We start from the raw sequence: 55,576 nt of genomic DNA, 5'->3' as shown, positions 1-55,576 counted from the left end.
GCCGCCCCGCGCCTACAAGGGGCTGAACCTCCTGGCGGCGACGGCCGGGCCGCGCTCGGCGACGAAGGCGCGTCTCCGCTTCCGTCCCACGAGCGAGAACGTCAAGCTCGTCATCTTCTGCCAGGAGCCCGGCTCGATCTTCTTCACCCAGGAGGGAACGAGCAGCGCCGCCGGCACCTGCGGCCCCGAGGGCGGGCTCAGCATGCTCGCGGACAAGGCGTACGAGCCGGGCTGGCTCGGCCGCGACCACGAGGTCACGGTGTGGGTCTTCCCCCCTGACGCCCCCGTGGTGCGCGGACGCGGCGCGTGCCCGTCGAAGGACGCGTGCGAGGGGAAGCACGAGCTGTCCGGCCCGAAGGCGGCCGACCGGCTGGCCGCCGAGCTCGGCGAGCGTCCCGGGGCCTGGTCGGCCGCGGCGTACGACAGAGACTGACCCTTTCGCGATACATCGCGAAGGGGAACCCCCAGGGTGTCCCGCTCGTTGGATCGGCGACGCAGAATATGAGAAGAGGCGGGGCGTGCGCTCCGCGTTCGGAGGAAGAGGATGTCGCCAATCCAGAAGTACGCCATCGGCGCGGGCATCGCCGTCCTGATTTCGCTGATCTTCCTGCCGGGTTGGGTCACCCTGCTGGTGGTGCTGGGCGCGATCGGCGCTCCGGTGGTCGGCTACCTGATGCTCGACCCCTCGCAGCGCGAGCGGCTGAAGAGGGCGCGCCGGCGCGGGATCGGCCGCTGAGCTCCGGGCGGCGGGGGCCGGTCCCGCAGGGGACTCAGGCCTCCGCCGCGGCCGGCGCGGCCGACTGGACGCGCTCGGTCACCTTGCGTTCGATGAAGAACGACAGGAAGGGCACGGTGCCGCCGAGCATGACGCCCAGCATGTAGGGCCACGACCAGCGCGCCTTCATGCCGAGGTTCATGACCGCGACCAGGTAGAGCATGTAGAGCCCGCCGTGGATCGGTGCGGTGATCTTCGACAGGGTGGGGTTGCCGAAGCCGTAGCGCAGCACCATGGCGGCGCACAGGATGAGCAGCATGCAGCCGACGACGTAGGCGAGCACCCGGAAGGGCTTCAGAGCCGATTCCACGTTTTAACCTTCCAGAGCCATCTCAGGGGATTTGCCACGATCTCGATCACTTCGTACGGCATCCCGTACGAAGTGGAACCACATGAAAACGGCGAACCCTGCAAAGATCCACCAGTTAGCGGCGTAAGCCAGATTACGCCAGGTCAGCGCGCCCTCGGTCGCCGGCGGCGAGATCGCCACCTGCGTCAGCGAGCCGGACGGCGGCTGCGCGACCACGAAGCCGGGCCGCACCTTCTGACCGGCCCACAGGTTGACCAGCTCGCCCGTGGAGACCGTCTGCACCTGCCCGGCGGGCAGGATCGTGGCGCGCCGCTGCACGCTGTCGGTGCCCTGCTGCGGGCTCAGCCGGCCGGTCACCGTGACCCGGCCCTCCGGCACGTCGGCCGCCGCCGGGTCGTCGCTCCTCGCCACCCAGCCCCGTACGACCGGCATCAGCGTGCCGTCGTCGAGCCGGAGCGGCGTGAGCACCCAGTAGCCGTCGTCCTGCGAGGCCTTGCCGCCCGGCGCGTCCACGTCGGGGCGGCGGTCGGCCACGAGGAGCTGGCGGGCGGGGTCGTAGGAGCCCTCGGCCGTCACCCTGCGCCCGACGACGTCGCCGGTGAGCTGGGCGGCCAGCGGGGCGAGCGTGGCGGCGGGCACCGGCGCGGGGTCGGCGGCGGCGCGCGGCCGGCCCGACTCCTCGAAGACCCCGAGCTGCCAGCGCCCGAGGAAGACGAACGCGATCAGGACCCCGATCGTGAGCAGGTGCAACCCGACGAGGCGGGGCGAGAGAAGGGTCCTGAGCATGCTTACAAGCTATCCGCCGGAGGGGGCGGTCCCGTCATGGACCCACCCCGATGAATCGCGCAAAAAGCCGCAAACGGCACAGCCGTTGCCGCTAGGCTTGCGCCCATGTCTGACCAGCATATCGACCCCGCGGGCAACACCCAGGCTTTCCGCGCCTTCGCGAACGCGCGTGAGCAGGAGTCCGAGGCCACGCCCAAGAAGTCGCCCCTGCTGCCCATCATCGCGGTGGTCGCGGCGATCGTGATCATCGGCGTCGCCGCCTTCCTGTTCCTCCGGTAGGCAATGTCCGGCAAGGCCGACCCGCCGCGACGCCGTGGCGGGTTTTCGCCGTTCCCTGAAGGCCCCTCGATGACCTACATTGGACGAAGCGTCCAATAGGAGGTTCGCGTGGGTGAGCAGCCAGGGATCGTCATCGTGGGCTCCGGCTTCGCCGGAATCTGCATGGCCGTGAAACTGAAGGAAGCGGGCTACCACGACTTCGTCATCCTGGAGAAGGCCGGCGAACCGGGCGGGACCTGGCGCGACAACACCTATCCCGGCTGCGCCTGCGACGTCCCGTCCCACATGTACTCCTTCTCCTTCGAGCTCAATCCCGGCTGGTCCCGGATGTTCGCCCCGCAGGAGGAGATCCAGCGCTATCTGCGCGCGTGCGCCGACAAGTACGGCGTCACCCCCCACATCCGCCACGGCAAGACCGTCACGGCCCTGGAGTACGACGACGAGCGCCGCTCCTGGACGGTGACCACCGGGGACGGGGAGACGATGCGGGCCAACGCGGTGGTGTCCGCGATCGGCGCCCTCCACATCCCGAAATATGCGGATATACCGGGGCGGGAGGCGTTCACCGGCCCCGCCTTCCACTCCGCCACCTGGGACCACTCCGCCGACCTGACCGGCAAGCGCGTCGCCGTCATCGGCACCGGCGCCTCCGCCGTCCAGTTCGTCCCCCAGATCGCGCCGCGCGCCGCCCACCTGACGGTCTTCCAGCGCACTCCCCCGTGGCTGCAGCCCAAGCCCGACTTCGCCTTCTCCCCCCGCGCCCGGCGGCTGCTCCGCCTGCCCGGCGCGGCCAGGGCGCTGCGCTACGGCATCTACTGGGCGCTGGAGACCAGGGCGCTCGGCTTCGCCGTCCACCCGCGCCTCATGAAGGCCCACGAGCGGAGGGCCCTGCGCCACCTCGAGAACCAGGTCCCCGACCCGGAGCTGCGCCGCGCCCTCACCCCCGACTACACGATCGGCTGCAAGCGCATCCTGATCTCCAGCGACTACTATCCGGCCCTGACCAGGGACAACGTCTCCCTGGTCACCGACCCGGTCACCGAGATCCGCGAGCGTTCCCTGGTGGACGCCACCGGCCGTGAGCACCCGGCCGACGTCATCGTGCACGGCACCGGGTTCAAGGTCGTGGACGCCCTCACCGAGCAGAACATCCTCGGCCGCGGCGGCCTCGGCATCCAGGACGCGTGGAAGGACGGCGTCGAGGCGTACCACGGCATCGCCGCCTCCGGCTTCCCCAACCTGTTCTTCCTGCTCGGCCCCAACACCGGCCTCGGGCACAACTCGGTCGTCTTCATGATCGAGTCACAGGCGAGGTACGTCGTCGAGTGCCTGCGCCTGCTGTCGAGGACCCGGGCGAGGGCCCTCGACGTACGCCAGGAGGCGCAGACGGCCTTCAACCGCCGCCTGCGCGCCCGCCTCGACCCGCTGGTGTGGAACGCCGGCGGCTGCCGCTCCTGGTATCTGGACGAGCACGGCGTCAACCGGACGATCTGGCCGGGCTTCACCTTCGAGTACTGGGCGCGTACGAGGAGGGTGAAGCCCGAGGACTACGAGCTCATCTACTAGGCCGGACCACCATCGCGCTGCCGCCGCCGCGCCGGCTCGGCTCGGCCACGGCCTGGACCTTGTCCCGCCCGAGGAACTCCAGCCCCGTGGCCGCGCCGATCTCCGGATTGAGCACGAGCTGGTGTCCGCGGGCCGCCAGCTCATCACCGTAGCTGCCGATGAACCCCTGCTCGGCCTGCGTCTGCGCGGTGTTGCGCTGGGTGGCGCGGGGCGCGGCGAGCGCCTGCTCCAGGTTCATGTCGAAGTCGTACCGGTTGAGCAGGATCTGCAGCACGGTCGTGATGATCGTCGAACCGCCGGGCGAACCGAGCGCCAGCACCGGCTTGCCGCCCTTGAGCACCACCGTGGGCGCCATCGACGAGCGGGGCCGCTTGCCGGGGCCGGGCAGGTTAGGGTCGCCGGGGGCGGGGCCGAAGGTGAAGTCGGTCAGCTCGTTGTTGAGCAGCACGCCGCGGCCCGGCACGACGATGCCGTTGCCGCCGGTGGACTCGATGGTGAGGTTGTAGGCGACGACGTTGCCCCATCGGTCGGCCACCACCAGGTGCGTGGTCTCGGGGCCCTCCTTCGCGGTCGGGCTCGCGGTGCCGGTGGGCTGGGCGCAGGGGCCGTACGAGCCGTCCGGGTTCCCGGGCGCGACAGGCGGGGTGAGGGCCTGGTCGCCGATCAGGCAGGCGCGCTCCTTGGCGAAGCCGTCGGACAGCAGCTCCTTCAGCGGCACGCCCGGAATGTCGCCGACGTAGGCGTTGCGGTCGGCGAACGCCAGTTTCGACGCCTCCAGGTACTCGTGCACGCCCACGTGCGGCAGGGCCTGCAGGATGTTGAGCGCCTCGCCGACGGTGGAGCCGCCGGAGGACGGCGGCGCCATCCCGTACACGTCGAGGCCCTTGTACGAGACCTTGGTGGGCTCGCGGAGCAGGGCCCGGTAGGCGGTCAGGTCCGACAGCTCCATCAGTCCCGGCCGGACGTTGCGGGTGCTGCCCGGGGTGACCGGCGGGCGCTTGACGGTGGCCACGATCTCCGCGCCGAACCGGCCGCCGTACAGCCAGCCGGGGCCGCGCCTGCCCAGCTCACGGTAGGTCTCGGCGAGCTCGGGGTTGCGGAAGACCGAGCCGACGGGCGGCGGCGCGCCGTTCGGCAGGTAGAGCTTGGCGGTGGAGGTGAAGTCCTTGAAGCGGGCGGCGTTGGCGGCGGTCTGGTCGTAGAAGGTCTGGTCCACGACGAAGCCCTTGGAGGCCACCTCGATCGCGGGCTGGAGCGCCTGCCGGAGCGAGAGCGTGCCGAAGCGGCGCAGGGCGAGGTCCCAGGTGGCGACGGTGCCGGGCACGCCCGCCGACAGGCCGCTGGTGACGCCCTCCTCGAACGGGATGCCCTCGAACGAGCTCGCGGTCATCGCCTTCGGCGCCGTCTCCCGGCCGTCGATGGTGTGGACCTTGCGGCGGGCGGCGTCGTAGTAGACCAGGAAGCCGCCGCCGGTCGGCCCGGCCGAGTACGGCTCCGTGACGCCCAGGACCGCCCCGGCCGCCACGGCCGCGTCCACGGCGTTGCCGCCTCTCCGCAGCACGGAGATGGCGGCCTTGGTCGCGTCGAGGTCGACGGTGGCGACGGCGCCGCCGTACCCCGTGGCGGCCGGAACCTTCTGCTGGGGCTCGGCGGGCGCGGCCACGGCGGGGGCGGCCGGGACGAACGCGATGAGGACTGCTGCTGCAGGAAGGAGCACTGGACGCATGTTCCCCACGTAACACCAGCTACGCCCGTCGCGGTAGGGCCCCCTGCGACTGCGGGGTGATGCGCAGGTCAGAGCGGTCGTCTAGCGTTGGGGCGTGCGTTCGAAGTCCGGTTTCGCCCCTTACCTCGCCCTCATCACGGCCGTCTTCCAGGTCGTGCTGTCGCAGGGGGCGTCCTACGGGCAGCGCGCGTTCAGGGCGCCGCTCGACCCGTGGGCGTACGCGCTGCTGCTGGTCGGACCGCTGATGATCGCGTTGCACCGCAGATACCCGGTGCCCACGGCCGTGGTCACGTTCGCGGCCACTTTTCTCTACATCGGGGGCGGCTACCCCTACGGCGGGGTGTTCATCTCGCCGATCGTCATGCTGTTCCAGCTCGTCGGGCGGGGGCGCCGGCCGGCCGCGTGGATCCTCGCCGGGGGGTCGCTCGCGGCCTTCATCGCCTACGCGTGGACGACGAGCCAGCCGCAGCGGGGGCTCTTCCACGACCTCGCGGTCTCGTCGTTCATCCTGCTCACGATGGTCGCGGCCGAGCTGGTCAGGATCGCCCGCGAGCGCCGCGCCCAGCAGCAGCGCGCGGCCGAGGAGGAGAGCCGGCGCCAGGCCAGCGAGGAGCGGCTGGTCATGGCGCAGGAGCTGCACGACGTGCTGGCGCACAACATCTCGCTCATCCACGTGCAGGCCGCGACCGCGCTGCACCTCATCGACGACCATCCGGAGCAGGCCAGGACGGCCCTCGCCACCATCAAGACCGCCTCCAAGGAGGTGCTGGGCGAGATGCGCGGGGTGCTGGACGTGCTGCGCGAGGGCGCGCCGCGCTCCCCCACGGCCGGGCTCGACCGGCTGGAGGAGCTGATCGGACGCTCCGGGCTGGAGGTGGAGCTGGAGCGGGCCGGCTCGCGCCCGCTGCCGCCGACGGTGGAACGGGCCGCGTACCGGATCGTGCAGGAGTCGCTGACGAACGCCGCCCGCCACGCCCCCGGCTCGGCGGTCACCGTGCGCCTGGAGTACGGCGAGCGCGAGCTGGTCGTCCGGGTGACCGACACCGGCGCGACCGCGCCGGCCGTCCTGTCCGGCGAGGGCAGCGGCAACGGCATCCCCGGCATGCGCGAGCGGGCCGCCGCGCTCGGCGGCTCGCTCGTCGCCGCCCCGACAGGAACGGGCTTCCAGGTGGAGGCCCGGCTGCCCCTACCCGAGGAGACGACCCCATGATCAAGGTGCTGCTGGCCGACGACCAGGCGCTGGTCCGCGCGGGCTTCAAGGCGCTGCTCGACGCCCAGCCGGACATGACCGTGGTGGCCGAGGCCGGCGACGGGGCCGAGGCGGTGCGGCTGTCGGAGCGGCACGGCCCCGACGTGGTCCTCATGGACATCCGGATGCCCGGCACCGACGGCCTGACCGCCACCCGGCAGATGCCCGAGGGGCCGCGGATCATCATCCTGACCACGTTCGAGCTGGACGAGTACGTCTTCGAGGCCCTGCGCAGCGGCGCCAGCGGCTTCCTGGTCAAGGACACCGAGCCCGCCGAGCTCATCCAGGCCGTCCGCGTGGTCGCGGCCGGTGAGGCGCTGCTGTCGCCCAGCGTGACCCGCCGCCTGATCGCCGAGTACGCCAGCCGCGCCAAGGAGCCGGTCGCCGCCGGCGGTCTCGACCAGCTCACCGAGCGCGAGCGGGAGGTGCTGGCCCTGGTCGGCACCGGCATGACGAACGACGAGATCGCCGCCAAGCTCTTCATGTCGCCGGCCACGGCGAAGACCCACGTGAGCCGGACGATGATGAAGCTGCACGCCCGCGACCGGGCGCAGCTCGTCGTCATCGCCTACGAGTCGGGCCTGGTGCGGCCCGGCTGGCTGTGAAATCGGTTGATCCACGGGGCCGCCGCAGGCCATGGTCGGAGGATGCGGCGCTCCTATGACGATCTCGTCCACGAGGCGAGCACGGTCTCCGTGGACGGCTGGGACTTCTCCTGGCTCGACGGCCGGGCCACCGAGGAACGACCTTCCTGGGGCTACTCCCGGCTGCTCGCCGGGCGGATGGCGGCCGCGCGGGCCGCGCTCGACCTGCAGACCGGCGGCGGCGAGGTGCTGGCCGGGGTGCCCACGCTCCCGCCGGTGGCCGTGGCCACCGAGTCCTGGCCGCCCAACCTGAAGCTGGCCGACTCCCGGCTGCGGCCGCGCGGGGTCAGGGTGGTGGCCGCCGCCGACGACGGCCCGCGCCTGCCGTTCGCCGACGGCCTCTTCGACCTGGTGACCAGCCGGCACCCGGTGCACACGCAGTGGGCGGAGATCGCCCGGGTGCTGCGCCCCGGCGGGTCCTTCTTCTCGCAGCAGGTCGGGCCGCGCACCGTCGGGGAGCTGACCGAGTGGTTCCTCGGCCCGTACGACAGCTGGACGCGCGAGCCGGCGCGGGCCAGGGAGGAGGCCGAGGCCGCCGGCCTGGAGGTCGTCGACCTGCGGAGTGAACGCCTGCGCATGGAGTTCCGCGACATCGGCGCGGTGGTCTACTTCCTGCGCAAGGTGATCTGGATCGTGCCGGGCTTCTCGCCCGAGCGGTACGCGGACGAGCTGCGCGCCCTGCACGACCGCATCGAGGCCGAAGGTCCGTTCGTCGCCCATTCCGCCCGGTTCCTCATCGAGGCACGCAACCCTTAAACGTCACGAACCGTACGACATCTGTCACTGGCCGCGTCCGCCGGGCCGGTCTACCGTACGGGTATGAGCGCCCAGGCCGCCGCCCTGCTCGCCGGCGGGGTGGCCGCGGGTCTGGTGGCGGGCACCGCGACGTGCGCCGCCACTCAGGGCGGCCTGCTCGTGGGCCTGGTCGGCCGGGGCGGTGACCGGGCCGCGGTCGGGTGGTTCCTGGCCGGGCGGCTGGCCTCGTACACCGTGGCAGGGGCGCTGCTCGGGCTGCTCGGCTCGGTCGTCAGCCTGCCGCCGCCGGCCCGCGCGGCGCTGCTCGTCGCGGCGGGCGCCGTGGTGGTCGGATTCGCGGTCCGGATGTTGCGGCGCGGGCACTGCGCCGCCCAGGAAGCGGGCGAGGTCCCCCGGTTCAAGGCGCCGCTGCTCGGCGCGGCCACGATCCTCGTGCCGTGCGGGATGACGCTCGGCGTGGAGATGATCGCCGTCTCCAGCGGCTCGCCGCCGGCCGGCGCGGCGGCGATGGCGGGGTTCGTGCTCGGCAGCGCGCCCGCGTTCGCGCTGCTCGGCTACGTCCTGCGGCGCGTCTCCCGCACCCGGCTGTCCAGGGTCGCCGGGGTGGTCGCGATCGCCGCCGGGCTGTGGACGGCGGGCACGGGGCTCAACCTGGCGGGCTGGCTGCCCAGCGCCGCGCCGGCGGCGAGCTCCACCGTGGGTTCCGCCACCGTGACCGTGTGGGCCACGCGCACCGGCTACCGGCCGTTCACGGTGACGCTCCCGGCGGGAGTGCCGGTCGAGGTCGACTTCAGGGTGGCCGAGCCGGGCTGCACCGGCACCGTCGTCATCGCCGGGCGCGACGTCGCGCTCCCCGCCACCGTCCGCCTGCCGCCGCAGCCGACCGGCAGGCTCCGCTACGCCTGCGGCATGGGCATGTTCACCGGTTTTCTCGACTTCCGGTGACACCAGCCGCGCGTTGTCGGCGATTACGGTTCGCGATCGGGCGATCACGTGCCACCCTGTGGCCTATGGCCTGGCAAGGAGAGGTGGCGGCGCCCGCCGTACCGGCGCCGCGGATGGGCGAGGAGCCCGAGCTGCTGACCGCCGCGTGCACGGGCGACCCGCAGGCCGCGCACCGGCTCGGCAAGCTCTACGCCCAGCACGGCGACCGCGTGTCCGCCAAGCACTGGTGGGAGCTGGCCGCCGCGGGCGGCAACGTCGACAGCGCCTTCAACCTCGGCATCTGGCACGAGAAGCACGGCAGCCTGGTGGAGGCGCTCACCTGGTACGAGGCCGCCGCCCTCGCCGGCGACGCCGAGGCCGCCGCCAACCTGGCGACGCTCCTGCTGGAGCAGCGCGGCGACGTCGAGACCGCCCGGCGCTGGTACGAGCGCGCCGCGAGGGCCGGCTCCCGCGTGGCCGCCCGCCGTCTGGCGCTGGTCTGCGAGGACGCCGGCGAGCAGGCCGCGGCGCGCGAGTGGCACCGCAGGGCGGCGGCGGCCGGCGACACGGCCTCCGCCCACGACCTCGGCTTCCTGGCGTACGCGGCGGGCGAGGACGAGGAGACCGTGCACTGGTGGGAGTCGGCCGCGCGGGGCGGGCACGTCGAGTCGGCCTACTGCATGGGCCTCTACCTCGACGCGGAGCGCGACCCCGAGGGCGCCGAGGCCTACTACCGGCTGGCCGCGCGGAGCGAGCATCCGGGCGCGGCCTCCTGGCTCGGCGGCATCGCGCTGTCCCGCGGCGACCTCCGCACCGCGCGGGCCTGGTACGAACGGGCCGCGAACGCCGGCCGGGCCGAGGACCAGCGCATGGCCGGGTTCGTCTGCGTGGAGCTGGGCGACACCGCCTCGGCCGGCCACTGGTTCGGGCGGGCGGCGGCGGGCGGCGACGCCGAGGCCGCCTTCACCTACGGCCTGCTGCTCATCGCCGAGTTCGGCGACCTGGCCGGCGGCCGCCACTGGTTCAGGCAGGCGGCGCAGGCCGGCCACCGCGAGGCGGCGGTCGAGCTGGGCGGGCTGCTGACGGCCTCCGGGGAGCAGGTCGAGGCGCACCAGTGGCTGTCCGACCCGCCGCCGCCCGTCTGGGCCCGCCCCGCCGAGCCGGAGCTGGCCGCGCGGGCGGAGCTGGCCGCCCTCACGACCGGGCGGCGAGGCGGCGAGGCGCTCGACGCGGCCGAGCTGACCGAGATCCTCGCCACCTGGGACCTCATGACCCGGCCGCTGCACGACCATTCCGACGTGGTGAGCTGGCTGGTGCGGCGCACCGCGGCGCACCGCAGCTCGATCGAGCACCTGGCGTCGGTGCGGGGCACGCTGCTGCGGCCGGGCGCGGCGCCGTGGCCGAGCCCGGCGGAGGTCCAGCACGTCCTCGCCACCGCCCGCGACCTGCGCGGGCGGCTCGGGCTGGAGTGAGCCCTACAGCACCTCGGACAGCGGCGTGTAGGCCAGGTCGAGCGCCTCGGCGACCGGCTGGTTGGTCAGCAGGCCGGCGTGCGTGTTGAGGCCGGCGGCGAGCGCCTGGTCGGCCCGCAGCGCCTCGCGCCAGCCGAGGTTGGCCAGCTTGACGGCGTACGGCAGGGTCGCGTTGGTCAGGGCGTGGGTGGAGGTGTGGGCCACCGAGCCCGGCATGTTGGCCACGCAGTAGAAGACCGACCCGTGCACCTGGTACGTCGGCTCGGCGTGCGTGGTCGGCCGCGAGTCCTCGAAGCAGCCGCCCTGGTCGATGGCGATGTCCACCAGCACCGAGCCCGGCTTCATGCGGCTGACCAGGTCGTTGGAGACCAGCGTCGGGGCCTTGGCGCCGGGGATCAGCACCGCGCCGATCACCAGGTCGGCCTGGAGGACCTCCTGCTCGATGGCGTACCGGGTGGAGACGAGGGTCTTCAGCCGGCCCTGGTAGACGGCGTCGATCTGGCGGAGCCGGTCGATGTTGGTGTCGAGGACGGTGACCTCGGCGCCCATGCCGACCGCGATCTGGGCGGCGTTCAGCCCGGACACGCCGCCGCCGATGACGACGACCTTGGCCGGGGCCACGCCGGGCACGCCGCCCGGCAGGATGCCGCGCCCGCCGTTGAAGCGCATGAGGTTGTACGCGCCCACCTGCGGGGCGAGCCGCCCGGCGACCTCCGACATCGGGGCGAGCAGCGGCAGGGCGTTGCCGACCTGGACGGTCTCGTACGCGATGCCGGTCGTCCCCGCCGACAGCAGGGCGTCGGTGCACGGCCGGGAGGCCGCGAGGTGCAGGTAGGTGAACAGCACCAGCCCCTCGCGGAGCCGGTGGTACTCCTCCGCGATCGGCTCCTTGACCTTGAGGACCATGTCCGCCTCGCCCCAGACGGCGTCGGCGCCGTCGAGGATCTTCGCGCCGGCGGACAGGTACTCCTCGTCGGTGATGTGCGAGCCGAGGCCGGCACCACTCTGCACCATGACGTCGTGGCCGTTGCGTACCAGCTCGTGGACGCCTGCGGGTGTGACGGCCACGCGGTACTCGTGGTTCTTGACCTCGGCAGGGACACCGATCTTCATTGCGGTGGTTCCTTTCGGGTACCGACCGGCACGCCGTCGTGCCGGGGGCTGAGGGGTGTCAGATGCGGGCCCACGCCTCGGTGAGGACACCACGAAGGATGGAGCCGATCTCCTCGAACTCCTGCGGGCCCGCGATCAGCGGGGGAGCGAGCTGGATGACGGGGTCGCCGCGGTCGTCGGCGCGGCAGTAGAGCCCGGCGTCGAAGAGCGCCTTGGACAGGAAGCCGCGCAGCAGCCGCTCGGACTCGGCGGCGTCGAAGGTCTCCTTGGTGGCCTTGTCCTTGACGAGCTCGATGCCCCAGAAGTAGCCGGAGCCGCGCACGTCGCCGACGATGGGCAGGTCGCGCAGGTCGTCGAGGGTCTGGCGGAACAGCGGCTCGTTCCTGGTCACGTGGCCGAGCAGGTCCTCGCGCTCGAAGATGTCGAGGTTGGCGAGGGCGACGGCGGCCGAGACGGGGTGGCCGCCGAAGGTGTAGCCGTGGGCGAACATGGTGTCGCCGTCCTTGAACGGCTCGAACAGCCGCTCGTGCGCGATCATCGCGCCGATGGGCGAGTAGCCGCTGGTCATGCCCTTGGCGCAGGTGATGATGTCGGGCACGTAGTCGAACTTCTGGCCGCCGAACATGGTGCCGAGGCGGCCGAAGGCGCAGATGACCTCGTCGGAGACGAGCAGGACGTCGTACTCGTCGCAGATCTCGCGCAGCCGCTGGAAGTAGCCGGGGGGCGGCGGGAAGCAGCCGCCGGCGTTCTGCACGGGCTCGGCGAAGACGGCGGCCACGGTGTCGGGGCCCTCCATCTCGATGGCGCGGGCCACGCGGTCGGCCGCCCAGATGCCGTACTCCTCGGGGGTCATGCCCGGGACGCCGGTGATCTCGTCGGCGCGGTAGTGGTTGGTGTTGGGCACGCGGACCGAGCCGGGCACCAGGGGCTCGAACATCTGCTTGAACGCGGGGATGCCGGTGATCGACAGCGCGCCCTGCGGGGTGCCGTGGTAGGCGATCTGGCGGCTGATGACCTTGTGCTTGAGCGGCTTGCCGACGAGCTTGTAGTACTGCTTGGCGAGCTTCCACGCGGTCTCGACGGCCTCGCCGCCGCCGGTGGTGAAGAAGACGCGGTTGAGCTCGCCGGGGGTCTGCGCGGCCAGGCGCTCGGCCAGCTCGGCGGCCTTGGGGTGGGCGTAGGACCACAGAGGGAAGAAGGCCAGCTCCTGGGCCTGCTTGGCGGCGGCCTCGGCCAGCTCCTGGCGGCCGTGGCCGACCTGGACGACGAAGAGCCCGGCCAGGCCGTCGAGGTAGCGCTTGCCGTGGATGTCGTAGACGTAGGACCCCTCACCGCGGACGATGGTCGGGATCTCGGACTGCTCGTAGGCGCTGTGCCTGGTGAAGTGCAACCAAAGGTGGTCTTGCGCGGCCTTCAGGACGTCGTGTTCCGGCTGCGTCATCGTTATCTTCCCTCGTCTCTCAGCTAGCCCAAGTCTGCATGCTCACCGATCGTTTGCCAAGCGAATCGGTCGTAGCAGTGTGCAGGAAAATCGAGATCCGCAGAAGCACCATGTAACGGCAACGAAATCCGCATGTAGATTAACGCGATGGAGCATGTCCGTTTCGTCCCGTTTACCGGGTTGCGTCCCAGATAGGCGGGCGGATGTGATCCAATGAGTGGCAAACTGTCCAGCTTCGACGAGAACGACCCCCGGGGGAGCGTCCCAGTGACTCCAGACCAGATAGAGAGCGCCGTCGCCGCCTCGATGCCCCAGACCGTCGAGGACCTCAAGCGGCTGGCCGCCATCCCCTCCGTCGCGTTCCCGGGGCACCCGGAGGAGCCCGTGCTCGCCGCCGCCGCGGTGACGGAGGAACTGCTCCGCTCGGCCGGCCTGCCGCGCGTGCAGCAGGTCCCCGTCGAGGGCAGCTACCCGGCGGTCTACGCCGAGGCCCCCGCCCCGCCCGGCGCGCCCACCGTGCTGCTGTACGCGCACTACGACGTGCAGCCCGCCGGCGACCTCAACGCCTGGCGGACGCCCCCGTTCGAGCCGACCCTCATCGACGGCCGCCTCTACGGGCGCGGCACCGCCGACGACAAGTCCGGCGTGATGTCGCACGTCGCCGCCCTGCGCGCGTTCCGCGGCCGGTTCCCGGTCGGGATCAAGGTCATCGTCGAGGGCCAGGAGGAGTACGCGGGCGAGCGCCTGGAGGCGTTCGTCGAGCGCAACCCCGAGCTGCTGCGCGCCGACGCCATCGTGGTCGCCGACACCGGCAACCCGCGCGTCGGCGACCCGGCGGTGACGACCTCGCTGCGCGGCATGGCCGCCTTCACCGTCGAGGTCCGCACGCTGCGCGAGTCCGTCCACAGCGGCTCGGCCGGCGGCGCCGCCCCCGACGCGCTGGCCGCCCTCATGCGCATGCTGACCGCGCTGCACGACGACAACGGCGACATCCGCGTCCCCGGGCTGCCGCGGGGCTCGTTCCTCGGCCAGGGGCCGTCGGAGGAGGAGTTCAGGAAGACGGCGGGGGTGCTCGACGGGGTGTCCCTGGTGGGCTCAGGCTCGCTCGCCGACCGCCTGTGGTCGTCCTACGCCATCACCGTCACCGGCCTCGACGTGCCGACGGTGGCGCAGGCCATCAACGCGGTGCAGCCCGTGGCGCGGGCCCGCGTGACGGTCCGCGTCCCCCCGGCCGGCGACCCGAAGACGACCGTGAACGCCGTCGTCGACTTCATGCGCCAGGTGGCCCCGTGGGGCGTCCAGGTGGGCTTCGGCGACTTCACGGTGGGCTCCGGCTTCCAGGCCGACTCGGGCGGCTACGCCCGCGCCGCGCTCAACCGGGCGATGGAGCGCGCCTTCGGCCGCCCGCCGCGCGACGTCGGCGCCGGCGGCTCCATCCCGCTGGTCAACACGCTGCTCAAGCAGTTCCCGGCGGCGGAGATCCTGCTGTTCGGCGCCGAGGACGAGGACGCCGGCTGCCACGCCCCCAACGAGCGGGTCGACCTGGAGGAACTGCGCAAGGTCGCCACCGCCGAGGCCCTGTTCCTCCTGGAACTCGGCTCCCCCAGCGCGGCCTGACCTTCTCAGCCGCCTGACCCGGAGGGATTCTCCGCCAGCAGCTCCCTGTGGGCGGGTTGGAGGCCCTCCGGGAGGTCGCCGGGGTGGCACCAGCGGGCCTCCAGGATCTCCAGGGGGTCCAGTTTCAGGGTGCCGCCCGTCAGGACGGCCTCGTAGGCGAGCTCGGCGCGGAGGGCGTAGCCGCTGCGCACCCGGAGCAGCCGGCCCACGCGCACGTCGAGGCCGGTCTCCTCGCGGACCTCGCGCCGGACGGTCTCCTCGAACGTCTCCCCGCGCTTGGCGTAGCCCGTGGGGAAGCCCCAGGGGCGGCGCTCCGGCCACAGCCGGTGGCGCAGCACGAGCAGCCGGCCCTCGTCGTCACGGACCAGGCCGGTGACGCCGATCATGAACGTGGCGTGCGTGAGCCACACCAGCCGCCACCGCAGCCGGCCGCCCAGCATCCTCCACACGCGGGCGAGAAGCCGTGTCACCGCGCTCCTTCTCTCTCTAGATCGTTCGGGTCCTGTGCGACATAGTGTCCCGTCATGGACTGGAACGAGTGGCACGACGAGTACGATCGGCCGGACTCATCGCTGGCGCGGCGGCTGGTGGCGGTCCAGGAGCGCGTCAGGGCGGCGCTGGACGCCGCGCCCGCAGGACCGCTGCGGGTGATCAGCATGTGCGCGGGCCAGGGGCGGGACCTCATCCCCGTGCTGGCGGAGCACCCCCGGCGCGACGACGTACGGGCGCGGCTGGTGGAGCTGGACCCCGCCAACTGCGACCTCGCGCGGAGCGCCGCCGCGGCGGCCGGGCTCGGCCGGGTCGAGGTGGTCGAAGCGGACGCCTCCCTGACCGACGAGTACGCCGACCTGGCGCCCGCGAACCTCGTCCTCGCCTGCGGCATCTTCGGCAACATCAGCGACGACGACGTCCGGCGGACCGTCGGCTTCTTCCCGCAGCTGTGCGCGGAGGGCGGCACGGTCGTCTGGACGCGGCACCGCGAGGAGCCGGACCTGGTGCCGCGAATCCGCACGTGGTTCGAGGAGAACGGCTTCGCCCTGGAGTGGGTGTCGCCGCCGCAGGCCGGGTACGGGGTCGGCGCCCACCGCTTCACCGGGCGCCCGCGACCGCTCGCGGCCGGGGAGAGCATGTTCCGCTTCCTCGGTCACGACGAGCTGCGCCGGGCCGCACGCGCATCAGCTCCGACCACCGCCGAAGGGTCCAGAGAACACCCGTGAGCATCCGTACGACGCATCGCGCCCTGCTGAGCCGTCTGCTGCCCGACGACGATCCGGACGACCTCGCCGTACGTCAGGGGCAGTTCCACATCGTGGTCATCGGCTCGGACCGCGTCGTACGCCTGCCCCGCACCCCGTCGGCGGCCGCCCGGTTGCCCGAGCGGGTGACCGCGCTACGCGCGCTCGCCGGCCTCGACCTCGGTTTCCGCATCCCTGAACCGCTGCTCCACGGCGGTGCCCCCGGCACCGGCGAGACGCCGTTCCTGGTGCTCAGCCGTCTTCCGGGGGAGCCGCTGAAGACCGACGCGCTCGACGACGCCCACGTGGTCGACACCGTGGCCGCGCAGTGTGTCACGCTGCTGGCGGCTCTGGCCCGCGCCGGCGCGGACGAAACAGCACGAGCGGTTCTCCCTCAAGCACCGGAAGGCCAGTGGCGGCGGTTCGGGGAGGACGTCCGCGCGGAGCTGTTCCCCCTCATGTCCCCCAGCGGACGCCTCCGGGCCGAGCGGGAACTCGCGGCACTCGACAGCCTTCCCCACCTCACCGAAGCGGTGGTGCATGGCGACCTCGGCGCCGAGAACATCCTGTGGGAGTGGGAGGACGGCCTGCCGCGCCTCTCCGGAGTGCTCGACTGGGACGACGTCGCACTCGGCGACCCCGCCGAGGACCTCGCGGCCATCGGTGCCGGCCACGGTCCTCAGCTCCTGGAGCGGGTGCTCGCCCTGGGCGGCTGGTCAGACCACGGACTCCTGACCCGCATCGCCGCGATCGGCGGCACGTTCGCCCTGCAGCAAGCCCTCTACGCCGTCCGCGACGGCGACGAAGAAGAGCTCGCGGACGGCCTGGCAGAGTATCGCTGACGCAGTGCGAGGTCAGTGGTCGGTCGCGTGGCGGGGCGGCGTGCCGGTGTGGACGAGGCGCAGGCCCGTCTCGACCAAAGCCCAGCCGAGCCGGGCGCGCCAGGGACGGGGGCCCGGCGCCGGCCGGGGGCGGGCGGTCGCGCGGTGGCGGGCGGCCTCGGCGCGCAGTTCGCGGGCGCGGGCTCGCTCGACGTACAGGTAGAGGTCGGGGTCCATCGGGTTCCTCCTGGTCGGTGTCATGGCCGCCATGAGCGGAACGGGAAGCCGTACATGTGGAGTGCGACGCTCTCGCGCTCCTCCGTGTCGCCCGCGTCGCGGGCCGCCCGGCCGCGCGCCCGCCACCGGTCGGCCAGCTCGCGCAGCTCGTCGCCGAGGCCGCGCAGCTCGTCGGGCGTGAGCCACATCAGGTATTCGGAGGAGAAGGCGGCGTCGCGCCAGCCGGGCTCCCAGCTCATCTGGGCGTCGAGGTAGCCCTCGTACATCTCGTGCTGCTGGCGGGTGTGGGCGCGGCTCACGGCGGCGTGGACGGCGACCTCCTCGGGGCTGTCGCGGAAGTCGGCGTCCCTGGTGGAGATGCTCTCGGCGACCGGACGCCACCAGCGCTCGCGGGCGTCGCCGCCGGCCACCGGCGCCTCCTCGATGAGGCCGTGCGCGGCCAGCTTGCGCAGGTGGTAGCTGACCAGGCTCACCGCCTCGTCGACCTGGTCGGCGAGGTGGGAGGCGGTGGCCGTGCCCGCGACGTAGAGCGCGCGGTAGAGCTTCATGCGCAGCGGGTGCCCGAGCGCCTTGAGCGTGTCGAGGTCGCGGACGTGGCGCGTCTTCTCGGTGGCCATGACTCCACCGTAGATGCGAAAAATAATTTGCGCAAATAAAGTTGCGCGTCCCCGGCATCGCGTCCCGCCATGGAGACCAGCGGGGCGTCAGGAACTCATCGCACAGGGAGGTCGTAGGCGCGGCGCACGCTGCTGCCGAGCCGCCTCAGGTCGGCCCCGTACACGTGCACGGAGACCCCGACGTCGGCGCTGGTGTTGACCACCCTGTGGATATCGCCGGGCGGCGCGAAGCCGCTGACCTCGCCAGGCCGGTTGTCGGTCCGGCCGAGCTCGCGCAGGTGGTCGCCCATGTCCCGGTAAAGGGTCTCGTGCTCGACGCCGCTCAGGATGCCGAACGCGCACCAGGAGACGTGGTCGTGGATCACGGTGACCTGGCCCGGCCGCCACACGACGCCGACGATCGAGAAGCCCTCCTCGGCGTGGAGCAGGTGGGAGACGTACGTGTCGGGCCTGCCCGCCCGCTCCTCCGGCGTGAGCAGGCCGGGGCCGGGCAGGCGCTCGCGCAACACGTCGGCGGCGGCGTACGCGGTGCGCTCGGGGTCCAGGCCCCGGGCCACGACGGCGGAGATGCCGCTGACGAGCGGCTCCAGACCCGGCCTGGCGAGTGCGGTGACGGCGACTTCCATGGTTGCCCTTCAGGGAGAGCAGACGGTGGTCCTTCCCTCTCCACAGTGCTACCGCCGGTATCGATAGGTCCAACAGAAGTGTTCTGGCTCACCCATAGATATGGTCGATGAATGCTGGACGTCGTCCGCCTCCGGGTCCTCCTCGCGGTCGCCCGCAAGGGCTCGGTCACCGCCGCCGCCAAGGAGCTGCACTACTCGCAGCCGTCCGTGAGCCACCACCTGGCCCGGCTGGAGGCCGAGACCGGGGCCCGGCTGGTGCAGCGCGTGGGCCGGGGCATCCGGCTGACCGAGGCCGGGTGGCTGCTCGCCGAACGCGCCGCCGAGATCATCGGCCGGCTCGACGACGCCGCCGAGGAGCTGGCCGCCCACGTGGGCCTGCGCGCCGGCCGGGTGCGCCTGGCCGCCTTCCCCTCCTCGCTCGGGACGTTCGTCCCGCGGGCGGTCACGGTGCTCAAGGCCGGCCATCCCGGCCTCCGGCTCGACCTCACCGAGGCGGGGCCGCCACAGGCGCTGCGGCTGCTGCGCGCCGGCCGCGCCGACGTGGCCGTGATCTTCCGCTATGACGACACCGCCCCCGAGGAACGCGGCATCACCATGATCCCCCTCATGGACGACCCCGGCTACCTGGTCGCCGACCGCCCGGTGGACTGCGACCTGGCGGCGCACGCCGACGCCTCCTGGATCGCCGGCTGCGAACGCTGCCGCACTCACCTCCTGGACGTGTGCGCCAGGGCGGGCTTCGCCCCGCGCGTCTCGTTCACCAGCGACGACATCGTGGCCGTGCAGGCGCTGGTGGCGTCCGGCCTCGGCCTCACCATGCTGCCCGGCCTCGCCCTGCGCGCCCACCGCCACCCGGGCGTCGAGGTCGCCGAGATCGCCGGTTCGAGCCGGCACGTGTACGCCGCCGTCCTTGGCGAGCCGCCCCACCCGCCGCCCGTCGAGGCGCTGCTCCACACGCTGAGGAAAAGCCTTTGACGTCCTTCCTACAATGCTTGTATGCCTGATGTCGCGACTCTCGCGCTGTTCTGCGCGCTGACGCTCGGTTTGCTCGTGGTGCCGGGACCCTCGGTCCTCTACATCGTCACCCGCAGCGTCGCCCAGGGCCGCAGCGCGGGCCTGATCAGCGTGCTGGGCGTGCACGCCGGTTCGGTCGTGCACGTGGCCGCGGCGGCGCTCGGCCTCAGCGCGCTGCTGGCCGCCTCCGCCACGGCCTACGCCGTGGTCAAGTGGGGCGGCATCGCCTACCTGGTCTGGCTCGGCGTACGCAACCTCGTCCGGCGCGGCGGCGGCGAGGAGGCCGTGGAGCTGCGGGTGCAGTCGAAGCGGCGGCTGTTCTGGGAGGGGGTCGTGGTCAACGTGCTCAACCCGAAGACGGCGATCTTCTTCCTGGCGTTCCTGCCGCACTTCGCCGATCCGGCCGCGGGACCTCTCGGGCCGCAGATCCTGCTGCTCGGGCTGCTGTGGATCGCGCTCGGCATGGCCTCCGACGGCACGTACGCGATGCTCGCCTCGGCCCTCGCCGGGCGGCTGCGGGCCTCCCGGCGGGCGCAGCGGCGGCTGGAGGTGGGCAGCGGGGTCGTCTATCTCGGGCTGGCGGCCTGGCTCGCGGCCGAGAAGGCCTGACGGGCCGAGGGACGCGCCACCCAGGGTTCACCTGCCGGCCATCCGCTTCTTGATCTCCATCTCGTGACCGGCGATACCTTCTCCGAGCGGTCATCGTTCCCACGGAGCAAGGTGGCAGATGTTACGAGCGCGTCGGTTCCTGATCTCCCTGCTGTCCGTCGTGATGGTGGTGTGCCTCGCCCCCGCCCTGCCGGCGCGAGCGGCCGACCGGGACGTCACCATCACCCTGAACGCCGCCGACCTCGGCCTGAGCCCTGCCGTCCTGCGGGACCTGGTCCCCGAGGTGCAGGCGGAGATCAGGGAGCACGGCGGCCTGGGCGGCGCGCTCAAGCAGGCCGTCGCGGACGGCTCGGTCCCGGTGCACGAACGGGTGGACACCTCGGTGTGGCCCAACTTCGCCGGCACGGTCAACCTGACCTCCAACGGCAGCGGGCTGGTCCTCACCATCCCGGCCGGTGAGATCACCACCTCCAGCTTCTGGCAGGACATCGCCGCCACGGCCATCGGCTGGATCATCGGCTACGGGCTCAGGATGCTGTGCATCGGCTTCCTGACGTCCAGCGGCGTGGGCGCCGCGATCATCCCGCTGGTCTGCACCCCGCTCCAGACCACCGTGACCGGCATCATGACGGCGATCATGACGCACACGTTCGCGGGAACCCTGGGCACCATCGAGGCGACCAGGGACATCATCATCGCCGGGATCCTCGGGCTGGCGGGCGGCGTCCTGTGGGAGAAGTACCTCGCCCCGTGGGCGAAGGCCCAGCTCGCCACGTCCATCAAGAAGGCCGGCGGCTGGATCAGGAACCAGGTGCCCTGGCTCGACCGCTGGTTCGGCGGCGTGGTCGCCGAGCGGGTGGAGAATCTCGGCTGGCGGTTCGAGGAGCTGGAGCGGCTCATCGCCGAGGAGACGGCGGCCTGGGCCGGGGTCTCCTCGAACCTCCAGCGGGAGCTGCGGATCATGCCGCTCGGCGACTCGATCACGCACGGCGCGGGCAGCTCGAACGGCGGCGGTTACCGGCCGGCGCTGCACAACCTGCTGAAGGACGACGGGGCCGGCGTCACGTTCGTCGGCTCGCAACGCTCGGGCCCGGCGCCCGACGCCCACGAGGGGCACCCCGCCTGGACGATCTCCCAGCTCGCCGGCGTCGTCGACGCGGCGCTGGCCATGTACCGGCCCAACGTGGTGCTGCTGCACATCGGCACCAACGACCTGAACAACAACGACAACCCGGGAGGCGCGCCGGCCAGGCTCGGGGCCCTCATCGACCAGATCTTCCGCGCCGCCCCCGACGTGACCGTCCTGGTCTCGACCGTCGTCCCGTCCGCCTGGGGGCCGACCCAGGAGCGGATCCTGCGGTTCAACGAGGCGATCCGGCTGGAGGCGGGGGCGCGGTGGGCCGCCGGCAAGCACGTCTACCTGGTCAACCTGACCACGGTGACGCTCACCGACCTGGCCGACCTCCTGCATCCGAACGACTCGGGCTACCTGAAGATGGCGGGGGCGTTCTACCACGGCCTGGTGCAGGCGGCGCGGGCCGGCTGGATCGGCGCGCCCGGCGGCGGGAACCCGGCTCCCGCCCCCGTCAGAGGCTGGGTCCCGCAGGGCACGATCGCGTCCGGGACGTACGGCGGGGACACCAGCAGGGTCGTCTACGCCGATCTCGACGGCGACGGCAGGGCCGACCACCTCCAGATCAACGCCGACAGCTCGGTCCGGGCCTGGCTCAACGGCGGCCCCAACCCCAAGGAGCCGGTCGGCGGCGGCGACTGGTTCTGGCTCCCCCAAGGCAAGATCGCGAGCGGCGTCGGCGCGCCCGGGGCGAACATCCGCTTCACCGACCTCAACGGCGACGGCAGAGCCGACTACGTGAAGGTCAACGACGACAGCTCCGTCCAGGCCTGGCTCAACGGCGGCCCCAACCCCAAGGAGCCCGTCGGCGGCGGCGACTGGTTCTGGCTCCCCCAGGGCACCATCGCGGGCGGCGTCGGCGCGCCGGGCAGCCACATCCGCTTCGCCGACCTCGACGGCGACCGCAGGGCCGACTACGTGAAGGTCAACGACGACAGCTCCGTCCAGGCCTGGCTCAACGGCGGCCCCAAGCCCGGGGGCGGCGACTGGTACTGGCTCCCCCAGGGCACCATCGCGAGCGGCGTCGGCCAGCCCGGCCACCGGGTCCGCTTCGCCCCGCTCCACGGCAGCCGGTCCGCCGACTACCTCCTCATGGGCCGCTTCGACGACAACCACACCGGCACCCAGCCCTACGACAGCTCCGTGCAGGTCTGGCGGAACGGCGGGCCCAAGCCAGGAGGCGGCGACTGGTACTGGATGCCGGGCGGCGAGGTCGCGAGCGGGGTCCTGGTGGAGGGCGCCAGGATCCAGTTCGCCGACATCGACGGCGACGGCCGGGCCGACTACCTGGACGTCGCCCCGGGAACGGGCACGACCCGGGCGTGGATCAACTTCGGCTGACCCGCCCGCCGTCGGGGCCGGCTCAGGATTCGCCGGCCTCGACGGTCTCCCGCGCCCACCGGTAGTCCGCCTTCCCCGCCGGGGAGCGGACCATCTGGTCCACGAACGCGTACGAACGCGGCACCTTGTACCCCGACAGCAGCGTGCGGCAGTGCGCGTCCAGCTCCTCCGCCGTGAGGTCCGCCCCCGGCCGCGGCTCGACGACCGCCGCCACCCGGTTGCCCCAGCGCTCGTCCGGCACCCCGGTCACCACCGCGTCGAACACGCCGGGATGGCCCTTGAGCACCGCCTCGACCTCCTCGGGGAACACCTTCTCCCCGCCCGTGTTGATGCACTGCGAGCCGCGCCCGAACACGTTGACCGTGCCGTCCGGGTCGACGGTGGCGAGGTCGCCGGTGAGCAGCCAGCGGGTGCCCTGCTCGTCGGTGACGAACGTGCGGGCGGTCTTGTCGGGGTCGTTGTAGTAGCCGAACGCGACCCGTCCCGTCCTCGCGACGGTGCCGAGCGCGCCCGAGCCGGGCTCGACCGGGCGGCCCGCCTCGTCCAGCACGGCCAGCCGGACCACCGCGTTCGGCTGGTAGCGCAGGCCCTTCTCGGGCGAGGACCCGGCGACGGCGGAGGCGGTGTAGCCGGACTCCGTGGAGCCGAAGTTGTCGAGGATCATGACGTTCGGCAGGAGCTCCTGGAGGCGGTCGCGGACCGCGCCCGACAGGATCGCGCCCGTCGAGCTGACCACGAACAGCGACGACACGTCGTACGAGCCCGCCGCCAGCGCCTCGGCGAGCGGCCTGGCCATGGCGTCGCCGGTGATGTTGACGGTGAGCACGCGCTCGCGCTCGACGGTCCGCCAGACCTCGTCGGGGTCGAACTTGCGGACGTACACCATGGTCCCGCCCATGCACCAGGTGATGAACGTGGCCATCTGCGCCGCCCCGTGCATGAGCGGCGGCACCGCCATCATCGTCATCGGCCCGGCCTTGACCGCCTCGTCGATGACCTCCTGCGGGGTGGCCCGCGGCTCGCCGCCGGGGTTGCCGCCGCCGAAGCCGAAGAACAGGTCCTCCACCCGCCACATCGCGCCCTTCGGCATGCCGGTGGTGCCGCCGGTGTAGATGATGTAGACGTCCTGGCCGGAGCGTGGCGAGAAGCCCCGTTCCGGCTTGCCGCTCTCCAGCGCGGATTCGTACGTCACCGCCGAGCCGATCGACGGCGGCCCGCCGACCGCGATCAGGTGCTCCAGCAGCGGCGCCTCGCCCACGACGGCGGCGACGCGCGGCTCGAACTCGACGTCGTAGATCAGCGCGCGGATGTCGGAGTCCCGGTAGAGGTAGAGCAGCTCGGACTCGACGTAGCGGTAGTTGACGTTGATCGGCACGGCGCGGAGCTTCAGCGCGGCCAGCATCCCGGCGACGTACGGCAGCCCGTTGTAGAGCTGGAGCCCGACGTGCTCGCCGGGGCCGACGCCCAGGCCGTCGAGGTAGTGGGCGAGCCGGTTGGCCTCGGCGTCCAGCTCGGCGTAGGTGCGGCGGTCGGCGTCGCAGATCACCGCGACCCGCTCGGGGATCGCGTCCGCCAGCCCTTCGAACAGGTCCGCGTGGTTGAACTCCATCAGAGTTTCTCCCGTCCCACGATCCACATGGCGAAGAACTGGGCGCCGCCGCCATAGGCGTGGCCGAGCGCGGTGCGGGCGCCGTCCACCTGGTGCTCGCCGGCCTGGCCGCGCACCTGCTGGGCGGCCTCGGCGAACCTGATGAGCCCGGACGCGCCGATCGGGTTGCTGGACAGCACGCCACCGGAGGCGTTCCAGGGGGTGTCGCCGTCGAGGGCGGTCGCGCCGGACTCGGTGAGCTTCCAGCCCTCGCCCTCGGCGCAGAAGCCGAGGTTCTCCAGCCACATGGGCTCGTACCAGGAGAAGGGCACGTAGACCTCGGCCACGTCGATCTGCCGGCGCGGGTCGGTGATGCCGGCCTGCCGGTAGACGTCGGCGGCGCAGTCCTTGCCCGCCTGCGGGCTGACCGTGTCGCGGTCGGCGCGGAAGATCGGCTCCGAGCGCATGGCGGTGCCGTGCACCCAGGCGGGCGTGCCGGTGACGGCCGACTCGGCGGCGAGCACCATGGCGCAGGCGCCGTCGCTGGACGGGCAGGTCTCCAGGTAGCGGATCGGCTCCCAGAGCATGGGCGTGGACTCGACCATCTTCTGGTCGATGCCGGGGATCTTGAGGTGGGCGTACGGGTTCTTCAGCGCGTTGAGCCGGTCCTTCACGGCGACGAGCGTGCCGATGTGGCCGGGCGCGCCGGTCCTGCGCATGTACTCGCGGATGTGCGGCGCGAAGTAGCCGCCCGCCCCCACCACGAGCGAGGCGCTGAACGGCAGGTGCGTGGACAGCGCCCAGGTGGCGTTGGACTCCGACTGCTTCTCGAAGGCCACGACCAGCACCCGCTCGTGCACCCCGCCCTGGATGAGCGAGGCGCCGACCAGCGCGGTGGAGCCGCCGACGCTGCCGGCCGTGTGGACCCGCATGACCGGCTTGCCGGCCGCGCCGAGCGCGTCGGCCAGGTACGCCTCCGGCATCATCACGCCCTCGAACAGGTCCGGCGCCTTGCCGATGACGACGGCGTCGATGTCCTTGAACGTCAGCCCGGCGTCCTCCAGTGCCCGCACCGCGGCCTCGCGCACCAGCCCGGCGATCGAGACGTCCTGGCGGCGGGTCGTGTAGTGCGTCTGCCCGACGCCGATGACCGCACAGCGGTTGCCCATCTCAGCCCTCCAGGACGGTGACGAGGTTGTGCTGCAGGCAGGGGCCGCCGGCGGCGTGCCCGACGGTCCGGTGGTTGCGGCCGTCGAGGATGCGCTGCGCGGCCTCGCCGATGCGGATGAGGCCGGTCGCCATGACGGGGTTCGCGGCGAGCGGGCCGCCGGACGGGTTGACGACGGTGTCGCCGGTCAGCTCCAGCGCCTCGCGCAGGATGATCTCCTCGTGCGCGAACTGGGCGTGCAGCTCGGCCACCTCGACGGGGCCCTTGCCGACGCCGGCGGCGCGGGCGGCGTCGGCCGCGGAGGCCGACCGGGCGAGGTCCCGCATGCCCAGGTAGTGGGGCTCGATCCGGTGGGCGACGCCCCTGATGTAGGCGGGGGTGGAGGTGAGGCGGGTGGCGAGGTCGCCGGCGGCCAGCACGACCGCCGCCGCGCCGTCGGTGATGGGCGGCGCCACGAGCCCGTCCCCTTCGGGGTCGGGCAGGTCCAGCGCGTACGGGTTCGCCCGCCCGTCCGCCCGGCTGCGGCGTACGATCTCGTCGAGCTCCGCGCGCTCCGCGCCGAGCGCGGCGGCCTGGAGCCCGGCGTAGGAGAGCTGGTCGAGGCCGAGGGGGGCCAGATAGTACGGGTCGAGCTGCAACGTCATGATGGTGCGCAGGTCGCCGAGCGAGGTCTTGCCGAACCCGTACACGAGGGCCGAGTCGATGTCGCCGTGCTGGAGGCGTACCCATGCCTCGTACAGCGCCCAGGCGGCGTCCATCTCGACGTGGCTCTCGGAGATCGGCGGCCAGGCGGCCAGCGCGTCGAGCGCCGAGACGAACGAGAACGGCGCGCCCGCCAGGTAGTCGCAGCTCCCCGAGCAGGTGAAGCCGAACCGGGTGAGCCCGGTGCGCTCCTTCACCTCGTTGATGACGGGCAGGATCAGCTCGGGCTCGCTGAGGCCGGTGTCGTGGTCGGTGTGCCGCGTCTGCGCGAACGCGACGATCGCTACCTCTCTCATGACAGCTCCACGTCGGGCTCGCCGGTGGGGGCGAACCAGCGGATGTTCGCCATGGACGCCGTACGCTCGCTCTCGGGCACCCACACGGCCCGCACCCGCATGCCCTGCCGCACCTCGTGCGCGGGCACGCCCGCGACCAGCGCGATCATCGGAAGGTCGGCCCCGTCGAGCAGGATGTACGCCGACACGAAGGGCACTTCGGGCGCCCGCGGATCGGGCAGGTTGTTGATGGCGAACGTGGTGATCGTCCCGGTGTCGGGAAGTTCGAGGGTGTCCGGGATGGGGCCTCCGCACTCGGGGCAGAAGGTGCGGTAGGGGACGTACACCTTCGCGCACCGCTCGCAGCGCCCGCCGAGCAGCACGCCGCGCTCCACGCCGGCCAGGAACACGCCGAGCGAGCCGCCCGCCCGCAGCCGGTACTCCGCGCGGACCGGGGAGACGATCTTCGTGACCTCGGGGGTGAAGTGCCGGATGTCGGTGATGTGGCCGGTGGGCTGCTCCCGCCACACGGGCCGGACCCGCATCCCGGCCCGCATGGCCTTGGGGTGCTCGGGGACGACGGCGTGCACGAGCGCCGTGTCCGCGCCGTCGAGCGCGATCAGCGCCCAGGCGAAGGGGACGTCCACCGGGTGGGAGTCGAGCGGTTCCTGCACCCACGTCCAGGTGGTGACCGTGCCGGCGGGGCCGACCTCGACGTACTCTCCGGTCACGGGCTCGCCGGTGGCGGGGTCGTACTCCAGGGGCGGCACCAGCACGCCGCCCTCGCTCGTCCGCACGCCGACGATGCGGCGCTCGCGCAGCTCGGTGAGGAAGCGGCCCACCACCGGGCCGGTCGAGCGGGTGTAACCGCCGGGGAACTCCAGGACGTGCTGAGCGACCAGCGGATCAGATGGCACGGTCGTGTCCCTCCCAGTACGGGTCGCGGAGCCTGCGTTTGTGCAGCTTGCCGTTCGGTTCGCGGGGCATCTCGGCGATGAAGTCGATCGTTCGCGGCCACTTCATGCGGGCCAGCCGGCCCTCCAGGGAGGCCAGCAGCTCGGCGGCGAGCTCGGGTCCTGGTTCGGCGCCCGGGGCGGGCTCGACGACGGCCTTGATCTGCTCGCCCCACTCCTCGTCCGGGATGCCGAACACGGCCACGTCCGCGACCTTGGGGTGGATCATGAGCTCGTTCTCGATCTCGGCGGGGTAGATGTTCGCGCCGCCCGAGATGATGAGGTCGGCCTTGCGGTCGCAGAGGTAGAGGAAGCCGTCCTCGTCGAGGTAGCCGATGTCGCCGACGGTGAAGTGGTCCTTGAGCCGGTTGGCGGCGGTCTTGTCCGGGTCGCCCTTGTACTCGAACGACGCGCCGAGCATCTTCATGTAGATCGTGCCGGGGGTGCGGGCAGGGACCGGTTCGCCCTGCTCGTCCACGATGAGCAGCTCGCTGATGGGCCAGGCCGTGCCGACCGTGCCCGGGTGCGCCTTCCAGCCCTCGGGGGTGGCGAGGGTGCCGCCGCCCTCCGTGGCCGCGTAGTACTCGTACACGCAGTCGCCCCACCACTCCAACATCGCCCATTTCACCGGGACGGGACAGGGGGCGGCGGCGTGGATCATCCATTTGAGCGAGGACAGGTCGTAGGCGCGCCGGGTCTCCTCCGGCAGCGCGAGCAGCCGCTTGAAGTGCGTCGGCACCATGTGGGAGCTGGTGACGCGGTGCCGCTCGCACAGGCGCAGCAGCTCCTCGGCGTCGAAGCGGTCCATGTAGACGAGCGTGTGGCCCATGTGCAGGGCCGTGCCGCCGAACTGGGTGACGGCGGTGTGGTAGCTCGGCGAGGTGACCAGGTGCGCGTTGGGGCGTCCCGGGGTGACGCCGAACAGTCCCAGCAGGAACGTCATCAGCTCGGCGCCGTCGTCCGGGTCCAGGCCGCTGAGCGGGCGGCGCACGCCCTTCGGTTTGCCGGTGGTGCCGGAGGTGTAGTGCATGGTCAGGCCGGCGGTGCGGTCGGGGGGCGCGGTGTCGGGACGGCCGTCGGTCAGCTCGCGCATCGGCCGGAACCCGTCCGTCCCCTCCCCCATGAGGAAGCGGCGCTCGGGGGCGATGGCCTCGGCCGCCCGCGCGCCCTCCTGGAGGAAGCGCGGGTGCACGAAGAACGCCTTGGCCTCGCTGTCGGAGACGATGTAGGCGATCTCCGGTCCGGTGAGGTGCCAGTTGACCGGCGTGTAGTACCAGCCGGCCTGGAGCGCGGCCAGATACAGCACGAGGCCGTCGGCGCCGTTCGGCACCAGGCCGCAGACGCCGTCGCCAGGCTGGAGCCCGAGCTCGTCGCGCAGGCCGTGGACGAGGCGGTTGGCCCGGGCCAGGAGGTCGCCCGCGCGGTGTTCCGCGCCGTCGGGGTCCACGGCGGCGATCCAATCGGGATCCGCCTGCGCGAGCCTCCAGAAACCGAGCGTGCCCATGTGCGCTCCTCGCGGCCGACGAAAAAACAGGAACCTGTTCTCGTTTGCTGCTGGGAGCGTATCCTGGGGCGAAGTGCGTAGCAAGCGCTTGATACGAGACTTCGGAGGCATCGTGGAGCTCCTGCCGATCAGCACCCCCCACTGCCGGGTCGAACGCGACGGGCACGTCCTCGTCGTCACCATGAACCGGCCGGAGGCCCGCAACGCGCTCTCCTCGGACATGCTGATCGGCCTCGCCTCGGCCTGGGCGTACGCGAGCGCCGAGCCGGACGTCCGGGTCGCGATCCTGACCGGCGCCGAGGGCACCTTCTGCGCCGGCGCCGACCTCAAGGCCATGGGCCAGCCGTCCACCGACCCCGACGTGCAGGCGCGGGCCGCCAGGATCCCGAACTTCCACTGGAAGGGCCTGCTGCGCGAGGACCTGCCCACCAAACCGATCATCTGCGCCGTCGAGGGCTACGCGGTGGCCGGCGGCACCGAGCTGCTGGTGGGCACGGACCTGCGGGTGGTGGCCGAGTCGGCCACGCTGGGGCTCTTCGAGGCCAAGCGGGCGCTCTTCCCGATGGGCGGCAGCGCCGTCCGGCTCCCCCGCCAGATCCCGTACTGCCACGCCATGGACCTCCTCCTGACCGGCCGCGCCGTCACGGCCGCCGAGGCGCTGGCTATGGGCCTGGTCAACCGCGTCGTCCCGGACGGACAGGCGCTGGCCGTGGCCCGCGAACTGGCCGACGACGTGGCCGCCTCCGGCCCCCTCGCCGTCCAGGCCATCCTCCGCACCTACCGCGACACCCTCGGCCTGCCCGAACCCGAGGCCCTGAAGGTCTCCGACGACCTCGGCTGGCCGGTCATCGGCTCCGAGGACGCCAAGGAAGGCACCCGCGCCTTCCGCGAGAAGCGCCCGGCCAACTACCAGGGCCACTGAACGAAACGCCGGAAACCGCTGGTCTCGCGTCGTAGGCTCGCCGGCATGACGGAACTGCGGGAAGAGTACGAAGAACTTCACCGCCTGGTCGACCGGCTCCGCCCCGACCAGGTGCGTGAAGCGCGTGCGCGACTCCACCGGCTCGTCCACTCAGGTCCCGAGGAGCAACGCCGCCTGAGCGCCGAGGAGCTGGTCGCGAAGCATCGGCGTCTTCCGCACGTCGACCACGCGGAGTTGCGCCGCGAGGCAGACAAGGTGTTCGGTGACGACCGTGTCTACGACGACCGTTGGGACCGGCGTAGCTGATCGTCCCGACCCTCGCCGCGAAGCGGGATCTCCGGCCGAGGCGGATGAATCTCATGATCGCAGGCAGGGCGGCGGCCCGGTGGGTGGCCGCCGCCCGAGCCGGGCTCAGTCCTCCGTGATGCGGTCCAGGCGTTCCAGGGCCTCGCCGTACTCCTCCATCAGGTTGAAGATGACGTCCTTGGTGGAGCGGACCTGGTTCATGAGGCCGATGATCTGGCCGGCCGGGAAGGTGGCCAGTTCCGCGGCGTCGGAGCGGCCGATGCGGCGCAGGGCGTCCGAGACCAGCATGAACTGCAGGGGCATCGGCAGCGTGCCCGGCGACTCGGCGGACTCCCACGCCTCGGTCCACTCGTTCCTGAGCAGGCGGGCGGGCTTGCCGGTCCAGCTGCGGGAGCGGACGGTGTCGCGGGAGGTGGCCTCCAGGATGCGGCGCTTGGCCATCTCCGGCGTGTCGGCCTCCTCGACGGTGAGCCACAGGGAGCCGGTCCACACGCCCTCCGCGCCGAGCGCCATGCCGGCGGCCATCTGGCGGCCGTTGCCGATGCCGCCCGCGGCCAGCACCGGCACGTCCACCGCGTCCACCACCTGCGGGATGAGGACCATGGTGGAGATCTCGCCGGTGTGCCCGCCCGCCTCGGTGCCCTGGGCGACGACGACGTCCACGCCGACCTCGACCTGCTTGAGCGCGTGCCGGGGGGTGGAGGCGAGGGCCGCCACCTTGACGCCGTGGGCGTGGGCCAGCTCGACGACGTCGGCCGGGGGCGGGCCGAGGGCGTTGGCGAGCAGCGCGATGGGGTGGCGGAGGGCGACCTCGACCTGCGGGCGGGCCGTGGCGTCCGTCCAGCCGAGCAGCACCCGCCCCGCGTCGGCGTCCGCCGAGAGCGGGGGCACCCCGTGCTCGGCCAGCAGGTTCTCCACGAACGAGCGATGCCCTTCGGGGATCATCGCCTGGAGGCGGCCGACCAGCTCGTCGGCGGCGAAGTCGGCCCCCTCGTACGAGGCCGGCATGACGACGTCCACGCCGTACGGCCGGCCGTCCACGTGGTCGTCGATCCACTTGAGCTCCATCTCGAGCTCTTCCGGGGTGAAGTAGAGGGCTCCGAGCACGCCCATGCCGCCCGCGCGGCTGACGGCGGCGACCACGTCCCTGCAGTGGCTGAACGCGAAGATCGGGAGCTCGATACCGAACATGTCCGTGACACGTGTCCGCATGGCCCGACAATACGTCCGGCACAACGCGAACTGCAACGTGTTCTACACTAGAACCTTTCGTCGGTACCGGTGAGCAACCTCCGTCTATAACACGTTCTATATCGATCTCGAAAAAAGAAAAAGGCCCGCCTTTCGGCGGGCCTTAAAATGGCGCGTTGTTTACGCGGCGGCCGGGCGGCGGCGGCCCAGCACCACGCCCGCCAGCACCAGCGCCACGCCCACGATGAGCACCACCAGCGGGATGATGTTCCGCAGCAGGTTGATCTGGCTCTTGCCCTCCTGGGCGTTCTTGACCAGGCCGTCGACGGTCTCGTCGGTCATCACGGCGGTGCCGATGAAGGCCGCCGAGCGCTCCACGCCGTCCTGCGTCTTCAGCACCTCGTGGCGCTGCACCTCCTGCTTGACCGGCGAGCCGGTGACGGGCTCGATCCAGAAGGTGGTCTTGCCGTCGTACCAGCGGTCGACCTGCACGTCACCGGTGGTGCCGGTCATGCCGAGCACGTTCGCGGGGGCGGTGCGGGTCTCGGTCTTGGTCGGCGGGACGGCCTGCTCGAAGACGTACACCGGCAGGCCGTCGACCTTGTCCTCACGGACGAAGGTGGCGTCGAAGGCCTTCTGCGCCTGCGCGTTGAACACCTTGTACGTCTTCTTCTCCACGTCGAACGGCCACTTGTAGATCTGGCCCTCGAGCTGCACCGGAGCCTTGTCGACACTGGAGCCGCAGCAGTTGACGGCGACGCCGGTGTAGCGGTTGAAGGCGCTGCGCCGCTCGGACAGGTCGATCTGCGGTCGGCTGTTGGTGACGTCGTTGACGACCGTGGCCTCGTCCCAGACGACCCGGTCGGAGTTGGCCTCCTTCACGTCGCCGCGCGTGGTGACGATGATGTCGAGGTCGCCGGTGAGGACCTTCAGGTCCTGGAGGGAGAAGTACTGCGCCTGCTTGGCCTCCAGCCGGGAGATCCCGAACTGGTTCGCCGGCGCGGAGATGATCTTCTCGGCCGCCCAGAATTTCACCAACGGGGCCAGTGCGATGAAGAAAGCTCCGAACCCGATGAGGACGAGCGTGGAGATACGACCCATCGAGGCCTCCGCATTTGTAGAACGTGTTGTCATCAGGTCTGATCGTCGAGCAACAAAGTATGACAGGGGGTGGTGCGCGTCACCGCCGCGCCTCCCTCCGTCACCAAATCGATAGAAACAAGTTCTATCGTGGTTTCCGCGCACGGATCCGCGGAGGTGGGGACAGGGATGAAGAACAGGGACGCGGCCCTCGACGGCGTCCGCGCCTGCGCCGCGCTCGGCGTCTGGCTGCTGCACGTCGGCAGCAACACCGGCGTGATGTACCGCGAGGGCATGTACGCCTGGCTGATGGCGCGGCTCGGCATCGCCGTCCCCATCTTCTTCCTGCTGTCCGGCCTGCTCCTCTACCGCCCGTGGGCGCGGGCGGCCATCGAGGGCACCGAGCGCCCCCGGCCCGTCACGTACCTGTGGCGGCGGGTGCTGCGCGTCATGCCGGTCTACTGGCTGGTGACCGCGCTGACGCTCTGGGCGTGGGGCGGCCTCGACTGGACCGGCTGGGTCAAGTGGCTGCTCCTGCTGCAGAACTACTTCCCCGGCGACCCCACGCCCGACGGCCTCTACCAGATGTGGACGCTGCCCATCGAGATGGCCTTCTACGTCGCGCTGCCGCTGCTCGCCTGGGCGCTCGACCGGTGGGCGCGGGGCGGGAACCGGCCGGTGCGGCTGCTGACCGGCATCGGCCTGCTGCCGCTGGTCTCGGTGGCCACCATCGTCGTGGCCCGGCTGACCGACCGGCCCGAGTTCGGGCTCTGGCTGCCGTACCATCTGGTCTTCTTCGCCTGCGGCATGGCGATGGCGGTGCTGTCGGTGTGGCTCAAGGAGAGCCGGGCCATCGACGCGCTCGCGCCGCAGCTCCTCGTGCTGGCCTTCCTGCTGTACGGGGTGCTGAGCACCGGCCTCGCCGGCCCGCGCACGCTCACGCTGCCCACCCTGGGCGAGTCGCTGCTCAGGATGAGCCTGGAGGCGGCGGTCGCGGTGCTGCTCGTCGCGCCGTTCGCGCTGGCGCCGCGCGCGGACTCGCTGCGCCACCGGGTGCTCGGCAACCCGGTCGTCGCCTACTTCGGCCGCATCTCCTACAGCTTCTTCCTGTGGCATGCGCCGGTGATCACGTTGCAGCTCAAGCTCACCGGGGCGCAGCCGTTCCAGGGCGACTTCCCGAGCGTGGCTGTGCTGTCGTTCATCGTGACGCTGCTGCTCAGCGTGGGGAGCTACCATCTCGTCGAGGCCACCGCCCTCAGGCTGAGCCGGCGCCGGCCAGCACCTGCTCCTCGGCCGGCAGCCCGGGAGACGGCGCCGGCCGCGCCGGCCGGGTGACGTGCTGACCGAACAGCGCTCCGACGGCCGCCGACGACAGCAGTTGCGGCACGTGGTCCATCAGCACCGCGAGGTCGATCCCGTGCTCGCGCAGCACCAGGTGGACCGCCAGCGACGCCGTCGCCACGCCGAACAGCCCGGCTGACAGCCAGTGCGCCGGCAGCCGCCTGGCCCGCAGCGCGAACGTCACCAGCATCGCCGCCAGCACCGCCAGCGCGCCCTGCCAGCTCGCCACCCAGCCGCCGAACGCCAGACCGAGCACGACCGCGTACGGCGCCCGCAGCCGCGACATGCGCGCCTTCCCTGCCGGGGCGGTCTCGCGTACGTGCTCGGGACGCGGCCCGCGCAGCACCAGCGCGCCCAGGGCGAGCAGCGCGATCCCCGCCATCCCGTACGCCAGCGCGAGCCCGTAGGCGCGGTCCGGCACGTACTCCAGCCGCACGGTCCCCGACGTGCCCGCGGGCAGCTCCCACGCCTGCTTCCAGCCGTCGACGCGCACCGGCCGCAGCGTCCGCCCGTCCACGCGGGCCCGCCAGCCGGCGTTGAAGTTCTCGTTGACGACGAGGAAGGCGTCCTTCGGGGCGCTCACCTTGACCTCGCGCTCGGAGGCCGTCCAGATGCCGCGCACCGCGGCGCCCTCGACGCCGCGCGGCTCGTCCGGCAGCCGGCCGACCACGAGGTCGTCGATCGTGAACGAGTCCCATCCGGCCACCCGCACCCGGTTGTCCCCGGCCTTCAGCTCGGCCCGCGCGCAGCCCTGGATGCGTACGGGCCGCTTCTCCAGCAGGTCGGCGTGGGTGCCCGCGACCTTGGTCGCGATGGGCGTGCCGTTCACCTCGATCGTGGGGCCGAAGCCGCAGGGCAGCCGCAGCGGGATGTCGGCGGGCCTGGTCACCGGGTCGAGGCCCGGCACGACCAGCTCGGTGAGCTGCAGCCGCTTGGAGTAGGGCGTGAAGCGCAGCTTGAGCTCGGTCGTGCGCAGCGGCCGGAAGGTCAGGTTCCCTTCCTGGTCCACCCGGCCGGCGCGGGCGATGCCGTTGTCGCCGGTGACGACCACGTCGAGCGGCTGCATGCGGTCGCCGGCCGGGCGGCCCAGCTTGATCCGCGAGATCGTCTTCTCACCCTTCCAGGTGAGCGTGAGCGTCGGCTGGGTGTCCTCGGCGGCCGGCATCCAGGTGGTGCTCGCGTCGCCGTCGAACGCCGAGCGCGGCGAGACCACCGGATCGTCGGTGAGCTGGGACGAGCCGGTCACCTGGGTGAGCCCGGTGGTGACGCGGGTGAAGCGGTCGGCCAGCGCGGAGTCCTTGAGCACGGCCGTGCCGCGTACGTTCACGGTCTCGGCGGCCGGGGCCGTGAACGTACGGTCGAAGCCGGTCTCCTCACCGTGCTTGGTCAGCACCGCGTCGTTGCACACCCACCGCACCTGGTTGCGCATGCAGGCGGACCTGGCGTCGAGACCCTGGTCCATGACGTACGCGTCGCCGCCCGTGCCGGGCAGCCTGATCGTGCGCTCGGCCACGACGCCGGGGATCGACAGCTCGATGACGCCGGCCCGCTGGCCGTAGCTCCACTGCTCCGAGCCGGTCGCGACGATCTTGATCCGCAGCCAGGTCGCCGGGCCCTCCGGCACCCGCAGCCACTGCGGGTCGGTGGTGTCGCGGACGTCCTGCGTCAGGCTGCCCGAGTCGGTCTCGACGGCCACCCGCGTGACGGACCGGCCGAGCAGGAAACCGGAGCCGAACATGACCTGGACCTGCTCGATCCGCCGCTGCTCCGGAAGGTCCACGCGCAGCCACTGCCCCTCGGGGCGGCTGGTGCCGCTGGTCTCCCAGCCGGTGGCGACGTTGCCGTCCATGGCCGCCCACGGACCCTTGCTCGGGTCGCCGCTGCCCGCGACCGCGTCGGGGTCGGCGATCGAGGAGGAGGCCGTGACGCCGGAGATCCCGTGGTACTCGGCGGTCGCGGTGTCGTCCAGCCAGCCGTCCTCCAGCAGGTCCAGTGCGCGTACGCCGTCGAAGTCGGCCTTGTGGTCGGCGGTGAGCGTGGGCGACTGGTTGGAGCGCAGCTCGCCGAACGAGCGCTCGCGCAGCCGCAGCGCGTCGCTGACGACGGTGGGCAGCTCGCGCTTGCCCGCGTCGCCGCCGACCAGCACCGGGGCGTCGCCGAGCAGCCCGAGGTCGCCCATCGCGAGCAGCGAGTCCGGCCCGCCGCGCACGGCCACCGCGTCGGCGGCCGACTGCACGGACACCAGGTCGGCCGCGTCGGAGACCTCGTACAGGTCGAGCGCCGGGAAGGCCGGGTCGAGCGAGTGCTGGGCGTCGTCGCTCTGCCGGTCGCCGACGGGGTCGCCGAAGGAGCGGACGAGCTTGACGCCGGGCGTCTCGCGCAGCGCCTCGTAGATCCGCGACGGCCAGGCGCCCTGGAGGTTCTGCCGCATGAGGTCGTTGCGTACCAGCAGGTAGCGCACGCCGAGGCGGCGCAGCACCACCGTCACGCCGGCCGAGCCGTGGCCGGCGGCCAGGCGCTGGTCCACGACGTCGAGCAGCCGGGTCAGGCCGACCGAGCCCGGCGGCTCGATCCGCCGGGTGGTCCAGCGGGCCGTGGTCAGCGCCTGGAGGGGCTCGTCCATGGGGCGGCCCCAGACGTACTCGGCGAACTTGGCGCCCGGCACGAGCAGCACGCCGTCGTCGCCGGCGTTCTCGTCCAGCCAGGACGCGGCCTGCCGCCAGTACGGCGGCACGTCCTCGAAGTCGCCGGGCGCGGCGAGCCCCTGGTTGAAGACGGGCAGCACGAGCGCGGCGGCGGCCACGGCGGCCAGCGTGCGGAGCGGCAGCCTGGCCCGGGCCAGCAGGTGCGCCAGGCCGAAGGCGAGCGCCAGCCGGACCAGCGGGTCGAACTTGCGCAGGTTGCGCAGCGGCGCGAGCGGCCCGTCCAGCAGCCAGCGGACCGGCTCGGCGGTGATCGGCTCCAGCGCGCTGATGTGCCCGGCCACCAGCGCGGCCACGCCCACCACGAACAGCGCCAGCACGAACCCCTTCGCGGGCAGGTCACGGCGGGCCAGCCCGGCCAGGCCGAGCGCGGCCAGCACGCCGGTGACCACGACCATCGTGGCCGAGGTGGCGATCGCGAAGCCGGGCGGCTGCTCGAAGACGCCGTTCACGGGCAGGTAGCGCACCCAGTCGGAGGCGCCGCGCAGGACGTTCGTGAGCGAGGTGACCTGGGTGGTGGTGCCGGCGGTCTCGGTGTACGGCAGGAACGAGAAGGCGTACCTGCCGACCAGCAGCAGCGGCAGCCACCAGAAGAGGGTGGCGACCGCGACGGCGGCGCTCCACCAGCCGAGCAGCCGCCAGCGCGGCACCGGGCGCGGCCTGGTCAGGATGTAGAGGACCGGGGCCACGAGCACGGCCAGCACCGCCACCGCGTTCACGCCGCCGCACAGCGCCACCGCGAGCGCCGACCTGATCGCCCCGCGCGCCCGCTGGCCCGTCTCGGAGGCCGTGAGCAGCGGGATGAGGATCCACGGCAGCATCGCGGCGGGCAGCCACTCGATGGAGATCTCGCCGAGGATGGACAGGGTGCGCGGAGCCAGCGCGTACGCCAGCGCCCCGGCGATCCTGGTGCCCGGCGTGCCGAGGCCGAGCTGCCCGGACAGCCGCTCCACGCCGAGGAAGGCCACGCACATGAGCAGCGTGAGCCAGAGCCGCTGCGTCACCCACGGGGCCGCCCCGGCGAGGTCGCCGAGGGCGAAGAACGGGCCCATGGGGAAGATGTAGCCCGCCACCTGGTTCTGGAGCTGGCCGAAGTGCTGCAGGTCCCACAGGTGCGCGGCGCGCTCCAGCCAGCCGACCGGGTTGAGCGCGAGGTCCATCTTGGTGTCGGAGATGAGGTGGCCGGGCTTGGTGGTGAACGCCAGCAGGCCGAAGCCGAGGCAGCAGATCACCAGCCACCAGCGCCGCCAGGCCCGCTCACCGAGCGCCCGCGCGCCGCCCTTGGGGGCGGGTCCGGCGGCCTTGGGGGCGGGGCCGGCGGCCTTGGGGGCGGCTGTCTTCGAGCCGGCGCTGTCGGAGCCGGTGACGCGGCCGGTGCCGGGGCGGCCCCAGACCAGCTTGTCGGTGGCCGGCGGCCGGCTCATCGCTCCTCCCCGGCCCATTCGCCGAGGTCGGAGGAGCCCTCGCCTGGAGAGCGGCCCTCCAGCACGGCAAGGAGCCGTTCGGCGCTGCGGTCCCAGGAGAATCGGTCAGCCCATTCCCGACATTTCACGGAATAAGTGTCGTCCACCTCGTCGAGTGCTCCGGCAATGCCTTTGGCCAGCCCGGTGCCCTCGACCCCCTCCGGCAACAGCCACCCGGTCTCGCCGGGCCGTACCGCGTCGCGCAGCCCGTCCACGTCGAAGGCCACGGTCGGCACCCCGAGCGCCGCCGCCTCCAGCACGCTGAGCCCCCACCCCTCGCCCTGCGAGGCGCTGACGTGCAGCCAGGCCCGCGCGACCAGCCGGCTCTTCTCCCGCTCGGGCAGGTAGCCGTGCAGGGTGACGCCCTCGGGCAGCCGCGCCCGCAGCCGCTCCTCCTCGGGCCCCCGGCCGATGACGTCCACTTGGAGGTCCGGCCGGTGCCGCCGCAGCTCGGCGACGGCGTCGAGCAGCAGGTGCACGCGCTTGTGCGCGACCAGCCGCCCCAGGCAGACCAGCCGGGGCTCGGCGCTCCTGGCGACCTCGCCGGGGTCGGCGACGCTGACGCCGTTCGGGACGATGTGGATGGGCCCCTTCCAGGCCAGCCGCTCGCGCATGGCGAGCTCGGTGGACGGCGACACGGCCACGCTCGGGTGCCGCCGGTAGCTCCACCGCGACACCGGCCCCTCCAGGAACCGCCCGAAGGCGGCCAGCCACCCCGGCAGGTGCACGCCGAACTGCCGGTCGTGCACGTGGTGGACGACGCAGACCACCTTCGTCCGCCGCCGCACCACCCACGGCGTGAAGAACGGGATGCCGTTCTGGCAGTCCACCACCGCGTCGAAGCGCCCGCGCCGGACCAGCAGCCAGATCAGCACCAGCGGGTAGACGGTGTACGTCGCGCCCATGCGGGCGAAGCGCACGCCCTCGACGACCTCCTTGCCGCGCTGGCCGGGCGCGCGCGCCGTGACGAACCACACCTGGTGGCCCGCTCCGGCGAGGCGGCGGGCCAGCTCCCAGGCGAACGTCTCGGCGCCGCCCGCCTGGGGGTGCCAGGGGTCACGCCAGTTGACGAAGGCGATCTTCACGGATATCCGACGGGGTCAGGAGCGGCCGGCGGCTCCCAGGCCGGGTGCACGGCGTGCCGCGGCCTGAGGCGCGGCCTCGGGCGCAGCCGCAGCCAGATGCGTCCCATCTCCAGCACGATGCCGAAGCTGTGACGGGCCGGCGAGAACGACGACCCCGGCACGTCCAGCCAGCGCACGGGGATCTCGTGCACCTCCGAGCCGTCCGCCGCGCAGCGCGCCAGCAGTTCGACGTCGAAGGCGAAGCCGGGCGTGCGGAGCAGCGCGGCGACCTCGCGGGCGAGCACGCCGTCGAAGAACTTGAAGCCGCACTGGGTGTCGCTCACCCCCGGCACGAGCGCGCCGGCCAGGGCACGGAACAGGGCGGCGCCCAGCTCGCGGACCCTGCTGTGGCGGTTCTCCACGACGGAGCCCTCGTGGGCACGGGAGCCGATCACAACGCGCTCACCGGACAGCAGCAGGCCGAGCGCCGCGTCGACGGCGTCCAGGTCGGTCGCCATGTCGGCGTCGCAGAAGCCCACGAACGGGGCGCCGGTCTCCAGCAGCCCGGCCCGCACGGCGGCGCCCTTGCCCGGGACCGGGCAGGGGATGAGCCGGACCGGTACGGGCCCGGCCGGCCAGTTCTCGACGATCTCCGCGGTGCGATCCGTGCTGTTGTTGTCGACGACTATGACGGCAGCCGGGAACGGCATGCGGGCAAGCTTCGCGCACAGCTGCAGGAGCCCCCCGGGAAGTCGCCGTTCCTCGTTGTGCGCCGGAACGACGATCTCAAGCAGTGGTGGTCGGCTCGTCCCGCCGTCCCCTTGCGGAGAGGGCGGCATGCTGATCCGGCCTTACCGGTCGCCGTAGTTGTAGAGCGGCTGGTTGACCGGCGTCGCGGTGGCGCCGGTGAAGGAGACCGTGGTGACCGTCGCCACGAGGGCCGCTACGGCGACGCCGATGATCGCTGCTAAGAGGACCTTGATCACGGAACTTCCTCCTCGGCGGGCTGACAGGAGCGGGGCCGCACCCAACTTAGAACCAATTCTTGCTACTCGGAAGTAGCTAGGCCAAATCTTAACAAACTGCCTGCTCAGTGGCTTACCGGCCCGTCAACCCGGTACAACCCCAGGTCACGGTCCTGGACCAGAACGTGTGCTCTGCGTAGCCATACGGCAAACCGTGCCCGCTCTTCAACTGTCCCCGCGTTGACTATCACGTAGCGGATTCCGGCTCCGGCCAGGTCGGGCGAAGGCCCTCCTAGTACGTGTTCTAGTTCACCGGCGCGCGGGTCCTCGCTCTTCACGACGAGCTCGCCGACCCGTACGGCGTCGTTCGTCACCACCCGCCGGCCCGGCACGGCGAAGAAGCGCTGCGCCGGGTCGAGCACCGGGCGGCCGCCGTTCCAGGGGAAGCGCCGGTAGGACTCGAAGGGCAGCACCAGCACGTCCCCGGGCTCCGGGTCGCGCGCGATGACCGCGCGGGCGGCGCTCCAGCTCGACGGGTACGCCACCGCGTCCAGCGTCCCGAGCGCGCCCCAGGACAGCGTGGGCAGGACGGCCACCGGCACCAGGGCCATCGCCCCCACCCACGCCCGGCGCCCCGCCACCCGTTCGGTGAGCGCCCCGAGGCCGAGGGCCGCCACCAGCGCCAGCGGCGCGATGAACTGCTGCGCGTCCCTGAACACCGCGAACCCGCCCCACCAGCCCACCACCTGCTCGTACGCCACCCGCCCCGGCTCGCTCACCCCGACGCACGCCACGGCGAGCCCGACGAGCGCCGCCCCGGCGAGCCCGCGACGGAACGGCAGCTCGGAGCGCAGGAACGCCACCACCCCGGCGACCACCAGCAGCAGCCGCGCCACCGCGCCCGCCCAGGTCTCGTAGCCGGGCGGCACGGCGCGGGCGTTCCAGATCCCGCCGAGCGACAGCAGGCTCCCCACCGCCCCGAACGGCGTGTCGGCCCGCGCCGCGAACGCCTCGATCCCCACCGGGTCCCCCGCCAGCCCTACGGGCCGCAGCGCGGTCGCCGCCAGCCACGGCAGGCTGAACGCGGCCAGCACCCCGGCGGTGACGATCAGCTCACGCCACCCACGGCGGGCCAGGGCGAGAGGAAGGGCCGTGAGCGCGGTGACCGTCATCGCGGCGAAGCCGCCCACGGCCGCCGGAAGGATCGCGACCGCGCGCCGCCGCCCCGACCACACGGCCCGGACCACCCACGGCAGCCCCGCGTACCCGAGCAGCAGCGCCCACTGCCCGATGAGCAGCCGCTCGGCCACGTACGGGTTCCACACGTAGAACGCGCCGGTCACCAGCCGCGGCCCGAGCGAGGCCGACGGCGGCAGCAGCGCCGCCCCCGCGCACCCCAGGACGAAGATCCCGAGCAGGATCAGCTTCTGCACCAGCTCGGCGGGCAGCACCTGGGCCAGCGCGGTCACCACGGCGTCGCTGGGCACCACCCGCGCCGCGCCTCCCGCCAGCCCGAACGTCCAGGCCGAGAACGCCGGGTCAGGCACGAACACCATGTCGTGCAGCAGCACGAACCCCCATCCCAGCCCGGGGCCGAGGGCCAGGCAGCCGAGCGCCAGCCCGAGGAGGGCGGCGGCGAGCCCGGCTCGGGTCGTCTGCGACATGCGGCTATGACATCACAGCACTTCCACCACTATGTCCCTCCGTGGTTGAGTTGCGCCGGGAGGACGGGGTGATGGAGAGCGTGGCGAGCGCCGGGGGGCGCCCGTGGCTGCGCGGCGGCGACGCCGTGCTCGCCGCCGGGCTGGTCATGGTGGCCGTGCAACTGGTGTGGAAGGCCGGCCTGGTCAACAGGACGTACTTCCGCCAGGACGACTTCATGTTCCTCGCGAGGGGCCTGGAGAACGGGTTCACCTGGGACTACCTCATGCGGGTGGACTACGGCCACCTGATGCCGGGCGCGTTCGCGATCCACTGGGCGCTCGGGCGGCTCGGCGTCCACAACGACGTGCTCGCGCACGTGCTCACGCTCGGCCTCCAGGCGGCGGCGGGGCTGGCGCTGCTGCGGCTGCTGTGGGTGCTGTTCGGGCCGCGGCCGGCGATCCTGGTGCCGTTCGGGTTCGCCCTCGTCACCCCGATGACGATCTCCGGGCTGTCGTGGTGGGCCGTCGTGGCCGAGACGCTGCCGTTCCAGATCGCGCTGCCGATGGCGCTCGCCTCGCACGTGCTCTGCGTACGCACCGGGCGCTTACGGCACGCGGTCGCGGCGGCGGCCTGGACGGCGTTCGGGATGGTGTTCTTCGTCAAGGCGCCCTTCATCCCGGTCCTCGCCTTCGTGCTGACCGTGGGCTGGCTGGGCGGGGCGCGGCGGCTGCTCCGGGTGTGGGCGCTCTACCTGGCCGTGCTGGTGCCGTACGCGGTGCTCTTCCTGCACCAGCTCCTCACGACCGTGCAGCTCACCAAGCAGACCTCGCCCATCTCGCTGCCGAGCGCCGAGGTCGCCGCGAAGTCGGTCTGGACGCTGCTGACCGGCTCGCTCATCCCCACCTCGCTCGGCGGGCCCTGGCGCTGGCAGCCGATCGGCGAGGACTACGCGCTGGCCGCCACCCCGACCCCGCTGATGTGGGCGAGTCTCGCCGTGGCCGTCGCGGCCGTGGCGGTGTCGGTGCGCCTGCGGCGGCGGGCCTGGCTGGCGTGGGCGACGCTGCTCGGCTACTTCCTGCTGGCGGACGTCGCGCCGATCATGCTCGGCCGGATCGAGCTGCTCGGTCCCGATCTGAGCGGGTACGAGCTGCGCTACCTCTCCTCGACCGCCATGGTCGTGGCGATCGTCATCGGGCTGGCGTTCATCCCCGTGGCGGGCGAGCCGGAGCCGTGGCTGCGGCCCATCGGCCCCTTCCGGATGGCCTGGGCGCCGCTCGCCGCCGTGGTGGCGGTGAGCTCGGTCTGGTCGGTCGCCGCCTACGCCGACCGGCCGCTCGGCCGCAACGTGAAGAGCTACGTGGAGACCGCCGAGGCGGCGCTGGCGCGGGTGCCCGCGGGCACGGTCGTGCTGGACGCGTACGTGCCGGAGAAGGTGGCGTTCCCGCTGTTCTTCTACGACTACGCCCGCCACTCGAAGGTCGTCGACCCGGCCGCCCGGCACCACGTCACCTGGACGCGCAGGCTCGCCGGGCCGATCTCCGTCCCCCGGATGTTCGACGCCCAGGGACGGCTGCGCCCGGTGCGCCTCACGGGCACGACGATCCCGGCAGGGGCCGCGTGCCGCCCGGTCGGCGGGACGGAGGTGCGCTTCCCGATCCCGGCCCCGCCGAAGGGCGGCGAGCAGGTCGTCCAGATCTCCTACCTGAACGGCGAGGCCACCACCCTGGAGGTGCGGATGGGCCTCGCCAGGACCTCGGTGCCCGCCGGCCCGAACCTGGGCATCACGTACGCCACGCTCGACGGCGGCGGCCCCGAGCTCGCCCTCCGCACGGTGGGCGGTGGCACCACGTGCGTGGGCGAGATCAGGGTCGGCGTGCCGGCCGCGGACGAGACGGCCGCCGCCGTCCCGCCGCAACCGGTCGAGCGTTAACCGGGCGTCACTTGCCGGGCTCGGGGTCCCTGGGCAGGCCGAGCATGCGCTCGCCGATGATGTTGAGCTGCACCTCGGTGGTGCCGCCGTAGATCGTCATGGCCCGGGTGGCGAGGACGGCCCGGTTCCAGTAGCCCGCGTCGCCCAGCTTCATGTCCGCCGCGGCGGTCGCGGCGGCGCCGAGCAGCTCGACGGCGGTCTCCGAGACGTGCTGGGCGTGCGAGGTGGACAGCAGCTTGCGCACGGAGGCGTCCGCGCCCGGCTCGGTGCCGGCGAGCTGCTTGAGCGTGACCCGCAGCGACAGCGCGTTGATCGAGTGGCCCTCGCAGACGACCTCGGCCACCCGCTGCGCCTCGACCGGCGTCAGCTCGCGGCCGAGCCGGCCCACCAGTCCGAGCAGGTCGGGCACCGACGAGCCGGTGCCGCCCGAGCCGGACGACAGCGACACGCGCTCGTTGGACAGCGTGTTGCGCGCCACCTTCCAGCCCTCGCCGACCTCGCCCACGACCAGGTCGTCCGGCACGAACACGTCGTCGAGGAAGACCTCGTTGAACAGGTTCTCGCCGGTCATCTCGGTCAGCGGGCGCACGGTGACGCCGGGGCCCTTCATGTCGACCAGGAAGTACGTGATGCCCTCGTGCTTGGAGCCCTCGCTGGAGTTGCGGGCGATGCAGATGCCCCACTCGGCGACGTGGGCGACCGACGTCCAGATCTTCTGGCCGTTGAGCTTCCAGCCGCCCTCGACCTTCTCGGCCTTCATCTGCAGCGAGGCGAGGTCGGAGCCGGCGCCGGGCTCGGAGAAGAGCTGGCACCAGATCATCTCGCCGCTGAGCGTCTTCGGCAGGAAGCGCTCCTGCTGCTCCTGGGTGCCGTACACGGCGATGGACGGCACGACCCAGGCGCCGATGATGAGGGCGGGCAGGCGTACCTTGGCGGCCTTGAGCTCCTGCGCGATGAGCACCTGCTCCAGCGGCTTGGCGTCGCGGCCCCAGGGGCGGGGCAGGTGGGGCATGACGAAGCCGCGCTCGGCGAGCGCCCGCTTCTGCTCCTTGCCTTCGAGCTGGGCGATCTCCGCGATCTCGGCGCGGATCGACTCGCGCAGCGCCTCGGCGTCCTCGGGCAGGTCGAGCTCCATCTCGCGGGTGACGCCCTGGAGCGCCAGCGCGGTGACCTCGGCGGCCCAGTCGGCGGAGGAGCCGAGCAGCGCGCGCAGGGTGAGCGCGCGACGGTAGTAGAGGTGCACGTCGTGCTCGAAGGTGTAGCCGATGCCGCCGAAGGTCTGAATGGCGTCCTTCGCGCACTGCACGGCGGCGTCGGGGGCCATCACGCCGGCCACGGCGGCGGCGTAGGCGAGCTCCTTGCCGTCGGCGCGGGTGGCGTCCCAGACGGTGGCGCGGGCCTGCTCCAGCGCGACCAGCATGCGCGACAGCTTGTGCTTGATGCCCTGGAACTGGCCGATCGGGCGGCCGAACTGCACGCGGACCTTCGCGTAGTCGGCGGCCGCGGTGACGCACCAGGAGGCGAGGCCGGCGGCCTCCGCGCCGAGCAGGACGGCCGCGAGGTGGCGTACGTCGGCGCTCTCGACCCCCTCCAGCACCCGGTCGGCGGGCACGACGGTCTCGGCCACCTCGACCCTGGCCACCGCGCGGGTCAGGTCGAGCGACTTCTGCTCGGTGACGGTCGCGGCGGCGGCGTCCAGCGCGATCCAGCGCTCGCCGTCGGGCGTCGCCACCGGCAGCACGAGCACGTCGGCGAGCGCGCCGGCGAGCACCGGCTCGACGGCGCCGGAGACGGTCAGCGAGCCGTCCTCGGCGCTGCTGCCGGTGAGCGCGCCGGTCAGGGCGACGGCGGCGGTCAGGGTGCCGTCGGCGAGCCGCTCCAGCAGCTCGTGGCGCTTGCTCGCGTGGATGACCGCGCTCGCCAGCACGGTCGGCACGTACGGTCCCGGCGCCATGCGCTCGGCCAGCGCCTCGACGGCCACCGCGGCCTCCAGCAGGCCGTAGCCGGAGCCGCCGTTCTCCTCGGGCAGGTGGAGGCCGAGCAGGCCCTGCTCGGCCAGGCCGGACCAGAACGGCGGGCGTCCCTCGGCGCCGGCGCGCAGGAGGTCGCTGGTGATGTTCCGCTTGGCCCAGCCGCTCACCGACTCGTGGAGCGCCTCGTGCTCCTCGCTCAATCCGATAGCCATCGCTCATCCTCCAGCAGGTCCAGGTGCAATACCGGAACCATATTCTAGAGGATGCTTCTGGCCAACGCCTTACAACGGACGAACCTGGCGGGCGATCGTGCTCAGGTCCGGCCAGCGCGCCTTGTTCGCCTCGGGGATCGAGGCCAGGAGCATGGCCGGCTTCGTCTTGCCCACCTCGACCACCGTCACCAGGGCCTGGGCGACCTGGCGGTTGCCGCCGGCGGTGTAGGTGACCTTGTAGCCGAGCGTCCAGCCCTTGCCCACCGGGACCTTCTGCGAGGCGGTCCACTCGACCGTCGCGCCCTTCGGGTACTGGGTGCGCATCGCCCAGCGGACCGCGTCGGTGGCGAGCTCCCGATAGTCGGCGTCCGAGCTGGGCTTCTTCGCCGGGGACTCGCCCGGGTGCATCGCCGAGGCGATCAGCGTGTACGGCAGCTCCGCCTTGCCGATGCGCTGCGCGATCGAGTACGGCGGGTAGGACCTGGCCTGCCACGGCGCGGCGAGCCTCGGGTAGGAGATGCCGGCCGTCTTGTCGGAGATCGTGCCGACGACCACCGCCGGGGTGCCGGGGAGCGCCTTCAACGCCCTGCTCGCCGGGACCGGGGGCAGCACGACCGGGCTCGCCGACGGGGTCGCCGAGGCGGAGGGCTGTGCGCTGGGCGCGGCGGAGGCGGACGGCAGCGGGGCGACGCGGACGACGTCCTCGTCCCCGGACGGCTGCTGGTTGGCCGGGACGTCGCCCGAGAAGACCACGAAGACCAGCAGGACGGCGGCGATCGTGGCGACGATCGCGCCGATCAGGTAGACGACCCGGATCGGGATGTCGCCGAGGCCGCGCCGGGGCGGCACCGGCGGCACGGGCGGCAGCGTCGGCGCCGACGGCACGCCGCCGCCCAGCGCCAGGTCCTCAGACCGGCCGCCCGGGAACGGCGACACCCCCGGCTGCCGCAGGGCGGGCGGGGGCATGGGCTGCGCGGCCCGCTTCTGCGCCCCGGACGCCGGCTGCGGCCCGTACGGCGGCCGGGGGCGCGCCTGCGGCCCCGACGGCGGCTCAGGCCGAGACTGAGGCCCCGACGGCGGCTGAGGCCGGGACTGAGGCCCGGACGGCGGCTGAGGCCGGGACTGAGGCCCGGACGGCGGCTGAGGGCCCGGCTGCGGCTGCGGCTGCGGGCCGGACGGGGGCTGAGGGGTGGGGTGGGGCTGGGGGCGGGGCGGGGCCGCGGGGGGTCGCTGGGTCTGCACCGTCTCCTCGGCCGGCGGCAGGACGACCTTGCGGAACGGAGTGGTGGGTGAGTTCGAGGAGGGTATCTGATCTCCGACGTCCGCCATGACCTTGAGGTTACGTCACCGCAGAGCGGGTTATTTCCTCTATAGCCGCAGCAGAATCTAATTCTGTAAGGTCTGGCTACATGAGGGGTTTCTACGAGATCGCCGCCGAAGACCCGGATCGTCCCGCCCTCCTGGGCGACGACGGCCTCACCTACGGAGCCCTGCTGTCCCGGGTGAACCAGACGTCGAACGGCCTGGCCTCGCGCGGCGTCCGCCGCGGTGACTGCGTGGTGACCGTGCTGAAGAACGGCCGGGACGCGCTCACCATGATGCTGGCGACGTACCAGATCGGCGCCTACCTGGTGCCGGTCAACTGGCACTTCACCGCCGAGGAGATCGACTACATCATCACCGACTGCGGCGCCAAGGTGGTGGTCTCCCCCGACGCCCTCACGGTCGCCGAGCTGGCCGCGGGACAGCCGGACACCGCCCCCGCCGAGCGCTGGGCCGGCTCCATGATGCTCTACACCTCGGGCACCACCGGCCGCCCCAAGGGCGTACGACGGCGGCTGCTGGAGCTGACGCCCGAGGAGCTGTACCCGATCCTCATGCGCAAGAGCTGGCGGCACTTCGGGCTGCCGATGGGCGGGGTGCACCTGGTGTGCTCGCAGCTCTACCACTCGGCGCCGTACGGGCAGGCCATGATGGCGCTGCAGTTCGGGCACGCGATCGTGGCGCCCGAGCGGTTCGACGCCGCCGAGACGCTGCGGCTCGTCGAGCGGCACCGGGTGACGAACGCGTTCATGGTGCCCACGATGTTCCACCGGCTGCTGGCCGTGCCGGACCGGGAGTCGTACGACCTGTCGTCCCTCACCCACCTCTACCACGGGGCCGCCTTCTGCCCGCCCGCCGTCAAGCAGGCGATGATCGACTGGCTCGGCCCGGTGCTGTGGGAGTACTACGGCTCCACCGAGGCGGCCGTGGCCACCATGGTGTCGTCCCAGGAGTGGCTGGAGCGGCCCGGCACGGTCGGCAGGGCGCTGGACGGCATGCGCTTCACGATCGTCGGCGAGGACGGCGAGGAGCAGCCGCCCGGACAGCCCGGCCTCGTCTACATCGGCGGCATCAACCGCTTCGAGTACCACGGCGACCCCGACAAGACGGCCGCCGCCATGCGCGGGCGCGACTACACGCCCGGCGACATCGGCTACCTGGACGAGGACGGCTACCTGTTCCTGCTCGACCGGCGTACCGATCTGATCATCTCGGGCGGCGTGAACATCTATCCCGCCGAGATCGAGGCGGCGCTGCTGGAGCACCCGGCGGTCGCGGACGTGGCCGTGATCGGCGTTCCCGACCCGGAGTGGGGCCACAAGGTCGTGGCGCTGGTCCAGCCGGCGCCCGGGGTGACGGGCTCCGAGGAGCTGACCGCCGAGCTGCTGCGGCACTGCGTGCCCCGGCTGGCGCGGCTGAAGCATCCGCGGGTGATCGAGTACCGGGAGTCGCTGCCGCGTACGCCCACCGGCAAGCTCAGTAGGCGGAATGTTCGGGAGGCGTATCTTTCGCACTGATTGGGGCACACCACTGCCATGAGGCAGCCCATGAGGAGGACCGCCGCGGCACTCGCCGCAGCCGCCATGCTGCTCGCGGGCTGCGGAACGCTCCCCGCGACCGGAGTGCGTTCGCCGTCCGCCGCGCCCACCGCGACGTCACCGGGCGCGACCTCACCCGGGGCGACCGGGGCGGGCAGCGGCCCCGCCCAGGCCCTGGAGGCGGCGTACGAGCAGGTCATCGCGAACGTCCTGCCGTCCATCGTGCAGATCAACACCAAGGTCGGCCTCGGCTCCGGCATCGTCTTCGACCACGCGGGCCACATCATCACCAACGCCCACGTGGTCGGCGAGGCCACCGAGATGAGCGTCGCCTTCGCCACCGGCGGCGCGGACCGCAAGGCGCGGCTGGTGCGCTCCTTCGCCACCGGCGACCTGGCCGTGATCAAGGTGGACAACCCGGACGGGCTGCGGCCGGCCACGTTCGCGGACTCCTCGAAGGTACGGGTCGGGCAGATCGTGCTCGCCATGGGCAACCCGCTCGGCCTGTCGGGCAGCGTCACCGAGGGCATCGTCTCGGCGGTCGGGCGTACCGTGTCCGAGCCGCAGGAGGCCGGCTCCCCCGGCGCGACGATCGCCAACTCCATCCAGACCTCGGCCGCCATCAACCCCGGCAACAGCGGCGGCGCGCTGGTGAACCTGTCCGGCCAGGTGATCGGCGTCCCGACGCTCGCGGCCACCCTCCCCGAGCTCGGCGGCGGCGCGGCCCCCGGCATCGGCTTCGCGATCCCCGGCAACACCGCCGTCGACATCGCCAACCAGATCATCAAGAACGGCAAGGTCACCAACAGCCGCAGGGCCGCGCTCGGCATCCGGGGCAGCACGGTGCTCGGCAGTGACGGGCAGCCGGCCGGCGTCGGGGTGGCCCGCGTGGAGCGGGGCGGCGGCGCGGCCAAGGCCGGCATCGAGACCGGCGACGTGATCGTCTCGGTCAACGACAAGGAGACGCCCACCATCGCCGACCTGACCGAGACCATCGCCACCCTGCAGCCGGGCACCCAGGTCAAGGTGGGGATCATCCGCTCCGACGGCTCCCGTGCGACCCTGACGGTGACCCTGGGGCAGCTTCCCGGGGACTGACCGGCTACCGCTTCGCGGTGAAGACGATCTCGACCCGCCGGTTTTTCGCCCGGTTGCCCTCGACCGGCTTGCCCCGCACCAGGTTGGGCAGCTTGGGGCGGCTCTCGCCGTACCCGGTGGCCTGGAAGGTGACGCCCGGGACGGTGATCAGGCCGCGTACGGCCTGCTGGACGGCCTGCGCGCGGCGGCGCGACAGCGTCAGGTTGTAGGCGTCCGTGCCCTGGTCGTCGGTGTGGCCCTCGATCCTGACGACGCCGCCCGCGCTCTCCGCGTCCACCTTGGCGGCCACCTGCTCAAGCCGCTGCCTGGCCTTGGCCGTGAGCCGCCACTTGTCCAGCGCGAACAGCACGTCGCTGGTCACCGCGAGGGTCACCTGGCGTCCCTGCTTGGTCTCACTCTCGGTGCCGTCCATGGACTCGACCTCGCCGATGATGTCCTCGACCGGCAGCACCAGGTCCTCGACGACCCCGGTGGCGCCGGCCGGCGGCTCGGGCGCCGGGGTCGGGGACGCCAGGGCGAGGACCAGGGCCGCGCTAAGCGATCGGAACATCGGTGAACACCCCGATACCCGGCATCTCAACATTGATCGTGCTCACGTCGGCCGGCGGGGCGGCGAAGACCGCGTACAGCGTGGACGCCTCGCCCTTCTCCAGGAACTGCCCCTGGGTGCCGGAGCACACGCACTCGGCGTCCGCGCCGGTGCCGTTGCGGGCGACGCGGTAACGCTTGGCGTTGACCGGGTCGATGAGGGCGACGCCCGAGACCGTGAAGTCCAGCGTGCCGGTGCTGAGTCCGTTGTGCACGTTGACCTTGCCGTCGAGGGCGGTGACGACCCAGGTCAGGGTGGCGATCCTGCCCTGCCGCTTGAGGCCGGTGAGGTCGACGCGGGCCTCGCCGTACATGTCGCCGGAGCCGACCTTGGTCTCCTTGGAGGCGATCACCGCGCTCTGCTGCGGAGGGGCGCTCTCCTGGGCCGGCTGCCGCTCGGGGGCGGACGCGGCCGTGCTCTCCGAGACGGGCCGCGACCGCCGCTCCTCGCCGCCGCCCTGCGGGGCGCCCGGCAGCACGCCGCAGCCCGCGAGCGCGGCCGCCGCGACGGCCAGCACGATCGTCTTTCGCATCGTCGTGATCACCTTCGTCGTTCGGGGATGTGGCCCTGACCCTGGGGAGGCGGCGTTCGGTATCCGCACAGCCGGTGCGCGCCGGCCCGGTCATCGCCGCCGCCGGGGCCTCCTCGGCGAGCCGCGCGTCCTGGTGGCTCTCGCCAAGGCCGTCAAACTCTTCCACAACGCTCACGAGGACACCAACCGCATCATCCGCACCATCGGCGAGCGCCGCCCGGCCGAGCGCCAGGAGGGCGCGGGCGGCGTCCAGGCCGGTGGCCGTGGTGGCGTGCCAGTCGTCGTGGTGGGCGTTCAGCTCGGACAGCGGCGTGAGGAAGAACGCCGGCCGGCCTCGTGAGCCAGGTCAGCCGAGGGCCGAGCGCTGCGTGAGGCGGTAGCGGGAGGGCGAGGTCCCGTACCGGTCGAGGAACGCCTGCCGCAGCGTCTCGGCCGTCCCGAACCCGCAGCGCGCCGCGATCGAGGCCATCGGCAGCGACGTGGAGACCAGCAGGTGGGCGGCGGCCTCGGCGCGGGCCTGGCGGACGTACCGGCCGGGCGTCCGGCCCAGGTGGCGCAGGAACAGCCGGGTGAGGTGCCGCTCGCTGACCCCGGCCGCGGCGGCGAGCGCGGCGGTGGACAGGTCGTCGGCGAGGTGGCCGCCGATGTGCTCGACGGTCCGCTTGACCAGGGTGTCCGCGGGCGAGGGCGAGGCGACGAACATGCTCATCTGCGCCTGGTTGCCGGGCCGCTGCAGGTAGGTGACGAGGTGGCGGGCCACGGTGCGGGACAGGTCGGGGCCGTTGTCCTCCTCGACGAGGGCGAGGGTGAGGTCGAGGGCGGCGGTGACGCCCGCGGAGGTGGCGACGTCGCCGTCCCGCAGGAAGATCGGGCCGGGGTCGACGGCGACCTCGGGGTGGCGGCCGGCCAGCTCGCCGGCGACCCGCCAGTGCGTGGTGGCCCGCCGCCCGTCGAGCAGCCCGGCCGCGGCCAGCACGAACGCCCCGGTGCACACGGACGCGACCCGCCGGCTCTCCCTGGACAGCCGGCGTACGTGGCCCACGACGGACGGGTTCGCCGCCGCGTCCTCGAACCCGATGCCGCCGCAGACGACGAGCGTGTCGAGCGGCCCGGTGACGCGCTCCAGCGGGAGCTGCGCCTGGACGGTGAGCCCGGTGCCGCAGGTGACGGGGTTGCCGCCGGGGGCCGCGACCCGCACCTCGTAGCACGGCGCCGCGCCGTGCCAGTTGGCCTCCTCCAGCGTGGAGGTGACGCAGGCGAGGTCGAGCAGCGAGGCCGCCTCGTACGCCACCACGACCACCCGCCGGACGTCCATGCCCTCGACTCTAGGGTTTAAGGACCAGGACCCCAAGTTTCCGGACTTGTCCGGCCGCCCGCCTTGGCCCGCCCCCGCCCGCCCGTGGACAGTCGGAGCCATGACCACGACGAGCACCCGCAGCTGGGGCAGATTCGCCCTCCACTACCTTGAGATGATCATCGCGATGTTCGCCGGGATGTTCGCCCTCGGCGCGCTGCTCGACGTGCTCGGCCTCGGCGTCTCCCACAGCGCGCAGCCCGAGCTGGGCTACCTGGTGATGGCGCTCAACATGTCGATCGGCATGGCCGCGTGGATGCGCTTCCGCCGCCACGGCTGGGCACCGACGCTGGAGATGTGCGCGGCGATGTTCGTCCCGGTCGTGCCGCTCTTCCCGATGCTGTGGCTCGGCTGGATCGACGCGGGCACGATGATGACGCTCGCGCACGTGGCCATGTTCCCGCTCATGCTGGCCGCGATGCTGCGCCGCCTCGACGAGTACGCGGGCTGCGCCCACTGACGACCCCGGTGATGCCGCCATTACCACTTTGGGCATGGTGTCGCCTACCCTTTGTGGATGCGTTATGTCCCATTTGTCATGATTGCTGCCACTTTGCTGACAGGCGCCACCGCCCTGCCCGCGGCCGCCATCACGAACGGTTCGGCCGACGGTGCCGCCCACCCCGAGGTGGGCGCCATGGTCGCCGACCGGCCGCACGCCGACGGCACCTGGACGTACTGCACCGGCACCCTCGTCTCCCCGACGGTCTTCCTGACCGCCGCCCACTGCGGCGAGAAGGGACAGAAGACCGCCAAGGTGACCTTCTCCGCCCAGTACAAGCCCGGCAGCGCGCTCCACAGCGGCCGGTTCATCCCGGACCCTCGGTTCAACGAGAAATCGGACCTGCATGACATGGCGGTGGTCGTCTTCGACCAGCCCGTCACCGGCATCCGCCCCGCCCAGCTCCCCGCCCCCGGCCTGCTCGACCGCCTCAAGGCCGAGGGCAAGCTGACCCGTTTCACCCCGGTCGGGTACGGCTCCCTCGCGCCGGCCAAGAAGGCGCGCGAGGAGGTCTACCACTACACCGACACCCGCAACCAGGCGTCCATCTCCTACAAGGGGATGACCAAGCGCTGGCTCAACCTGTCGATGTCGGTCAAGAGCGACGGCAGCACCTGCTTCGGCGACTCGGGCGGCCCCAACTTCCTCGGCGGCCCCGACTCGCACCTGCTGGTGGCCACCTCCATCAGCGGCGCCGACGACGCCTGCAAGGGCACCAACTACGACTACCGCCTCGACAGCCAGTCGGCCCGCACCTTCCTCGGCAAGTACGTCACCCTCCCGCGCTGACGCGGCGGCCGTTCCCGTGGAACGCTGACCGGGTGATCGACTATTACCGAGACCTCCTCCAGCGTCGCGGCTGGCTGGAAGAAAGCCTCTGCTGGCTCGTCGTCCAGCCCCTCGACGAGCATCTGACCTGCGACGACGTCTTATGGCGCCTGAACGGCGGCCACGACCCCGAGCAGCGCATCGTGCCGGACCCCGTGGACGCCAACGCGAACGCCGACGGCGAGCTGATCTTCGCCTTCGAGGGCGACGGCGCCTGGGGCTTCCTGGACTGGTCCGGCATCCCCGCCTCCGACGACATCGTCGCCGCACTCAGCGAGGACTGCCGGGTATGGCTGACGAGCTGGAACTTCAGCGGCCAGAGCACCCTCCTCTACGCGGCGGGCGGCCGCATCAGGACCCGCGTGGACCGCTTCCACTTCGCCGACCACATCACCGAGGAAGGCGACCCGGCCGCGGTGACCGGCCTGCACGAACTCCTCGCCACCGTTCCCCGCGACGACTTCACAGGCCGCCGCGCGGCGGCACTCGCCTTCGTCGAGGCGTCGACGGGCGTCGCCATCGAGAGCGAACGCTTCGACGAGGAAGAGGGCCCGGTCATCATCCTCGGCACACCTTGAAAACATCGTCTCGATGAGAGACCATGTTTTCGGCGCCCGGCCGTCGGAGGCGGGGCACCAGGAGTGGTACTACTGGAGATCCGCGAAGGAGGCCCGGACCGACAAGCAGGTGCACCCATGCCCATCCCCTACCTGGGCGTCGTCGGCATCGCCGAGGCGCTGGGGGTGAGCAGGCACGCGGTGCACAAGTGGCGCACCCGCTACCCTTCCGGGTCCGACCATCCCTTCCCCGAGCCGGACGTGGAGGTCGACGGCGCCCCGGGCTGGCGTCCCGAGCGGGTCGCCGACATCGTGCGCTGGCGCGACGGCCTGCCCGGCCGAGGCTCCGGCGGGGGCCGGCCGACGCTGGCCCGCCAGGAATACCTCAAGGAGGCGGCGGCCCGCGGTCTCACCCGTGACGAGGCGGTCCGCGCGCTCGCCACGTTCGCCGCGGAGTTCCCCGAGATGACCGAGCAGGAGCTGTGCGCCTGGGTGGTCGGGAAGTGGCGCCGCTAGCCTCCGCGTCCCATCACGCGAAGCAACGGAAGGCGATGACGCATGCCCGAGATCGGCGGAGACACCGCGCCGGGGTTCGAACCCGTACGCGAGGCGTTCGCGGCCAACCTGACCGGCGGCCGCGAGGCCGGGGCGGCGGTCGCCGTCTACCTGCACGGCCGCCCGGTCGTCGACCTGTGGGGCGGCCTCGCCGACCCGGCGACCGGCCGGCCCTGGCGACGCGACACCCTCCAGGTCGTCTTCTCCACGACCAAGGCGGTGACGGCGGCCTGCGCCCTCCTGCTGGCCCAGCGCGGCGAGCTGGATCTGGACGCGCCCGTGGCCCGCTACTGGCCCGAGTTCGCCGCGCACGGCAAGGATCGCATCCCGGTGCGGTGGCTGCTCACCCACCAGGCGGGGCTGCCCGCCGTGGACCGCCCGCTCACCAGGGCCGACGCGATCGCCGGCACACCCGTGGTGGAGGCGCTGGCCGCGCAGCGGCCGTACTGGGAGCCGGGCGCCGCACACGGCTACCACGCGCAGACCTACGGCTGGCTGGTCGGCGAGGTCGTCCGCCGGGTGAGCGGGCGCAGCCTCGGCACGTTCCTGGCCGAGGAGATCGCCGCGCCGCTCGGCCTGGACCTGTGGATCGGCCTGCCGAGGTCGCAGGCGCACCGGGTGAGCCGGCTCGTCACCACGCCGATCGACTTCGCCGCCCTGTCCGCCGTCGACCTCGACGCGATCCCGGAGCCGATGCGCGAGATCATGGCCGCCTTCGCCGACCCCGCCTCGCTGACCACGCGCGCCGTGACCCTCTTCGCGCCCCCGCTGAACCACGACGACCCGGAGGAACTGCACGCCGAGCTGCCCGCCACGAACGGCGTCTGCACCGCCCGCGCCCTCGCCCGCTTCTACGCGGCCCTCATCGGCGAGGTCGACGGCCACCGCGTCCTCACCCCCGCCACACTGGCCGCCGCCACGAAGGAGCAGGTCAGCGGCGTGGACCGGATCCTGCGCGTCCCGGTGCGGATCGCCACCGGCTTCGGCCTGCCCACCCCGGACGCCTTCTGGCACTCCCCCACGGCCTTCGGCTTCTCCGGCCACGGCGGCTCGATCGGCTACGCCGACCCGGCGACCGGCCTCGCCTTCGCCTACGTGATGAACCGCATCGAGGACGACCCGCAGGACCCGCGAGCGGCGAACCTGGTGGCCGCCGTGAGGGCCTGCCTGAAACGCGAAAACGGCGGTGTCCCCAAGGGACACCGCCGTCGCTGATGCAGATGAGTGGAGGTGGCGGGAATCGAACCCGCGTCCTTCAACCCCAAGTCAGGGCTTCTCCGGGCGCAGCCTGCTGTGTTTTTCTCAGCCCCGGCGATCACGCAGGCGAGTCGCCGACGGGCTCAGCCACTGTTAGATTTCCCGATCGCCCCCGTGGCCGGGTTGATCGGTTGAGCCTTCTGACGATGCCAGACACCGGGCCGAAGGCG

At 72.4% G+C, this 55,576-nt stretch carries 53 protein-coding genes and 1 other RNA gene (2 of these 54 running past the window's edge); 27 read left to right on the top strand and 27 right to left on the bottom strand.

All coding sequences use genetic code 11. The features are described from left to right. Both AC27IY_RS43690 and AC27IY_RS43685 read left to right on the top strand, forming a co-directional pair. A protein-coding gene (locus tag AC27IY_RS43690; RefSeq protein WP_487181603.1) for a hypothetical protein crosses the window boundary here: on the top strand, window positions 1–433 show its 3' portion. It extends 260 nt beyond the left edge of the window; the window shows 433 of its 693 coding nt (coding positions 261–693); its start codon lies off the left edge, out of view; its stop codon occupies window positions 431–433. Window positions 434–544: 111 nt separating this feature from the next. Next, on the top strand, window positions 545–736 hold the full coding sequence (locus AC27IY_RS43685; protein ID WP_364449537.1) for a hypothetical protein: 192 nt from the start codon (window positions 545–547) through the stop codon (window positions 734–736). 34 nt (window positions 737–770) lie between these two features. Here the strand turns inward: AC27IY_RS43685 and AC27IY_RS43680 are convergent, their stop codons facing one another. After that, complete coding sequence (locus tag AC27IY_RS43680) at window positions 771–1,085, bottom strand: DUF3817 domain-containing protein (protein ID WP_091079700.1); 315 nt, start codon at window positions 1,083–1,085, stop codon at window positions 771–773. Between the two features lie 3 nt (window positions 1,086–1,088). Then, window positions 1,089–1,871 (bottom strand): SURF1 family protein, encoded by a 783-nt coding sequence (locus tag AC27IY_RS43675; protein ID WP_487181602.1) that lies wholly within the window; start codon window positions 1,869–1,871, stop codon window positions 1,089–1,091. A gap of 105 nt (window positions 1,872–1,976) precedes the next feature. On the opposite strand from AC27IY_RS43675, the gene AC27IY_RS43670 reads away from it, so the two are divergent. Beyond that, window positions 1,977–2,150 (top strand): hypothetical protein, encoded by a 174-nt coding sequence (locus tag AC27IY_RS43670; RefSeq protein ID WP_344209974.1) that lies wholly within the window; start codon window positions 1,977–1,979, stop codon window positions 2,148–2,150. 108 nt (window positions 2,151–2,258) lie between these two features. Further along, complete coding sequence (locus AC27IY_RS43665; protein WP_487181601.1) at window positions 2,259–3,716, top strand: flavin-containing monooxygenase; 1,458 nt, start codon at window positions 2,259–2,261, stop codon at window positions 3,714–3,716. Here the strand turns inward: AC27IY_RS43665 and AC27IY_RS43660 are convergent. Continuing rightward, window positions 3,706–5,442, bottom strand: a complete 1,737-nt coding sequence (locus tag AC27IY_RS43660) for a gamma-glutamyltransferase family protein (protein ID WP_487181600.1) — start codon at window positions 5,440–5,442, stop codon at window positions 3,706–3,708. The genes AC27IY_RS43665 and AC27IY_RS43660 overlap by 11 nt on opposite strands. A gap of 94 nt (window positions 5,443–5,536) precedes the next feature. Here AC27IY_RS43660 and AC27IY_RS43655 point away from each other — a divergent pair, with 94 nt between their 5' ends. The 5 genes from AC27IY_RS43655 (at window position 5,537) to AC27IY_RS43635 (ending at window position 10,487) form a co-directional block, all read left to right on the top strand. Beyond that, a complete protein-coding gene (locus AC27IY_RS43655; RefSeq protein ID WP_423474312.1) occupies window positions 5,537–6,652 on the top strand; it encodes a sensor histidine kinase in 1,116 nt (371 codons plus the stop codon). Continuing rightward, a complete protein-coding gene (locus tag AC27IY_RS43650; RefSeq protein ID WP_329584486.1) occupies window positions 6,649–7,296 on the top strand; it encodes a response regulator transcription factor in 648 nt (215 codons plus the stop codon). The genes AC27IY_RS43655 and AC27IY_RS43650 overlap by 4 nt, the downstream gene beginning before the upstream one ends. A gap of 42 nt (window positions 7,297–7,338) precedes the next feature. Next, a complete protein-coding gene (locus tag AC27IY_RS43645) occupies window positions 7,339–8,091 on the top strand; it encodes a class I SAM-dependent methyltransferase (protein WP_423474311.1) in 753 nt (250 codons plus the stop codon). A gap of 63 nt (window positions 8,092–8,154) precedes the next feature. Beyond that, window positions 8,155–9,036, top strand: a complete 882-nt coding sequence (locus AC27IY_RS43640) for an urease accessory protein UreH domain-containing protein (protein ID WP_487181599.1) — start codon at window positions 8,155–8,157, stop codon at window positions 9,034–9,036. A 65-nt stretch (window positions 9,037–9,101) separates the two neighbouring features. Further along, window positions 9,102–10,487, top strand: coding sequence for a tetratricopeptide repeat protein (locus AC27IY_RS43635; RefSeq protein WP_371252689.1), 1,386 nt, complete (start codon window positions 9,102–9,104; stop codon window positions 10,485–10,487). Window positions 10,488–10,490: 3 nt separating this feature from the next. On the opposite strand, the gene ald is transcribed toward AC27IY_RS43635, so the two are convergent. Together ald and AC27IY_RS43625 are read right to left on the bottom strand one after the other, a co-directional pair. Next, complete coding sequence (gene ald, locus AC27IY_RS43630) at window positions 10,491–11,600, bottom strand: alanine dehydrogenase (RefSeq protein ID WP_423443713.1); 1,110 nt, start codon at window positions 11,598–11,600, stop codon at window positions 10,491–10,493. A gap of 58 nt (window positions 11,601–11,658) precedes the next feature. After that, the gene (locus AC27IY_RS43625) at window positions 11,659–13,041 is read right to left on the bottom strand and encodes an aspartate aminotransferase family protein (protein WP_344210003.1); all 1,383 of its coding nucleotides are present in this window, start codon (window positions 13,039–13,041) and stop codon (window positions 11,659–11,661) included. A gap of 267 nt (window positions 13,042–13,308) precedes the next feature. Here AC27IY_RS43625 and AC27IY_RS43620 point away from each other — a divergent pair, with 267 nt between their 5' ends. Further along, window positions 13,309–14,658, top strand: coding sequence for a M20/M25/M40 family metallo-hydrolase (locus AC27IY_RS43620; RefSeq protein ID WP_344210005.1), 1,350 nt, complete (start codon window positions 13,309–13,311; stop codon window positions 14,656–14,658). Window positions 14,659–14,663: 5 nt separating this feature from the next. Here AC27IY_RS43620 and AC27IY_RS43615 read toward each other — a convergent pair whose 3' ends face one another. Further along, window positions 14,664–15,128: an NUDIX domain-containing protein gene (locus AC27IY_RS43615; RefSeq protein WP_364449593.1), complete on the bottom strand. Its 465-nt coding sequence runs from the start codon at window positions 15,126–15,128 to the stop codon at window positions 14,664–14,666. Window positions 15,129–15,182: 54 nt separating this feature from the next. Between AC27IY_RS43615 and AC27IY_RS43610 the strand changes: the two genes are divergently transcribed. Together AC27IY_RS43610 and vph are read left to right on the top strand one after the other, a co-directional pair. Continuing rightward, the gene (locus tag AC27IY_RS43610) at window positions 15,183–15,875 is read left to right on the top strand and encodes a class I SAM-dependent methyltransferase family protein (protein WP_423474305.1); all 693 of its coding nucleotides are present in this window, start codon (window positions 15,183–15,185) and stop codon (window positions 15,873–15,875) included. Beyond that, on the top strand, window positions 15,872–16,735 hold the full coding sequence (gene vph, locus AC27IY_RS43605; RefSeq protein ID WP_487181598.1) for a viomycin phosphotransferase: 864 nt from the start codon (window positions 15,872–15,874) through the stop codon (window positions 16,733–16,735). The genes AC27IY_RS43610 and vph overlap by 4 nt, the downstream gene beginning before the upstream one ends. Window positions 16,736–16,747: 12 nt before the next feature. Here the strand turns inward: vph and AC27IY_RS43600 are convergent, their stop codons facing one another. From AC27IY_RS43600 to AC27IY_RS43590, 3 genes are all read right to left on the bottom strand, one after another. Beyond that, entirely contained in the window at window positions 16,748–16,951 is a 204-nt protein-coding gene (locus AC27IY_RS43600) for a hypothetical protein (RefSeq protein WP_423443706.1), read from the bottom strand. Window positions 16,952–16,971: 20 nt separating this feature from the next. After that, window positions 16,972–17,568 carry an ArsR/SmtB family transcription factor gene (locus AC27IY_RS43595; RefSeq protein ID WP_364449604.1) on the bottom strand — a complete coding sequence of 199 codons (597 nt, stop codon included), beginning with the start codon at window positions 17,566–17,568 and terminating at the stop codon, window positions 16,972–16,974. A 95-nt stretch (window positions 17,569–17,663) separates the two neighbouring features. Continuing rightward, window positions 17,664–18,194 carry a cysteine dioxygenase family protein gene (locus AC27IY_RS43590; protein ID WP_449948217.1) on the bottom strand — a complete coding sequence of 177 codons (531 nt, stop codon included), beginning with the start codon at window positions 18,192–18,194 and terminating at the stop codon, window positions 17,664–17,666. Between the two features lie 111 nt (window positions 18,195–18,305). On the opposite strand from AC27IY_RS43590, the gene AC27IY_RS43585 reads away from it, so the two are divergent. The 3 genes from AC27IY_RS43585 to AC27IY_RS43575 all read left to right on the top strand — a co-directional run bounded on the left by AC27IY_RS43585 (window position 18,306) and on the right by AC27IY_RS43575 (window position 22,290). Beyond that, window positions 18,306–19,169 (top strand): LysR family transcriptional regulator, encoded by an 864-nt coding sequence (locus AC27IY_RS43585; RefSeq protein ID WP_487181597.1) that lies wholly within the window; start codon window positions 18,306–18,308, stop codon window positions 19,167–19,169. 21 nt (window positions 19,170–19,190) lie between these two features. Continuing rightward, window positions 19,191–19,817 carry a LysE family translocator gene (locus AC27IY_RS43580; RefSeq protein WP_487181596.1) on the top strand — a complete coding sequence of 209 codons (627 nt, stop codon included), beginning with the start codon at window positions 19,191–19,193 and terminating at the stop codon, window positions 19,815–19,817. 118 nt (window positions 19,818–19,935) lie between these two features. Beyond that, entirely contained in the window at window positions 19,936–22,290 is a 2,355-nt protein-coding gene (locus tag AC27IY_RS43575; RefSeq protein ID WP_487181595.1) for a GDSL-type esterase/lipase family protein, read from the top strand. A 22-nt stretch (window positions 22,291–22,312) separates the two neighbouring features. Here the strand turns inward: AC27IY_RS43575 and AC27IY_RS43570 are convergent, their stop codons facing one another. The 5 genes from AC27IY_RS43570 to AC27IY_RS43550 are packed head-to-tail and all read right to left on the bottom strand — an operon-like array spanning window position 22,313 to window position 28,480. Beyond that, the gene (locus AC27IY_RS43570) at window positions 22,313–23,899 is read right to left on the bottom strand and encodes an acyl-CoA synthetase (RefSeq protein WP_423474296.1); all 1,587 of its coding nucleotides are present in this window, start codon (window positions 23,897–23,899) and stop codon (window positions 22,313–22,315) included. Then, complete coding sequence (locus tag AC27IY_RS43565; RefSeq protein WP_329584518.1) at window positions 23,899–25,047, bottom strand: thiolase domain-containing protein; 1,149 nt, start codon at window positions 25,045–25,047, stop codon at window positions 23,899–23,901. The genes AC27IY_RS43570 and AC27IY_RS43565 overlap by 1 nt, the downstream gene beginning before the upstream one ends. A 1-nt stretch (window position 25,048) precedes the next feature. After that, window positions 25,049–26,044 (bottom strand): lipid-transfer protein, encoded by a 996-nt coding sequence (locus tag AC27IY_RS43560; RefSeq protein ID WP_423474295.1) that lies wholly within the window; start codon window positions 26,042–26,044, stop codon window positions 25,049–25,051. Next, window positions 26,041–26,940, bottom strand: coding sequence for a Zn-ribbon domain-containing OB-fold protein (locus tag AC27IY_RS43555; RefSeq protein ID WP_487181594.1), 900 nt, complete (start codon window positions 26,938–26,940; stop codon window positions 26,041–26,043). Before AC27IY_RS43555 ends, AC27IY_RS43560 begins: the two co-directional genes overlap by 4 nt. Next, window positions 26,930–28,480: an acyl-CoA synthetase gene (locus AC27IY_RS43550; RefSeq protein ID WP_487181593.1), complete on the bottom strand. Its 1,551-nt coding sequence runs from the start codon at window positions 28,478–28,480 to the stop codon at window positions 26,930–26,932. The genes AC27IY_RS43555 and AC27IY_RS43550 overlap by 11 nt, the downstream gene beginning before the upstream one ends. 112 nt (window positions 28,481–28,592) lie before the next feature. On the opposite strand from AC27IY_RS43550, the gene AC27IY_RS43545 reads away from it, so the two are divergent. Both AC27IY_RS43545 and AC27IY_RS43540 read left to right on the top strand, forming a co-directional pair. Then, window positions 28,593–29,402, top strand: a complete 810-nt coding sequence (locus AC27IY_RS43545) for a crotonase/enoyl-CoA hydratase family protein (RefSeq protein WP_344210037.1) — start codon at window positions 28,593–28,595, stop codon at window positions 29,400–29,402. 45 nt (window positions 29,403–29,447) lie between these two features. Further along, entirely contained in the window at window positions 29,448–29,708 is a 261-nt protein-coding gene (locus AC27IY_RS43540) for a hypothetical protein (protein WP_487181592.1), read from the top strand. 105 nt (window positions 29,709–29,813) lie between these two features. Here AC27IY_RS43540 and AC27IY_RS43535 read toward each other — a convergent pair whose 3' ends face one another. Together AC27IY_RS43535 and pgfA are read right to left on the bottom strand one after the other, a co-directional pair. Next, window positions 29,814–30,920, bottom strand: coding sequence for an NAD(P)H-dependent flavin oxidoreductase (locus tag AC27IY_RS43535; protein WP_423474290.1), 1,107 nt, complete (start codon window positions 30,918–30,920; stop codon window positions 29,814–29,816). Window positions 30,921–31,079: 159 nt separating this feature from the next. Next, window positions 31,080–32,000, bottom strand: a complete 921-nt coding sequence (gene pgfA / locus AC27IY_RS43530) for a cell envelope lipid trafficking protein PgfA (RefSeq protein ID WP_344210045.1) — start codon at window positions 31,998–32,000, stop codon at window positions 31,080–31,082. Window positions 32,001–32,168: 168 nt separating this feature from the next. Here pgfA and AC27IY_RS43525 point away from each other — a divergent pair, with 168 nt between their 5' ends. Then, a complete protein-coding gene (locus tag AC27IY_RS43525; protein ID WP_487181591.1) occupies window positions 32,169–33,314 on the top strand; it encodes an acyltransferase family protein in 1,146 nt (381 codons plus the stop codon). Here the strand turns inward: AC27IY_RS43525 and AC27IY_RS43520 are convergent. The 5 genes from AC27IY_RS43520 to AC27IY_RS43500 all read right to left on the bottom strand — a co-directional run bounded on the left by AC27IY_RS43520 (window position 33,235) and on the right by AC27IY_RS43500 (window position 41,178). After that, the gene (locus AC27IY_RS43520; protein ID WP_487181590.1) at window positions 33,235–37,446 is read right to left on the bottom strand and encodes an alpha-(1->3)-arabinofuranosyltransferase domain-containing protein; all 4,212 of its coding nucleotides are present in this window, start codon (window positions 37,444–37,446) and stop codon (window positions 33,235–33,237) included. The two genes, AC27IY_RS43525 and AC27IY_RS43520, sit on opposite strands and share 80 nt — an antisense overlap. Next, complete coding sequence (locus tag AC27IY_RS43515; RefSeq protein ID WP_487181589.1) at window positions 37,443–38,570, bottom strand: glycosyltransferase family 4 protein; 1,128 nt, start codon at window positions 38,568–38,570, stop codon at window positions 37,443–37,445. Before AC27IY_RS43515 ends, AC27IY_RS43520 begins: the two co-directional genes overlap by 4 nt. After that, the gene (locus AC27IY_RS43510) at window positions 38,567–39,388 is read right to left on the bottom strand and encodes a glycosyltransferase (protein WP_423443679.1); all 822 of its coding nucleotides are present in this window, start codon (window positions 39,386–39,388) and stop codon (window positions 38,567–38,569) included. Before AC27IY_RS43510 ends, AC27IY_RS43515 begins: the two co-directional genes overlap by 4 nt. 12 nt (window positions 39,389–39,400) lie before the next feature. Continuing rightward, on the bottom strand, window positions 39,401–39,535 hold the full coding sequence (locus tag AC27IY_RS43505) for a hypothetical protein (protein ID WP_329584535.1): 135 nt from the start codon (window positions 39,533–39,535) through the stop codon (window positions 39,401–39,403). 104 nt (window positions 39,536–39,639) lie between these two features. Further along, entirely contained in the window at window positions 39,640–41,178 is a 1,539-nt protein-coding gene (locus AC27IY_RS43500) for an MmpA family trehalose lipid delivery protein (RefSeq protein ID WP_487181588.1), read from the bottom strand. A gap of 41 nt (window positions 41,179–41,219) precedes the next feature. On the opposite strand from AC27IY_RS43500, the gene AC27IY_RS43495 reads away from it, so the two are divergent. After that, complete coding sequence (locus tag AC27IY_RS43495) at window positions 41,220–43,088, top strand: hypothetical protein (RefSeq protein WP_487181587.1); 1,869 nt, start codon at window positions 41,220–41,222, stop codon at window positions 43,086–43,088. 7 nt (window positions 43,089–43,095) lie between these two features. Here AC27IY_RS43495 and AC27IY_RS43490 read toward each other — a convergent pair whose 3' ends face one another. Together AC27IY_RS43490 and AC27IY_RS43485 are read right to left on the bottom strand one after the other, a co-directional pair. Further along, window positions 43,096–45,273 carry an acyl-CoA dehydrogenase family protein gene (locus AC27IY_RS43490; protein WP_487181586.1) on the bottom strand — a complete coding sequence of 726 codons (2,178 nt, stop codon included), beginning with the start codon at window positions 45,271–45,273 and terminating at the stop codon, window positions 43,096–43,098. Window positions 45,274–45,342: 69 nt separating this feature from the next. After that, window positions 45,343–46,239 carry a hypothetical protein gene (locus AC27IY_RS43485; RefSeq protein ID WP_487181585.1) on the bottom strand — a complete coding sequence of 299 codons (897 nt, stop codon included), beginning with the start codon at window positions 46,237–46,239 and terminating at the stop codon, window positions 45,343–45,345. A gap of 443 nt (window positions 46,240–46,682) precedes the next feature. Here AC27IY_RS43485 and AC27IY_RS43480 point away from each other — a divergent pair, with 443 nt between their 5' ends. Both AC27IY_RS43480 and AC27IY_RS43475 read left to right on the top strand, forming a co-directional pair. After that, the gene (locus AC27IY_RS43480; protein ID WP_487181584.1) at window positions 46,683–48,113 is read left to right on the top strand and encodes an AMP-binding protein; all 1,431 of its coding nucleotides are present in this window, start codon (window positions 46,683–46,685) and stop codon (window positions 48,111–48,113) included. A gap of 30 nt (window positions 48,114–48,143) precedes the next feature. Continuing rightward, a complete protein-coding gene (locus AC27IY_RS43475; RefSeq protein ID WP_487181583.1) occupies window positions 48,144–49,232 on the top strand; it encodes a S1C family serine protease in 1,089 nt (362 codons plus the stop codon). Between the two features lie 4 nt (window positions 49,233–49,236). Here AC27IY_RS43475 and AC27IY_RS43470 read toward each other — a convergent pair whose 3' ends face one another. Both AC27IY_RS43470 and AC27IY_RS43465 read right to left on the bottom strand, forming a co-directional pair. Next, the gene (locus AC27IY_RS43470) at window positions 49,237–49,782 is read right to left on the bottom strand and encodes an OmpA family protein (RefSeq protein ID WP_487181582.1); all 546 of its coding nucleotides are present in this window, start codon (window positions 49,780–49,782) and stop codon (window positions 49,237–49,239) included. Continuing rightward, complete coding sequence (locus AC27IY_RS43465; protein ID WP_487181581.1) at window positions 49,766–50,353, bottom strand: hypothetical protein; 588 nt, start codon at window positions 50,351–50,353, stop codon at window positions 49,766–49,768. The genes AC27IY_RS43470 and AC27IY_RS43465 overlap by 17 nt, the downstream gene beginning before the upstream one ends. Before the next feature lie 4 nt (window positions 50,354–50,357). Between AC27IY_RS43465 and AC27IY_RS43460 the strand changes: the two genes are divergently transcribed. Then, complete coding sequence (locus tag AC27IY_RS43460; RefSeq protein ID WP_487181580.1) at window positions 50,358–50,693, top strand: hypothetical protein; 336 nt, start codon at window positions 50,358–50,360, stop codon at window positions 50,691–50,693. A 6-nt stretch (window positions 50,694–50,699) separates the two neighbouring features. Here AC27IY_RS43460 and AC27IY_RS43455 read toward each other — a convergent pair whose 3' ends face one another. Next, window positions 50,700–51,668, bottom strand: a complete 969-nt coding sequence (locus tag AC27IY_RS43455; RefSeq protein WP_423443660.1) for a GlxA family transcriptional regulator — start codon at window positions 51,666–51,668, stop codon at window positions 50,700–50,702. A 100-nt stretch (window positions 51,669–51,768) separates the two neighbouring features. On the opposite strand from AC27IY_RS43455, the gene AC27IY_RS43450 reads away from it, so the two are divergent. From AC27IY_RS43450 to AC27IY_RS43430, 5 genes are all read left to right on the top strand, one after another. Next, a complete protein-coding gene (locus tag AC27IY_RS43450) occupies window positions 51,769–52,167 on the top strand; it encodes a hypothetical protein (protein WP_423443658.1) in 399 nt (132 codons plus the stop codon). A gap of 93 nt (window positions 52,168–52,260) precedes the next feature. Beyond that, window positions 52,261–52,998, top strand: coding sequence for a trypsin-like serine protease (locus AC27IY_RS43445; RefSeq protein WP_344210076.1), 738 nt, complete (start codon window positions 52,261–52,263; stop codon window positions 52,996–52,998). A 32-nt stretch (window positions 52,999–53,030) separates the two neighbouring features. After that, entirely contained in the window at window positions 53,031–53,615 is a 585-nt protein-coding gene (locus AC27IY_RS43440) for a hypothetical protein (protein ID WP_487181579.1), read from the top strand. A 117-nt stretch (window positions 53,616–53,732) separates the two neighbouring features. Next, a complete protein-coding gene (locus tag AC27IY_RS43435; RefSeq protein ID WP_364449685.1) occupies window positions 53,733–54,110 on the top strand; it encodes a hypothetical protein in 378 nt (125 codons plus the stop codon). A gap of 42 nt (window positions 54,111–54,152) precedes the next feature. Next, on the top strand, window positions 54,153–55,364 hold the full coding sequence (locus tag AC27IY_RS43430; protein ID WP_487181578.1) for a serine hydrolase domain-containing protein: 1,212 nt from the start codon (window positions 54,153–54,155) through the stop codon (window positions 55,362–55,364). Window positions 55,365–55,371: 7 nt separating this feature from the next. Here the strand turns inward: AC27IY_RS43430 and ssrA are convergent. Next, window positions 55,372–55,576: a transfer-messenger RNA gene (gene ssrA, locus AC27IY_RS43425) on the bottom strand; it runs 179 nt beyond the window's last position.

Source organism: Nonomuraea sp. B208 (assembly GCF_057536035.1).
Note: the sequence above shows the minus strand (reverse complement) of the source record. Positions and strands in the feature narration are given on the sequence as shown.

Coding starts and splice junctions, on each gene's coding strand:
- AC27IY_RS43685 (WP_364449537.1), top strand. CDS start 545: ATGTCGCCAATCCAGAAGTACGCCATCGGCGCGGGCATCGCCGTCCTG.
- AC27IY_RS43675 (WP_487181602.1), bottom strand. CDS start 1,871: ATGCTCAGGACCCTTCTCTCGCCCCGCCTCGTCGGGTTGCACCTGCTC.
- AC27IY_RS43670 (WP_344209974.1), top strand. CDS start 1,977: ATGTCTGACCAGCATATCGACCCCGCGGGCAACACCCAGGCTTTCCGC.
- AC27IY_RS43660 (WP_487181600.1), bottom strand. CDS start 5,442: ATGCGTCCAGTGCTCCTTCCTGCAGCAGCAGTCCTCATCGCGTTCGTC.
- AC27IY_RS43650 (WP_329584486.1), top strand. CDS start 6,649: ATGATCAAGGTGCTGCTGGCCGACGACCAGGCGCTGGTCCGCGCGGGC.
- AC27IY_RS43645 (WP_423474311.1), top strand. CDS start 7,339: ATGCGGCGCTCCTATGACGATCTCGTCCACGAGGCGAGCACGGTCTCC.
- AC27IY_RS43640 (WP_487181599.1), top strand. CDS start 8,155: ATGAGCGCCCAGGCCGCCGCCCTGCTCGCCGGCGGGGTGGCCGCGGGT.
- AC27IY_RS43635 (WP_371252689.1), top strand. CDS start 9,102: ATGGCCTGGCAAGGAGAGGTGGCGGCGCCCGCCGTACCGGCGCCGCGG.
- ald (WP_423443713.1), bottom strand. CDS start 11,600: ATGAAGATCGGTGTCCCTGCCGAGGTCAAGAACCACGAGTACCGCGTG.
- AC27IY_RS43625 (WP_344210003.1), bottom strand. CDS start 13,041: ATGACGCAGCCGGAACACGACGTCCTGAAGGCCGCGCAAGACCACCTT.
- AC27IY_RS43610 (WP_423474305.1), top strand. CDS start 15,183: ATGGACTGGAACGAGTGGCACGACGAGTACGATCGGCCGGACTCATCG.
- AC27IY_RS43600 (WP_423443706.1), bottom strand. CDS start 16,951: ATGGACCCCGACCTCTACCTGTACGTCGAGCGAGCCCGCGCCCGCGAA.
- AC27IY_RS43595 (WP_364449604.1), bottom strand. CDS start 17,568: ATGGCCACCGAGAAGACGCGCCACGTCCGCGACCTCGACACGCTCAAG.
- AC27IY_RS43590 (WP_449948217.1), bottom strand. CDS start 18,194: ATGGAAGTCGCCGTCACCGCACTCGCCAGGCCGGGTCTGGAGCCGCTC.
- AC27IY_RS43585 (WP_487181597.1), top strand. CDS start 18,306: ATGCTGGACGTCGTCCGCCTCCGGGTCCTCCTCGCGGTCGCCCGCAAG.
- AC27IY_RS43580 (WP_487181596.1), top strand. CDS start 19,191: ATGCCTGATGTCGCGACTCTCGCGCTGTTCTGCGCGCTGACGCTCGGT.
- AC27IY_RS43575 (WP_487181595.1), top strand. CDS start 19,936: ATGTTACGAGCGCGTCGGTTCCTGATCTCCCTGCTGTCCGTCGTGATG.
- AC27IY_RS43570 (WP_423474296.1), bottom strand. CDS start 23,899: ATGGAGTTCAACCACGCGGACCTGTTCGAAGGGCTGGCGGACGCGATC.
- AC27IY_RS43565 (WP_329584518.1), bottom strand. CDS start 25,047: ATGGGCAACCGCTGTGCGGTCATCGGCGTCGGGCAGACGCACTACACG.
- AC27IY_RS43560 (WP_423474295.1), bottom strand. CDS start 26,044: ATGAGAGAGGTAGCGATCGTCGCGTTCGCGCAGACGCGGCACACCGAC.
- AC27IY_RS43550 (WP_487181593.1), bottom strand. CDS start 28,480: ATGGGCACGCTCGGTTTCTGGAGGCTCGCGCAGGCGGATCCCGATTGG.
- AC27IY_RS43540 (WP_487181592.1), top strand. CDS start 29,448: ATGACGGAACTGCGGGAAGAGTACGAAGAACTTCACCGCCTGGTCGAC.
- AC27IY_RS43535 (WP_423474290.1), bottom strand. CDS start 30,920: ATGCGGACACGTGTCACGGACATGTTCGGTATCGAGCTCCCGATCTTC.
- pgfA (WP_344210045.1), bottom strand. CDS start 32,000: ATGGGTCGTATCTCCACGCTCGTCCTCATCGGGTTCGGAGCTTTCTTC.
- AC27IY_RS43525 (WP_487181591.1), top strand. CDS start 32,169: ATGAAGAACAGGGACGCGGCCCTCGACGGCGTCCGCGCCTGCGCCGCG.
- AC27IY_RS43520 (WP_487181590.1), bottom strand. CDS start 37,446: ATGAGCCGGCCGCCGGCCACCGACAAGCTGGTCTGGGGCCGCCCCGGC.
- AC27IY_RS43510 (WP_423443679.1), bottom strand. CDS start 39,388: ATGCCGCCCTCTCCGCAAGGGGACGGCGGGACGAGCCGACCACCACTG.
- AC27IY_RS43500 (WP_487181588.1), bottom strand. CDS start 41,178: ATGTCGCAGACGACCCGAGCCGGGCTCGCCGCCGCCCTCCTCGGGCTG.
- AC27IY_RS43490 (WP_487181586.1), bottom strand. CDS start 45,273: ATGGCTATCGGATTGAGCGAGGAGCACGAGGCGCTCCACGAGTCGGTG.
- AC27IY_RS43485 (WP_487181585.1), bottom strand. CDS start 46,239: ATGCCCCCGCCCGCCCTGCGGCAGCCGGGGGTGTCGCCGTTCCCGGGC.
- AC27IY_RS43480 (WP_487181584.1), top strand. CDS start 46,683: ATGAGGGGTTTCTACGAGATCGCCGCCGAAGACCCGGATCGTCCCGCC.
- AC27IY_RS43475 (WP_487181583.1), top strand. CDS start 48,144: ATGAGGAGGACCGCCGCGGCACTCGCCGCAGCCGCCATGCTGCTCGCG.
- AC27IY_RS43470 (WP_487181582.1), bottom strand. CDS start 49,782: ATGTTCCGATCGCTTAGCGCGGCCCTGGTCCTCGCCCTGGCGTCCCCG.
- AC27IY_RS43465 (WP_487181581.1), bottom strand. CDS start 50,353: ATGCGAAAGACGATCGTGCTGGCCGTCGCGGCGGCCGCGCTCGCGGGC.
- AC27IY_RS43455 (WP_423443660.1), bottom strand. CDS start 51,668: ATGGACGTCCGGCGGGTGGTCGTGGTGGCGTACGAGGCGGCCTCGCTG.
- AC27IY_RS43450 (WP_423443658.1), top strand. CDS start 51,769: ATGACCACGACGAGCACCCGCAGCTGGGGCAGATTCGCCCTCCACTAC.
- AC27IY_RS43435 (WP_364449685.1), top strand. CDS start 53,733: ATGCCCATCCCCTACCTGGGCGTCGTCGGCATCGCCGAGGCGCTGGGG.
- AC27IY_RS43430 (WP_487181578.1), top strand. CDS start 54,153: ATGCCCGAGATCGGCGGAGACACCGCGCCGGGGTTCGAACCCGTACGC.